We start from the raw sequence: 57,671 nt of genomic DNA on the forward strand, positions 1-57,671 counted from the left end.
GCGCCGCCGGCTCCGCCGGCATCCGCGCCCGTCCCGCCGGCGCCGGGCGCTCCCGTGGCGCCCCCTGCGCCCGCGACGGTCGTGCCCCCGACGCCGGTCGGAGCCCCTGCGGTGTCCGCCGCTCCGGCCAATCCGGTCTCGGAGCCGGCCGTGCTCGATGAGGGCAACTACGAGGCCCTGCGCACGCCGCGCTCCGAGGGCGCGCTCGCCCTGGACGGCACCTGGCATCAGATCTCGCAGCGTTACGTCACCTCGCAGATGGTGCAGAACACGCTGTTCATCGTGCTGCTCGCGGCCGCAGCGGCGGTGCTCTCGTTCGGATTCGAGCAGACCTGGGCCTGGATCCCTGCCGGCTTCCTCATCGTGATCACACTGGTGACGATGGTCATCCTGCCGCGGCAGGCGAAGGCGATCGGCTACATGCTGCGCTCCGACGACATCGTGTTCCGGCGCGGCATCCTGTGGCAGCGCATGGTCGCCGTGCCCTACGGCCGCCTGCAGCTCGTCGACATCACGCACGGCCCGCTGGACCGCGCCTTCGGCGTGGCCCAGCTGAAGATGGTGACCGCGGCGGCGACGACCGGCGTGCAGATCCCGGGGCTGAACCAGCCCGCGGCCGAAGCCTTGCGCGACACGCTCATCCAGGTCGCCGAGACCCGCCGGACCGGACTGTGAGCGCACCCGTCCCGCCGCCCGCTCAGGGTCCCGCGTCTCAGCCCGCTCCGCCCCTGCTCCCGGACGGCGGCTCCTCCACTCTCGCCGACGGCGAGTGGCACCGGATGCATCCGCTCACCCCGCTGCTCAAGGGCGGGCTGGTGCTCATCATCGCCGCCGGCCTGGTCATCTCGAACATGCGCGACCGTGTGATCGCGTGGCTGGTCGGCATCTTCGCCCCGGAGGAGGCCGTCGGCGACATGCCCGACGGCGACCCGGTCGACTGGGTGTTCGCGAACGGCCTCGCCTTCGTCGCGCTGCTGGCCGTGCTGGCCGTGCTCATCGTCGTTATCGTCGTGTTCTGGGTGATCTGGCGCTTCCACCAGTTCCGCATCACCGGATCGCACGTCGAGGTGCGCAAGGGCATCGTGTTCCGCTCCCAGCGGCGCGCGCCGCTGGACCGCGTGCAGGGCGTGAACCTCACCAGGCCGTTCATCGCGCGCCTGATCGGCCTGGCCAAGGTCGAGGTCGTCGGCGCCGGCACCGACGCGAACGTCGAGCTGGAGTACCTGGCCACGGCGAAGGCGGAGTCGGTGCGGGCGGACATCCTGCGCCTGGCATCCGGTGCACGATCGGCGCGGCTCGCCACAGTCGCGGGCGCGGCGCCCGCCGCTGCTGCGGCACCCGGAACGATGCGACAGCAGATCGCCTCGTCGGTGAACTCCGGCGTGACCGACCTGATCGCGGGCGTCGACCTCGCGGATGTCGCACCCGAGAGCGTCGTGAAGATCCCGACCGGGCGCCTGGTCGGCTCGCACGTGATCAACGGCATCGTCTGGCTGGCGTTCTTCGGCCTCATGTTCCTGGTCGCGATGGCCGCGGTCGTGATCTCGTCGGTCGCCGACGGCGAGGTGCTCCGCGGCACGGTGGTGCTCGGCATCGGTCTCGGCATCGGGATCCCGATGATCATCGCCGCGGTCGGCATCGCATGGGCGCAGATCTCGCGCTCGCTCCGCTACTCGATAGCCCCGACCGAGAACGGCATCCGCCTCACCTTCGGTCTGCTGACGACGGTGACCGAGACCCTGCCGCCCGGTCGCATCTTCGCCGTCGAGGTCGTGCAGCCGCTGCTGTGGCGGCCGTTCGGCTGGTGGTCGGTGCGCATCAACCGGATGTCGGGCAAGAGCGCCTCGGCGCAGCAGTCGAGCACCGCGCAGCAGTTCAACATCGTGCTGCCGGTCGGCAAGCGTGCCGATGTCGAGCGGGTGCTCGGGCTGGTTCTGCCGGATGCTCCGGCGTCGACCATCCCGCTGATCTGGGAGCACGGCGTGCTCGGTCCCGTCGCCGGCGACCCGTACCGCACCACGGCGCGCCGTGCCCGGTGGACGCACCCGTTCAGCTGGAAGCGTCAGGGCTACGCGGTCAGCGACTTCGCGCTGATGCTGCGTCGCGGCGTGCTGTGGCGCAAGCTCGCGGTCTTCCCGCTGGCACGGATGCAGGGGATCGCGATCAACCAGGGGCCGATCGCCCGCGCGCAGCGCGTCGGCGGCGCCCAGGTGCACTCGGTCACCGGTCCGGTCTCCGGACGCCTGTCCGGCCTCGAGCGCGACGACACCATGCGGCTCGTGGACGAGGTCGCTCGGGCGGCCGTGGCGGCGGCCTCCCGCGACACCTCGCACCGCTGGGCGGAGAGCGCGGGCTGACGGAGCGACGCCCTTCGTCACGAAGGACGCTCGCTCAACGACCCGTCGGGGTTCGCTCGCTCAGCCCAGCACCACCCGGTGGTGGTCGGTGACCCTGGGTGACTCGTCCCGGGGCTTGCGGCCGGTGCTTCCGGCGACCTGCACGTCGATCGACTGCACGACAGGGGTGTGCAGCCCCATCATCCGCACGTCGCACACCAGGACGCCGGTCCGGCACGGCACGGTCCAGCGAAGCGCGGAAGCGTCCGTCGCCGAGATCACGCGCGTCTCGAACGACGGGGCATCCGCCACAGGCTCGCCCGTCTCATCGAGCGCCGCGAGCAGCCGCCGGGTGCGCACCGCGCCGGGCACGTCGCGGAGCACGTTGCGGGCGAGCGGACCCATCTCGTCCCAGGCGTCGGTCCGCCCGGCGCGCAGCAGCTCGTCGACACGGCGGGCGGCGGCCACGGTCTGCGGCCAGGGGCGCACGACGGCGGCCGGTGCATCGATCCGTCCCAGCACGTCGTGCAGCACGGCGCCCGCGATGCCGCCGGCGCCGAACTGGTCGGAGTTGCCGAACACCACCACGCCGATCCCGGTGGCCGGGTGCCATCGCATGTGCGATGAGAACCCGGGCAGGCCGCCGGCGTGCTGCACGATGCGTCCGAAGCGGCGGTCGTGCTCGACGACGAGCCCGTAGCCGTAGCCCGCGCCGTCGAGCTCCCGATCCGTGAACTGGCTGAGGGCGGGGGCGATCAGTGTGTGCGCGGTCTGCAGCTCGCGCCGCGAGGCGGCGGAGAGCACGCCGTCACCGGCATCCGCGTCGAAGGCCGAGCCGAGGAACTCCATCCAGGCGGCGATGTCGGAGACGGTGCTGAACAGGCTGCCGATGCAGCCCAGCGCGCCGGTGCCGACGTAGGGCTCCGGTGCGAAGGACTCACCGTCGTCGAAGGTGCGGAAGCCGTGTGCGAGATCGGCTCCGGCGGGGTAGAGGCCGGCGGATGCCCGGGTGTCGGCGAGTCCGAGAGGATCCAGCATCCGCTCCCTGATCACGTCCTCGACCGGGCGTCCGGTGACCGCCTCGATCGCGCGGCCGACCAGCGACTGCCCGACGTTGGAGTACTGGTACTCGGTCGCGGGCGCGGCGGACAGCGTGAGTCCTTCGCCGACGAGCGCTCCGATGGACTCCCGCGACTCGCCGAGGTGCTCGTCGCCCCACGGATTGTCTTCCGCGAGACCCGAACGATTGCTCAGCAGCATGTCGATCGTGATGCGGGCCGATCGGCCGTCGAACCGTGCTGCGGCGGCCTCGGGAACGTAGTTTTCGATCGGCGCGTACAGGTCGAGCAGACCCTCGTCGCGCAGCGAGAGCGCAGTGGCGGCGAGGAAGCTCTTCGACATCGATGCGATCCGGAACACGGTGCCGGGGGTGGTCGGCGCGCCGTCGCGACGCGGCTCGCCGTGCGTGCGCACGGCGACCACCTCGCCGCGGCAGGTCACCGCGGCGATGGATGCCGGTGAGCGCCGCAGCGTCGCCGCATCCAGCCTCTCGGCCATGGCCTCGCACGCCTGTGCTGCGAGATGCTCGGTCGCGATGCCCGCCGACATCAAGTGCTCGCCGCCCCGCCCGCCGTGCGCGCATGGGCCGCCGCGCGCACCTCGGCCGCGAACGCCGCGGCCATCGCCCGGCTCGCGCGGGTGTTGACCTCGTCCACGGCGCGGGCCTCGGCGAGCAGCTCCGCAACCGGGCGGTCGCCCTCGGCCCGCGTGGTCGGCTCCTGCCAGCGCTCAAGGTCCTCGGCGCCCACCTCGGGGTGGAACTGCAGGCCGCGCACGTGCGCGCCCAGCCGGAAGGCCTGGTTCTCGACGGCTCCGCTCGAGGCCAGCAGCACGGCGTCGGGCGGGAGCGCGGTGATCATGTCCTGGTGGTTCTCGATCATGTGCGCGGCGTCCTCGAGCGCGGACAGCAGGGCGTCCTCCGCGCCGTGCGGCGACGGGGTGATCAGCGTGGCGCCGCGCTCCTTCGGCCCGAACGAGGCGCGCACCTCACCGCCGGCGACATGGGCGAGCAGCTGGCCGCCCAGGCAGATGCCGAGCGTCGGCAGGTCGGCTTCGATCGCCTGCCGCGCGAGCACGCGCTCCTGCGCCAGCCAGGGCGCGCGGTCGTCGTCATCCGGCATGAGCCCGCCGCCGAGCATCACCAGCCCGTCGTATCCGTCGAGGTCTGCGGGCAGGCCGTCGGAGCCGAGCACGGCGTCCACGACCACGCCTTCCTCCTCGAGCCAGCGGCCGAGACGGCGTGGTCCCGAGGGCTCGGCGTTCACCACGACCAGCGCCCGCGGTGCACGCTCCGCGGCGCGCTGCGTGAGATCGACGGCCGGCGCCACTGACAGCGGCTCGCCGGCCGTGCCGGCCAGGAACGCCGCGTGGTCGGCATCCGACGCCTCCAGCACGCGCAGCACGTTGCCGTGCGCGACAGCCTCGAGGTCCTGTGGCGACCAGCCGCGCCCACGCAGCTCCTCGAGCAGATCCTGGTAGCGGGAGACGTCCTCCAGGCCGCCGGGCATCGATCCGGTGCCGTCGTAGTCGGCGCCGAGGCCGACCGCCTGCACACCGGCCACGTCGCGGATGTGCTCGATGTGATCCGCGACATCCGCGATTCCGACGGACGGCGGCTCGCCGTGCTCGCCCGCGAGCACCCACTCGCGCCGGGCCTGCGAGACGAACGAGGGCACGAACGCGACCATCACGACACCGCCCTGCGCGCCGATCGCGGCCAGCACGTCGTCGGGCACGTTCCGGGGGTGATCGCACAGCGCCAGAGCGCAGGAGTGCGACACCACGACCGGGCGGGTGCTCACCGCGAGGGCGTCGCGCATCGTCGTCGACGCAACGTGCGACAGGTCGACCAGCATGCCGATCCGGTTCATCTCGCGCACGACGTCGCGGCCGAAGTCGGTCAGCCCGCCATGCCGTGGCTCGTCGGTCGCGGAGTCCGCCCAGTCGATCGTGCGCGACCAGGTCAGGGTCATATACCGTGCGCCGAGGCGGGCGTACTGCCGCAGCACCGCGAGCGACCCGTCGATCTGGGCGCCGCCCTCGACGCCGATCAGCGAGGCGATGCGGCCCTCGGTCATCGCCGCCCGGACGTCGGCGGCGGTCCGAGCGGCGGCGAGGCGGTCGGGGTACGCCGCGATGAAGCGCTGTACGAAGTCGATCTGCTCGAGCGTCGCCGTGACCTGCTCGGCTCCGGTCAGCTCGGGATCCACCCACACCGACCAGAACTGCCCGCCGACACCGCCCGCGGCGAGCCGGGGCAGGTCGGTGTGCAGCTCGGGCACCACGCCGTCCAGACCGGTGACCGTGTAGCCGTGGTTCTCGCGTCGTGCCCAGGCGAGGTCGTTGTGGCCGTCGATGACGGGGATCATCCGTCGCTCCTGTCCGTGTCGAAGCTGCGCGTGGTGTTCTGCAGCACCCAGTCGAGGTCGACCTCGAAGCCGATGCCGGGCGTCGTCGGAACGGGAACCCGCCCCTCGTGCGCCGAGATCGCGGGGGTGACCACGTCGCGGGCGAAGTACTTGTCCGAGCCTGACACGTCCGAGGGCAGGGTGAAGTTCGGCAGCGACGAGATCGCCACGTTGGCCGCGCGTCCCACCCCGAACTCGTGCATTCCGCCGCACCACACCGGCACGCCGGCATCCGCCGCCAGGTCGTGCGCTGCGCGCGCGACCGACAGCCCGCCCATCCGCGACACCTTGATGTTCAGGATGCGGCCGGCATCGAGCGCCAGCATCGTGCGCAGGTCGCCCAGGTCGACCACCGACTCGTCGAGGCAGATCGGCGTGCGGATGCTCTTCTGCAGCCGGGCATGGGCGACGAAGTCGCGCGGGGCGAACGGCTGCTCGATCATCGTCAGCTCCGCGTCGTCGAGCGCACGGAACACCGCCGCCGAGTCGTCGTCGTCGGGGTACGCGCCGTTCGCGTCGACGTGCAGGTCGAGCTGCGGATGCGCGGCGCGCACGGCGCGCACGGGCTCGACATCCCAGCCGGGCGCGATCTTCAGCTTGACCCGGTCGTAGCCGGCGTCGCACTGCCGTTGCACCTGGGCGAGCAGGTCGTCGATGGTCGGCTCGATGCCGAGCGACACCCCCGCGACGACCTCGGCGCGGGTGCCGCCGAGGTCCTGCGCGAGCGAGACTCTGCGGGCGCGGGCGTGCAGATCCCAGCCCGCGGCCGAGAAGCCGGCCTTCGCGAACTCGTGGCCGCGCACCCGCCGCCAGCCCGCCTCGAACTCCTCCGGGGCGTCCCACTCGGTGCCGAGGGCGGCGGGCACCAGATGGCGCAGGGCGATCGTCCACGCCGTCTCGGTGGTCTCCGAGCCGTAGAACGGATCCGCGGGGGAGGCGATCTCGCCCCAGCCGACCAGGCCCTCGGCGTCTGTGGCCTCGATCAGGATGTGGTCCAGCCCTGTCTTGCGGTGCGAGCTGGTCTGGAAGCCGTGCACGAGCGGAAGCGACACCTCGAACAGGCGCAGCCGTTCGATCCTCATCCCTGCCGCTCCGCTCCCGCGACCGGTCCGGTGAGCGGCCCGGGGTGGTACAGACTGAGATCGCTGCCGAAACGGTCGCGCACGGCCAGCCTGCGGCGCGCGCCCTTGGCGCTCGCCGTGGTGAGCGTGGACAGCAGGTGGCAGACGGCGGCGACCGACGTGGGGGAGTCGGCATAGGACGCTGAGCCGGTGTGCACACGGATGAGTGCCGAGGCGATGGATGCCAGGGGCGCGTCCGCGCTGTCGGTGATGACGAGCAGCTGGCCGCCGGCCTCGCGGAACAGCTCACCGAAGCGCACGGTGTCCTCCCGGTAGCGACGCATGGAGAACACCACGAGCACGTCGCTGGCTCGCACGTCGGTGAGCACGGTGAGCGGGGTCAGCGCCCGCCCGTCCACGAGGAACACGTTCGAGAGGGTCGCCGAGAGGTCGGCCCCGAGCAGTTCGGCGTAGGCCGCGGCCTTGCCCTGCCCGCCGATGTACCGGCGCCGGGCGCCCAGGATCAGCGTGGCTGCGCGGGGCACATCGCCGGTGCGCGAGAGCTCGTCGAAGGTCTGCGCCAGCGAGCGGGTCTCCGCCTCGATCACGCGCGCCTGCAGGGCCTCCGCCGACACGTTCGTGCGGATGCGCTCGCCGTAGCGCTCGCCGGGTGAGACGAGCGTCCGGTCGTGGGCGTCCTCGTCGTCCGTCGCCGGTGGAACGGGCATGTTCACGCTCACTCTTCCTCCTCATCGAGGCGGCGCACCGCGAGGTGCGCGGCGGTCCTGTCGTCGATTCTCGTGCACGCGACGAGCACGCGACCTTCTGTGACGATGTCGCGCAGCGCGGCGCGCACGGTGCCGCAGACGGCTCCGTTCCGGTCGGGCCGCGCGGGCACCGGCAGCCACACGGCGCCGTCGCCGGCCGATGACGGTCGTCCCCAGTCCTCCGGCCCGAACGCCGGGGGCTGCAGCGCGCGCTCGCCGGCGTAGGGGTCCGCGGTGCGGTCCAGAGCCCACTCGACCACGATCCGGTCGGTGTCCGGGCGGCCGTAGTAGTCCTCCTCGTAGCCGATGCCCTCGGCGCCGAGCGTGCTGAAGTTGAAGTGCGCGTTGCGGGCGAGCGAGGGGTCGAACGTCCAGCGCATCCGGCGCTGCCCCCAGCCCAGGGCGACGTCGCGCTGGGCGTACTTGAGCAGCCGGCCGACGCCGGCGCCCTGGTGCGCGGGATCGACCACCGCCGCCTGCGAGTAGTGGAACTCGTCGCCGGCGCGGTCGCGCCCGGCGAAACCGTAGGCGAAACCGACCAGCTCGCCGTCCTCGGTGTGCGCTCCGATCGCCGAGCCGCCGTTGCGCACCAGGGCGCTCAACAGGTTGGTGTTCAGGTGCAGATCCGGGGTGTCGTAGTCGAAGACGCGGGCGTACAGTTCGGCGGCCGCGTGCAGCTCCGCATGACTGCGCAGCGTCGCGCAGTGGTACCGTCGCTGCGTTGCGTCGTGCATGATACGTATCCTATATTCCGCTGATGCCCGTTCCGAAGGTCGAAGATATCGGAGGATCGCGGGGGAATCAATCATCCGATATGTTTCATAACAGCACGCGAAGGGGGTGCAGTCGTGAGGGAATCCGCGACGGTCGAAGCGGACCGCGTGCTGTCCAGACTGCGGCGGCTGGTCGAGATCGAGTCGCCCTCGTCCGACCGCGACGCCGCCCGGGAGATGGCCGGCGTCCTCGCCGGATGGTGGGCGGATGCCGGTGCGCGGGTGCGTCTGGTCGAGTCGGATGCCGGGCCGCATCTGGTCGCCGAGGTCGACGGGGCGGGCGACCCGCTGCTGCTGGTCGGGCACACCGACACCGTCTGGCCGCGGGGCACCCTGGACGGCACCGTGCCCTGGGCCCTGGACGGCGACGTCGTGCGCGGACCGGGGGTCTACGACATGAAGAGCGGGCTGGTCGTGATGATCGCCGCGATCGAACGCCTGCGCGACCGGCCGCACCGCGCCGTGCGCGCGGTGCTGGTCTGCGACGAGGAGATCGGCTCCCCGACGTCGCAGGGTCTGCTGCGGGAGTGCGCCGCCGGGGTCGCCGGTGCGATCGGCTTCGAGTCGCCGCATCCCGACGGGGCGATGAAGGTGGGCCGGCGCGGCAGCACCCGGCTGTGCGTGCGGGTGCGCGGGCGCGCCGCGCACGCCGCGCTCGATCCAGAGGCCGGGATCTCGGCCATCGACGAGCTCGTCGACCAGCTCGTGGCGATCCGGGGCATCGTGAATGACCCGGCCCTGGGTTCCGAGGTGCTCTGCAACGTCGGCACGATCTCGGGCGGCGGCCGGGCGAACGTCGTGCCGGCCGAGGCCGAGGCCGAGATCGGCCTGCGCTTCGTCGACGGCGCCACCGAGGACCGCGTGCTCGGCGCGCTGCACGCGCTCACGCCGGTGCGCGAGGGCGCCGTGGTCGAGACGATCGTGCGCAGCCGCCGTCCCGCCTGGAGCCGATCCGACGCCGACGAGGGGCTGCTCGCGCTGGTCGCAGCCGCGGGCGCGCGGATCGGTCAGGCCGTCGGCGGACGCCCCGCCGACGGCGCGGGCGACGCCAACCTGCTGGGCAGCCTCGGCATCCCGACGATCGACGGCTTCGGCCCGCGCGGCGGCGGTGCGCACGCCGTGACCGAGCACGCCTCGCTGTCGTCGCTGACGGAGCGCATCGACCTGCTCGAGGCCGTGCTCGCGGACCTCGGCTGACCGGTCGCGCCTACCAGGCCCCATCGCCAGGGGACTCCGGCAGTGCGTGCCCCCGAGGGACCACCAGGTAGACCGTGCGCCGGCTGCGCGACCAGGCGGTGTCGAAGGCGGCGCGGGGATAGATGCGCAGGCCCGCGGAGCCGCCGGGGCTGGCCGGGTCGGCGACCAGCACGTCGCCGTCGGGGGTGAAGCCGCGGATCACGACGAGGTGGCCGGTCGGAGCCTCGTAGTCGGCGCCCGGCAGCTCGGCGCGATCGGTGAACCGGATCGACGAGATCACCGGGATGCCGGCGTCGGTGAGAATGCGGGCGTCGCGCAGTGACGGCAGCCGGGTCACGACCGCGTCGAAGCCGAGGCTGCCGGCGAGCGCGGTGTTGAACGACCAGTTGCCGGTTCCCGTGTACACGGTGTCGTACACGGCGCGTGCGACCCAGGGCACGTGCGGGTCGGCGCCGTCCGGGGCATCCGCCGGTGACTCCGGCAGGTCGGCGCCCCAGGCGGTGAGCACCATCGTCAGCGAGGTGGGCGAGCACCACACCGGTCCGCCGCCGAGGTCGTCGCGGGCGGGATAGGCGCGCTGCGAGAGCGGCCGCAGCGCGGCCGCCGCACCCACGACGCCCGCAGGGGATCCGTCGTCGGGCAGCGGCGCGGAGTCCGCCGGGGCGGTGAAGCTGACCGCCGCGAGGTGCAGCGGCGTCGGGCCGTCGGGTCGCCCGTCGAGGGTGATGCGCAGCTGTGCGGCGTCGAACGGATGCTCCGGCGGTGCCTTCAGCACGTCGGTGTCCACGAACACGCGGCGGGATGAGGCATCCGCAGCGCCCGCCGGACTGCGGCGCTCGCCCGGCTCGCCCCACTCGGCGACGGGCAGCCACTCCGACCAGGTAGCGTCGGTACCGCGTGCACGGATCTCGACGTGCGCCGCGACCCCGGCATCCGCGTTCCACGACGCGATCGCCTGGTCCGCGGAGAAGCCGGGCTCCAGCACGCCGGAGGTCCACCTGCTCCCCTCCCAGCCGTTCGCCGGATCGGCGCGCACGAGCCGGGTGCGCCAGCGCGGCGCCGTGATCGACAGGGTGGACGAGGTCGGAGTCGGCACGGTGGCTCCCGAAATGTTAGGACCGATGATCTGTAACGGATCATCGGCCGCCCATCGGGGCGCTGTCAAGGCTGCGTCGACCGCGGAGATCGTCCGGACTCGTTTCCTCCACAGCCTGTTTCCCAGAGCAGGACCGGTGTCGTAGGCTGTAGGCGCGTCAATGCAGCCGCCGAAACCCTGTTCGCGAAAAGTCGAGGAAGACGTCGCGATCGTCCCTTCGATGGCAACGATCTGGTACGAATCTGTTGACCAGAGCGCCTGGCGTGCGGTTCTATAACTGAATCCCCAGGGGGCCGCCTCCCCACGGCTCCGCACCGAAAGAAGGACCCTGATGCGAACTCGTCACAGTAAATACCTGGTCCGCGCCTTGTGCGTGGCGGCGGCCGCCGCGCTGGTCGTCGCTCCCGCCACGGTCGCGAACGCCGCCGCCCCCACCGGCATCCATGCCGCCGACTCCTCCGCCCCGCCGTCCGGCAAGTCCGATGCGAAGACGCTGCGGGTGGCGACCTCGGGCTTCGTGGACTCGTTCAACCCGTTCACCTCGATCTACCTGCTCCCCACCAACACGCTGCGGTACACGTACGAGTTCCTCGTGCAGAACTCCCAGGAGGACGGCTCGCCCACCAAGGGCCTCGCCGACAAGTGGGACGTGACCGACGGCGGCAAGGTCTGGACCTTCACGCTGCAGGACGGCCTGAAGTGGTCCGACGGCGAGCCGATCACCTCGGCCGACGTGGCCTACACGTACCAGTCGATGATCGACGACCCCGCTCTCGGCGTGGCCAACGGCGGTCTGCTCGCCAACCTCGACTCGATCGAGACGCCGGACGACAAGACCGTCGTGCTGAACATGAAGGACCCGCAGGCACCGAACCCCGGCGTCGAGATCCCGATCGTGCCCAAGCACGTGTGGGAGAAGATCGACAACCCCGCCGAGTACGCGAACGACAAGGATGTCGTCGGCTCCGGGCCCTTCCTGCTGGAGAGCTACAAGGCGAATCAGTCGATCGTCCTGAAGGCCAACAAGGAGTTCTGGCGCGGCGCCCCGAAGATCGACAAGATCCAGTACATCTACTACACGAACAGTGACGCCCAAGTGCAGGCGCTGCGCTCCGGAGACGTCGACATGGTCACCGGTCTCACCGCGACCCAGTTCGAGGCGCTCGAGGGTGTGGAGGGCATCACCACGCACTCCGGTCAGGGACGCCGCTATTCGGCGATCGGCATCAACAGCGGCGCCAAGACCCAGGACGGCACCCCCTACGGCAACGGCAACCCGGCGCTGCAGGAGGAGGCCGTCCGCCAGGCGATCCGCCTCGGCACCGACACCAAGACGCTGCTCGACAAGGTGCTCGGCGGCTACGGCGTCGAGGCCACCAGCTTCATCCCCGCCTCGTACCCGAAGTGGACGCTGCCCGCCGACGACGAGGTGATCATGGAGTTCGATCCCGAAGCGGCGAAGCAGAAGCTCGACGAAGCCGGCTGGGTCGCAGGGGCCGACGGAATCCGTGTGAAGGACGGCAAGAAGCTCGAACTGCGTCTGTACGTCGACTCGTCCAGCACCACCGATCAGGCCTCGGCGGAGTTCTTCGTGCCGTGGATGAAGGAGATCGGCATCTCGATCAAGGTGGAGTCCACCGACACCGACACGATCTCGGCTGAGACCACCAAGGGCAACTACGACATGTACTTCACCGGGTGGAGCCAGGGCGCTGACCCCGACTACCAGCTGGGCATCAACACCTGCTCCGGACTCGCGACCGCGACCGACGGCACCGGCGGCACCTCGCAGGACGGCTGGTGCGATCCCGAGTTCGACAAGCTCTACGAGGAGCAGCACACCGAACTCGACGAGAGCAAGCGTGAGGCGATCGTGCGCGAGATGCTCCAGATGAACTACACCGCCACCCCGCAGATCGCGATCTGGTACGCCAACGGCCTGGAGGCGTACCGCTCCGACCGATTCCAGGACTTCTCGCTGATGCCGAAGAAGGACGGCATCATCGCGAACCAGTCCGGCTACTGGGGTTACCTGACGGTCGCGCCCGTCGGTGACGAGGCTGCGGCGGCGGACGGCGGTCCGAACGTCGGCCTGATCGTCACGGGTGTGGTGATCGCCGTCCTCGTGGTCGGCGGCATCATCTTCTTCGTGATGCGACGCCGCAACAGCGCCGACGTCGAATGACACCCTGACCAGGATGGCGGGGGCCTCACCGGCCCCCGCCATCTCGGCGACAGCAGAAGGAGACAGAGATGTCGAACGCGGTGCCGGCCACAGAGGCCGTCATCCTGGAGGAGCAGGGCGCGACCCCGCCTCGCGGGGTCCCCGCGCTGAAGTACGCCCTGAGCAAGATCGGCGGGGCGCTGATCAGCCTGGCGATGGTGGTCCTGCTGGGATTCTTCGCCTTCAAGATCCTCCCCGGCGATCCCGTGGCGTCCATCGCCAGGGACCGCATCATGACCCCGGAGCAGATGGCGCAGCTGCGCCACCAGATGGGGCTCGACCAGCCGCTCTGGCAGCAGTTCCTCACCTATCTCGGCAACGTGTTCACGCTGAACTTCGGCGAGAGCTACGTGTACAAGCAGTCGGTGTCCTCCCTCATCGGCGAGTACTTCTGGAACACGATCCTGCTCACCGGCACCGCCGCCATCATCGCGATCGCGCTCGGGCTGTGGCTCGGGCAGAAGGCCGGATGGCTGCACGGCTCCACCTTCGACAAGATGACCACCGGCACCTCGCTGGTGCTCTGGTCGGTGCCGACCTTCTGGCTCGGCCTGCTGCTGCTGATGGTCTTCGGCGGCATCCTGCATTGGTTCCCCACCGGCGGGATGACGTCGCCGAACCCGCCTGATGACGTTCTCGGGCAGATCCTCGACGTGATCTCGCACATGGTGCTGCCCGTGATCACCATGGTCGCGGTCGTGTACGCCCAGTACGTGCTGGTGATGCGGGCATCCGTGATGGAGGAGAAGACCGCCGACTACCTCGTCACCGCACGGGCGAAGGGCCTGCGCGACGATCTGGTGCGCAGCAGGCACGCCGTGCCGAACGCCCTGTTGCCCGCGGTGACGCTGGTGTTCATGCACCTCGGCGGACTCATCGCGGGCGCGGTGACCGTCGAGACGGTGTTCAGCTGGCCCGGTCTCGGCAAGCTCACCTTCGAGGCGATCCAGGGCCCCGACCTGCCGCTGCTGCAGGGCACCTTCGTCGTCTTCTCGGCGATCATCATCGTGATGAACCTCGCCGCCGACTTCGTCTACCGCTGGCTCGACCCGAGAGTGAGGCGCGCATGAGCGCTCAGACCGCCGCAATCGTGCGCTCGCCGCGCAGCATGGCGTGGTCGCGCCGGCGCAGGGCCTTCGCGGGCTTCTGCCGGCAGTTCGCGCGCAGCCGCACCGGAATGTTCGGGCTGATCTTCCTCGCGATCGTGATCATCGTCGCGATCCTCGCGCCGGTCATCGCGCCCGCGTGGATGCTGGACGCCACCAGGCTGATCGACGCGCCGCGTTTCGCGCCGCCGTCGTGGGAGCATCCGCTCGGCACCGACCACCTGGGCCGCGAGATCTGGGTGCGCATGGTGTGGGGCGCGCAGGTCTCGCTCGTCGTCGGCTTCGCCGCCACCGCGGTGTCGATGCTCATCGGAACGATCGTCGGGATCGCTGCCGGGCACTTCACCGGCTGGACCGGCGGGCTGCTGATGCGCATCATCGACTTCTTCCTGGTGCTCCCCTCGCTGATCCTCGCGATCGTGCTGTCGTCGGTGCTGGAGCGCGGCGTGTGGACGATCGTCATCGCGATCGGTCTCACGTCGTGGGCGGGCACTGCGCGCGTGGTGCGCTCGCAGACACTGTCGGTGGAATCGCGCGACTACATCGAGCGCTCCCGGGTGCTCGGCGCAGGCCACTGGCACATCATCGTCAAGCACCTGCTGCCCGGCGTGCTGCCGCTCGTGCTCGCCAACACCACGCTCACCGTCGGTTCGGCGATCATCGCGGAGTCGACGCTGTCGTTCCTCGGTCTCGGCGACACGACGATGCAGTCCTGGGGCTCCGTCCTGAAGAACTCGATGGAGTACTCCGCGGCGACCGCCGGCTACTGGTGGTACGTGCTCGTGCCCGGCGTCGCGATCGTGCTCGTGGTGCTGGCCTTCACCCTGGTGGGCCGTGCCGTGGAGAACATCGTCAACCCGACCCTGAGGAGCCGTTGAGAGATGCCGGATCTGACCTTCGACGACGTCTCGATCACCTATCGCACTTCGGAACGCGGGGGCCGCGGCGAGGTGCACGCCGTCAGGAACATCTCGCTGACGCTGCCCGCCGGCGGAACCCTCGGCGTGGCCGGGGAGTCCGGGTCGGGCAAGTCCACGCTCGCGATGAGCGTGCTGCGACTGCTGCCGGCCAACGCGAAGCTGACCGGCCGCGTGCTCGTCGGCGACACCGACATCACCGAACTCAGCTTCGGCGCGCTGCGCGCGCTCCGATGGGCCGACGCATCGATCATCTTCCAGGGCGCGATGCACTCGCTGAACCCGGTGCGCACCGTGGGACAGCAGATCATCGAGGCGCTCGAGCTGCACGTCACGGATTCCTGGCGCACCGAGAAGGAGCGGAAGGCACGCGTGGCAGAGCTGCTGCGCGCCGTCGATCTCGCGCCCCAGAAGATCGACGCGTACCCGCACGAGATGTCCGGCGGCCAGAAGCAGCGCGTGATGATCGCGATGGCGCTGGCCTGCGAGCCCGACATCATCATTGCGGACGAGCCGACGACGGCCCTCGACGTGATCGTGCAGAAGCAGATCCTGGAGATGATCAGCGCGCTGGTCACCGACCGCGGCATCTCGATGCTGATGATCAGCCACGACCTGTCGGTGCTCGCCACCGCCTGCGATCGGATCGCCGTCATGCGCGACGGCGAGCTCCTCGAGGTGGGCGAGTCGCTGCGGGTGTGCCTGGAGCCGGAGCATCCGTACACCCGGCAACTGGCCGACGCGTTCCCTACTATCGGCGATCCGGCGTCGCGTCTGAACCCGGTGACGCGCCGCGAGCGGCCGGCCGCCGCGGCCGAGCGCACCGTGAGCGACGAGGTGCTGCTGGAGGCGAAGGGGCTGAACGTCACCTACCACGGCCGCGGCGCGGCCCTGCGGGCCGTGAAGAACGTCGACCTCGAGGTGCGCCGCGGCGAGATCCTCGCCCTGGTGGGTCAGTCCGGTTCGGGCAAGAGCACGCTGGCGCGGACGCTCGTGGGTCTGCAGCATCCGGATGACGGGTCGACGGTGCGCTTCCGCGGGCAGGAACTGCCTCGCAAGGGGCGCGCGCTGCGCGCGTTCCGCAGCGAGGTGCAGATGGTGCTGCAGGATCCCACCGCGGCGCTGAACCCGAAGCTGAGCATCTACGAGTCCGTCGCCGAGGGGCTGCGCGTGCAGCGCTACCCGGGCGACGAGGCGGAGCGGGTCGCGCAGAGCCTGATCGACGCCGAGCTGACGCCGCCGGAGCGGTTCATGACCGCGATCCCGCAGGAGCTGTCCGGCGGGCAGCGTCAGCGGGCCGTGATCGCCGGGGCGCTCGCGCTCGGTCCGCAGATGCTCGTCGCGGACGAGCCGGTGGCCTCGCTGGACGCTTCTGTGCGCGGCGAGATCCTCGCGCTGCTGCTCTCGCTGCGCGATCGCCTCGGTCTCAGTGCCCTGGTGATCACGCACGACCTCGGGCTGGCATGGAACATCGCCGACACCGTCGCGGTGATGCTCGAGGGCGAGATCGTGGAGTACGGCACCACCGAGCAGGTGCTGCTGGACCCGCAGCACGAGTACACCCGGCGGCTGCTGGCTGCGGCGCCGACGATCGAGCGGGCCGGGGCATGAGCGGCACCGTCGTGGCCGTGGATCGTCACGCCTACCTGACCTCGGCGCCTCTGCAGCCGGGCGATCGGGTGCACTTCATCACCCCGTCCGGACTCGGCAACGCCGAGAGCCTGGAGCGGGCGGTCGGGCACTACCGCGACTGGGGCCTCGAGGTGACCGTCGGCGAGCATGTGCTGCAGCCGCATCCGCGGGCGAAGTACCTCGCGGGGCCGGATGCCGGGCGGCGCGACGATCTGGTCGACGCGTGGCGCGACCCCGACACGGCCGCCGTGGTGTGCGTGCGCGGCGGGTACGGCGCGATGCGGCTGCTGGACGGGATCGACTGGGATCTGATGCGCGGGGCGGCGCTGCGGCGTGACGGGCGGCCGAAGCTGCTCACCGGATCATCCGACATCACCGCGCTGCACGAGGCGTTCCGCGTGCAGCTCGACGTGCCGACGCTGTCTGCCCGATGCCCGGGAACGACGTGTTCCGCGACTCGGAGTCGATCCGCGACGACGTGCGCCGTTGGCTCTTCGAGCCCTGGGGCGGTCGCTCTCTGGTGGGGCCTGCCGCCGAGGTCCTCGTTCCCGGACGGGCGAACGGCCGGTTCACCGGAGGCAATCTCGCCCTGCTCGCCGGCGCGCTCGGTGCGCCCGAGGCGGCCGTGGCGCCGGACGGCATCCTGTTCCTCGAGGACATCGACGAGGACCTCTACCGGCTCGACGGGTTCCTGCTCGCTCTGCTGCGCGCGGGGCGCATCGACGCCGCATCCGGCATCGTGCTCGGGTCGTGGCACAACTGCGCCGTGCACGACGGGGTGGCCGACCTCGACGGGGTTCGAGCCCTCATGACGGAGAACCTCGCCGACCTCGGCAAGCCGGTGCTCTGGGAACAGGGGTTCGGTCACGACCCGAACGCGCTGAGCGTGCCGCTGAACGTGGACGGCGAGCTGGAGGCCGGGGATGCCGGCATCCGCCTCGTCGTCGGAGAGGGAGCCTGATGGCCATCGAACTGCCCGCGCTCGACGAGCGTGTCACCTGGTCGATCCGCGTCGTGGACGCCGCGACCGGCGCAGTGCTCGGCGAACACACGCCCGACCAGCAATGCGAGACGGCGAGCATCGGCAAGATCTTCCTGCTGATCGAGGTCGCGCGACGGCTGGCTGACGGCTCCCTGTCGGCGGAGCAGATCGTGCCGATCCCCGTGGAGCACGTCGTCGAGGACTCCGGGCTGCTGTACCGGATGCAGGATCAGACCGTGTCCGTCTACGACGCGGCGCTGCTGGTGGGGGCGTTCAGCGACAACCTCGCGACCAACGCGCTGATCGCGCTGTGCGGACTCGACGAGGTGCGGGCAGTCGCACCGGCGCTCGGCTACGCCGACACCGCGCTGCACGACTACATCCGCTCGGAACGAACGCCCGATCTGCCGTGGACGCCGTCGTACGGCACCGCCGCGGAGCTCGCCGATGTGATGCGCCGGCTCGGGGCGGGCGAGGTGATCTCGCCCGAAGTGAGTGCGCTGGTGCTGACCTGGCTCGCTGCGAACGCCGACACCTCGATGGTCGCCGACGCGCTGCTGCTCGACCCGCTCGCCCATGTGGAGGCGGAGTACCAGGACATGGTGCTGCGTCACAAGACCGGCAGCACGTCGTTCGCGCGGATCGACACGGGGCACCTTTCCGGGCCTGCGGCGACCGTCGCCTACGCCGTCGCCGCGAACTGGAAGGGGAGCGCGGACGACCTGCGCGCCCCGGTGATCGACGCGATGCGCGCGATCGGCGAGCAGTTGCGCGCGCACGTCACAGGTCGCGACCGTGCCGATGCGAAGCTCTGAGTTGTGACGCACTGGCACGCCGACGCCTGGGGCGCAGAGTTCGTCGCTTCGGCGGCGGCAGAGCGACGATTTCGCGACCAGAACGGGCAGGCGGAGCAGTGAAGCGGATCGGTAGCATCGACGGATGACGCGAAACGGACGGCTCGGAGTCGGCATCATCGGCGCGGGACGCGTCGGACCGGTGATCGGCGCCGCGCTCGCCGGAGCCGGGCACGCGATCACCGGCATCACCTCCGGGTCCGACGACGATCGGGCTGCCGCCGTGCTGCCCGGCGCTCCCGTGCTCGATGCGACCGAGATCGTGCGGCGCAGCGAGCTGGTCGTGTTGGCCGTGCCGCACGACCAGCTGCCCGGTCTTGTCGCCGGGATCGCCGAGGTCGGCGGCTGGCAGATCGGCCAGCTCGTGCTGCACACCGACCCGGCCTACGGCATCGAGGTGCTCCGCCCCGCCGCCGAGCGCGGGGCGATCCCGCTGGCCGTGCATCCCGCGATCTCGTTCACGGGGACCACAGTCGACCTGCGGCAGCTGCAGGCGGCCTTCGCCGCGGTCACCGCGCCCGCGGCGGTGCTGCCCATCGCGCAGGCACTGGCCGTCGAGCTCGGATGCGAGCCGGTCGTCGTCGCCGAGGAGGATCGCGCCGCCTATGCGGAGGCCATCGCCACGGCATCCGAGTTCTCCCGGTCGATCATCGGGCAGTCCACCGCGCTGCTGCGCGGCATCGGCGTCGAGAACCCGGGCGGCTACCTCTCCGCCCTCGTTCAGTCCACCGTCGAGCGCGCGCTGCGTGAGGCATCCGATCCGCTCTGACCCTCGACCGGCCGAGCCGCCTCCCGTTCCGGTCTCATTCGTTGCGGTTTGCGTCGGGGCGCACCCGCATCCGTTGAGACCGGAGCGGGGTTGGGGCGACTTGCGCTCCCGTTCCGGTCTCATTCGTTGCGGGTTGTGGCCGGGCGCACCCGCAACTGGTGAGACCGGAGCGGGGTGGGAGAGCCGGAGCTGAGCGGGAGTTCGCCGGAGGCGGGACCGACGGGCGCAGCGGAACGCGATGCGAGCGTAAGGAACCACCGGAGCGGCCCCCGCCGGACGCACAGGGGCGCGCCGGTAGACTGGACGGCGACTTTCGAGGAGCCCGCACATGACCGACGCGCCCGCCGCAGCGCCCACCGCCGACACCACCGAGGCGGATGACACCTTCGAGCAGCGTGAGGTGCGCCTCGCCAAGCGCGAGAAGCTGATCGCCGAGCGTGCGGATGCCGCGGGCGGGGCGTTCCCGGTGTCCGTTCCGGTGACCCACACGATCCCGCAGCTGCGCGCCGAATACGGCGACCTCGATGCGGGCGCCGAGACCGGCGTCGTCGTCGGCGTGGCCGGCCGCATCGTGTTCAGCCGCAACACCGGCAAGCTCTGCTTCGCCACGCTGCAGGCCGGCGACGGCAGCCGCATCCAGGCGATGGTCTCGCTGGCCAACGTCGGGGAGGAATCCCTCGCCGCATGGAAGGAGCTCGTCGACCTCGGCGACCACGTCTTCGTGCACGGCGAGGTGATCTCCAGCCGCCGCGGCGAGCTGTCGATCATGGCCGACGACTGGACCATCGCCTCGAAGGCGATCCTGCCGCTGCCGAACGTGTACGGCGAGCTCAGCGAGGAGGGCCGCGTCCGCAGCCGCTTCCTCGACCTGATCGTGCGCGACCAGGCTCGCACCACTGTGCGCGCCCGCGCCGCCGTGAACGCCAGCCTGCGCGCCACGTTCACCGGCCACGGCTTCCTCGAGGTGGAGACCCCGATGCTGCAGGTGCAGCACGGCGGGGCATCCGCCCGTCCGTTCATCACCCACTCGAACGCGTTCGACACCGAGCTGTACCTGCGCATCGCGCCGGAGCTCTACCTGAAGCGCGCCGTCGTCGGCGGCATCGACCGGGTGTACGAGATCAACCGCAATTTCCGCAACGAGGGGGCCGACTCCACGCACAGCCCCGAGTTCGCGATGCTCGAGGCCTACCAGGCGTACAGCGACTACAACGGCATCGCCGACCTCACCCAGGAGCTCGTGCAGAACGCGGCGATCGCCGTCTCCGGCTCCACCACGGTGACCTGGGCCGATGGCACGGAGTACGACCTGGGCGGCCAGTGGGACCGCATCTCGATGTACGGCTCGCTCTCCGAGGCGGCCGGCCGCGAGTTCACCCCTCAGGATGCGCTCGCAGACCTCGTCGCATTCGCCGAGGCGAACGGCGTCGACGTGCCGCCGCACGCCACGCACGGCAAGCTGATCGAAGAGCTCTGGGAGCACTTCGTCAAGCCGGGGCTCGAGCGGCCGACCTTCGTGATGGACTTCCCGGTGGACACCTCTCCGCTGGTGCGCGACCACCGGTCCATCGAGGGCGTCGTCGAGAAGTGGGACCTGTACGTGCGCGGCTTCGAGCTGGCCACCGGTTACTCCGAGCTGGTCGACCCCGTCATCCAGCGGGAGCGCTTCATCGAGCAGGCGAAGCTCGCCGCCGGCGGCGACCTCGAGGCGATGCGCGTGGACGAGGAGTTCCTGCGCGCGCTCGAGCACGGCATGCCGCCGACGGGCGGAATGGGGATGGGCATCGACCGTCTGCTGATGGCCGTCACCGGCCTCGGCATCCGTGAGACCATCCTCTTCCCGCTGGTCAAGTAACCCGGCGCTTCGACGGGCTCAGCGACCCACCTGAGTCGCCAGGCGCTCACCGCGTTCCATCAGCCACGTCGGCAGGAGGGCGCTCTCGAGCACCCGCAGCAGCAGGCCGGTCAGGCCGTGCTCGGGGTCGATCTGCTGGGACATCCGCAGGTACGCGTCGGCGTGCGTCGACCTGCCCAGCGCCCAGGAGAGCCAGCCGGCGGATGCCAGGACGTCGGGCCTCAGATCGCGCGGCGCGCAGGCGACAGCGTAGCGCGCGACCTCGAGTGCCCGGCGCAGCCGGGCCGGATCGGGGTCGCCGGCGCGGCCGAGGAAGATGTCCCCGACGTCGGCGGGAGTCGGATCGCCGCGACGGGCGTGCCCCAGCTGTGCGTCGAAGGCGCGCATGCCCGTCGCGTGGTCGCTCGCCCACTGCACCAGCACGGCGTCGCGCAGGGCCGGGCGGTGCAGGCACCACAGCAGCGCGGCGCAGGCGAACGGCGGCGGGTCGTCGTCGCCCTCCAACAGCATCTCGGCGAACGCCGGGATGTCGTCCAGCATGACGGCAGCGCCGATCGCCTGCGGATTCTCCTCGGAGCCGAGTTGTGCGCCCCCGCAGCGCAGGCGCTCCAGGACGGCGTCCAGATCGCGCAGCGCCATGCCGACCCGCTGCCGTGCGGCCAGGTCGGCCGGCGGCAGCTCGGTGCCGGTGCGCTGGTCGGCGGAGACATCGACGCCGGGCAGGTCCGGCACCCGCGGGATCTCGCCGAGCGGATGCAGCACGGGCTCCTGTTCGAGGTAGTCGCTCCACCCCGACGGCAGCACGCAGAGCCCCTCGATGATGTGGAAGCCCACGTCGTGAGCGCTGCCCAGCAGGTGGTCGATGAGCAGCGCGTGCGGCAGCACGAGGCCGTCGCGTGTGTGAATGGCGTCCTCATCGGAGTACACGACGACGGCGATCGCGTCGCAGCCGCGCACCTGGGCGAGCAGGTCGAGCACTTCGTCGACGTAGTCGCAGACGGCGTCATCGCCCGGCGGCAGGTCCATCCGCAGCACACCGGGCGCCCGCGTGCCGTGGAACGGCAGCAGCACTAGGCTGCGCACCGGAGTGAAGCCCGCGAGAGCGGGGACGAGGCTGAGCAGTTCTGCGGCATCCGATGCCCTGATGATCGTGTCCATCCCCCGAGCGTGCTCGCAGGCAGGCACCCCCTCTCCGCGTGAGAAGCCTGTCTGTGCAGAGTCCGGAGCGGACGCCCCGGGTGGGGAGTACCGGTGGAACCCGCGTACCATGGAGGGGTGGACAGCTATTGGAGTGCAGTGATCTGGTCGATCCTTCCGACCATCGTCGTGTGCGCCGTGTTCTACTTCATCCTGCGCGGCATCCTGCGCTTCGACCGCACCGAGCGCAAGGTGCACTCCGAGATCGAGGCGGAGGAGCGCGCCCGCCGCGGGCTTCCCCCTCGCGCATCCTGACGCACGCTCGCCTGCTGCCCGGGCGCGCGTACATCCGCGGAATGACGCGGAACGTCGCTGCCAGCCGTTACGCTGATCCGAGTGTCGTCGGCAGCTGACGGAGGCGGGGGAGTGATCAACACCAGCAACTGGCCGTGGTGGATCGTCGCCGTCATAGCCGTGATCGATCTCGGAATCCGCATCACCGCGATCATCGTGATCCCGCGCAACCGTCGCCCCACCTCGGCGATGGCCTGGCTGCTGGCGATCTTCTTCCTGCCAGAGATCGGCATCATCCTCTTCCTGCTGATCGGCAATCCGCGGCTGCCCCGAGCACGCCGCCGCAAACAGGCCCAGATCAACGCGTACATCGCCGAGACGGCGAGCAACCTGCGCTTCGGCACCCTGCGGCCGAACGCACCGGAGTGGTTCCCGCCGCTGGTCACGATGAACCAGCGCCTCGGCGCGCTGCCGCTCGCCGGCGACAACGGCGCCCACCTGATCTCCGACTATCAGGAGTCGCTCGATGCGATGGCCGATGCCATCCGTCAGGCCACCGAGTACGTGCACGTCGAGTTCTACATCCTCCAGGCGGATGCCGCCACGGACAACTTCTTCCGCGCCCTCGAAGAGGTCGCGGCCCGCGGCATCCCGGTGCGGGTGCTGCTGGACTTCTGGGCCAACCGCGGCAAGCCGAAGTACAAGCAGACCAGGAAGCGGCTCGACGCGATGGGCGCGGACTGGCACGAGATGCTGCCGGTGCAGCCGCTTCAGGGCCGCTGGCAGCGTCCCGACCTGCGCAACCACCGAAAACTGCTGGTCGTCGACGGCGAAGTCGCCTTCCTCGGATCGCAGAACATCACCGACTCCTCTTACAACCTGCGCAAGAACATCAAACGCGGCCTGCACTGGGTCGACCTGATGGTCAGGGTCGACGGCCCGATCGTCGGGAGCGTGAACGCCGTCTTCCTCAGCGACTACTACGCCGAGACCGACCGGGTGCCGGAGGGCATCGACATCACCCGCGTCGAGACCGGCAGCGGCGACCTGGACTGCCAGATCGTGCCCTCCGGGCCCGGATACGAGGCGGAGAACAATCTGCAGCTGTTCCTCGGACTGCTCTACGGCGCCAAGCGCAAGATCATGATGGTCAGCCCCTACTTCGTGCCGGACGAGGCACTGCTGCTGGCGGTGTCCACCGCCTGCGACCGCGGCGTGCAGGTCGAGCTGTTCGTCTCGGAGGAGGGCGACCAGGCGATGGTCTACCACGCCCAGCGCAGCTACTACGAGGCGCTGCTGAAGGCGGGCGTGCGCATCTGGATGTACCGCAAGCCGTTCATCCTGCACACGAAGACCCTGACGATCGACGACGACGTCGCGGTGATCGGCTCGAGCAACATGGACATGCGATCGTTCGGCCTGAACCTCGAGATCTCGATGCTCGTGCGCGGCGAGGAGTTCGTCGCCGAGGTGCGCGAGGTCGAGGACGAGTACCGCCGGTTGAGTCGCGAGCTGACCCTCGAGGAGTGGGAGCAGCAGCCGCTGCGCTCCACGGTGCTCGACAACCTCGCGCGACTCACCTCCGCGCTGCAGTAGTGACCGAATCGGTACCTGCGGATGCCGGGACGCAGGTACCGTGAAGGCATGAACCGCATGCGCATCCTCCTGTCCGCCGCCGCGCTCGCCGCAGCGACCGTACTCGCGGCCGGGCTGTCCGGGTGCGCGCAATCGCCCTCGACGCCGGCATCCGACGCCCCCGCGCCCACGAGCACCTCGGGCTCGGCGCCGGATATCGATGACGTCGAGGTCGCGTGGCTCGACGACGGACGCTCGTTCGCCGTGGTCACCTGGGGTTCGTCCAGCTGCGTGCCGCAGACCGAGTCGATCTCGGCCGCAGGTCAGGAGATCACGGTGACTCTCGTCGACCCCGATGAGGGGGTGTGCACTTCCGATCTCGCGCCGCGTGCATCCCTCGCCGTCATCCCCGAAGGGGTCGATGTCACGAAGGACATCGACGTGACGGTCGTGAACGGCGACTTCACCGGCGACACCGAGCTCGACGCGCTGCCGGCTGCGCCCGAGGGGCCGACCGACATGCAGCCCTCGGCCGGCTGGTTCGACGATGACGGCATCGTGCTCCTCACCTGGGGTTCGTCCACCTGCCCGCCGGTGGTCTCGGGTGTGGAGGAGACCGATGGCGGTGCCACGGTGACCTTCGCGGACGACGACCGGGTCTGCACGATGGACATGGGACCGCGCGTCACGGTGATCGGCGTGCAGGAGCCCGCCGATGACGACGCGCCGTTCACGCTGACACTCGAGGGCGGCGGCCTCAGCGGCACCGTCGAGGTGATGGACTGAGTCAGAACCTGCTGATGTCGTGCCCCTCCGGGAGCACGAGCAGCAGGCCGCCCTTGTCGATCCGGCACCGGATCCGCACCGCCTCGCCGAACTCGTCGCCGTCGAGCTCGATCGATGTGGGTTCGGTCATGGCCGCCTCGGCCGCCGTCCCGCGCAGGTAGCGGATCGAGGTGTCCTTGCCGCGCAGTTCGAGCACTCGGCGGCCGGCACGCGTGCGCCGCAGCACGGAGTTGTCCCACCAGATGTGCCGCCACACGCCCAGCCATCCGAACGGGCCGGTGGGCTGGATCACGGCGACGTCGAGCACGCCGTCGTCGATCGACGCATCCGGCACCAGCGCGATCCCGGCGGGCAGCGCGCCGCAGTTGGCGAACAGCACGCTCTGCACCTTGACCGAGTGCAGCCGGCGGTCATCGATCTGATAGACGGTGCGGAACGGCTTCGCCCCGGGCAGCGAGCGGGCGGCACCGTCGACGTAGGCCACCCATCCGACCTGCTTCTTGAGGTTCGAGTTCGTGTTCGCGATCATCGCGGCATCCAGGCCCATGCCGGCCAGGACGACGAACGCGTGCTCCGCGGTCGAGCCGTCTTCGCGGGTCAGATGCGCCCAGCCGATGTCGACCGGATGGGTCATGCCGGCGAAGACGGCGTCGATCATCCTCTCGGGATCCGTCAGCGGCAGGTCGAGATTGCGGGCGAACAGGTTCCCGGTGCCGCTGGGCACGATCGCGAGCGGGACGTCGGTGCCGGCGATCGCCTCGGAGACGGCGCGCACGGTGCCGTCGCCGCCGGCCACCAGCACCGCTGCCGCACCTTCATCGATCGCCGTGCGAGTGGCCTCCTGACCGGCATCCTCGACCGTCGTCTCGTAGAACTTCGGCGCGGCCCAGCCGTGCTTCTTCGAGCCGGCCTTGAGCGCGGTGCGCAGTCGCTTCTCATCGACCTTGATCGGGTTGAACACGAGCGCGGCGTGCTGCCTCTTCCGATCCTGCGTGCTCATGACGTCACTCTAATGGGTCGCCCAGGCGCCCTGATGAGCGCCGGTAGACTTGGCGGATGATCGACCTCGCTCTGCTCCGTGACGAACCGGAGACCGTCCGACGCTCTCAGATCGCGCGCGGGAACGCGCCCGAAACCGTCGACGCCGCCATCGAGGCCGACCGATCGCGCCGGGCCGCGATCACCGCGTTCGAAGAGCTGCGCGCCGAGCAGAACGCGTTCGGCAAGCAGGTGGCCAAGGCTTCCAAGGACGAGAAGGCCGCGCTGGTCGCGCAGGCCAAGGAGCTCGCCGAGCGCGTGAAGCAGGCGCAGCAGGCGGCGAACGAGGCCGCGGATGCCGCATCCGCGGCGCTCGACCGCATCGAGAACGTCATCATCGACGGCGTGCCCGCCGGCGGCGAGGAGGACTTCGTCGAACTGCGCCGGGTCGGCGACGTCCCGACCTTCGATTTCGAGCCCCGCGACCACCTCGAGATCGGCGAGCTGCTCGACGCGATCGACATGGAGCGCGGCGCGAAGGTGTCGGGAGCGCGGTTCTACTTCCTCAAGGGGGTCGGCGCTCGTCTCGAGATCGCGCTGATGAACATGGCGCTCGACAAGGCGCTGCAGAACGGCTTCACGCCGATGATCGTGCCGACCCTGGTGCGGCCCGAGATCATGCAGGGCACCGGATTCCTCGGCGAGCACGCCGACGAGGTATACCGCCTCGAGGCGCAGGACATGTACCTCGTCGGAACCAGCGAGGTGCCGCTCGCGGGCTACCACAAGGACGAGATCGTCGACCTGTCCAAGGGCGCCCTTCGCTACGCCGGCTGGTCCACCTGCTACCGCAGCGAGGCCGGGTCGTACGGCAAGGACACCCGCGGCATCATCCGCGTGCACCAGTTCAACAAGCTCGAGATGTTCGTCTACACCGACCCGGCGGACGCCGAGGCCGAGCACCTGCGCCTCGTGGCGCTGCAGGAGGAGATGCTCACGGCACTCGGCCTCTCCTACCGGGTGATCGACGTCGCCGCCGGCGACCTCGGTTCCAGCGCCGCGCGCAAGTACGACATCGAGGCCTGGGTGCCCACGCAGGGCGCCTTCCGCGAACTCACCTCGACCTCGAACTGCACCACGTACCAGGCCCGCCGGCTCGACGTGCGGCACCGTGCCGAAGACGGCGGGAAGACCCAGCCGGTCGCCACGCTCAACGGCACGCTGGCCACGACCCGCTGGATCGTCGCGCTGCTCGAGACGCACCAGCAGGCGGACGGCTCGGTGCGGGTGCCCGAGGCGCTGCGCCCCTACCTGGGCGGCCTCGAGGTGCTCGAGCCGGTGCAGGCATGACGGCTGCGTCGTTCACCGGATCCGACACCTGGCTCGTCGCGCTCGACGTCGACGGCACGATCCTGCTCGAGGACGAGACGATGAGTCCGGGCGTGCCCGCGGCCATCGGCCGGCTGCGCGACGCAGGGCACATCGTCACGCTCGCGACCGGGCGCAGCTGGGGCGGCACCCGTCCGCACCTGGAGTCGCTCGGGCTCGAGCCGGAGTACGTGGTGTGCTCGAACGGCGCCGTGACGATGCGTCGCGTCGGCGACGACTGGGAGCGCTGGCACGTCGAGACCTTCGACCCCTCGCAGGTGCTCGGGCTGCTCGGCGAGCGGCTTCCTGATGCCCGGTACATGGTCGAGACCGGAACCGGCGAGCGGCTCTTCACCGAGCACATCGAGGACTGGATGCTCGCGAACGGCCGCCAGGTCGCCTTCGGCGAGTTGTCCGCTCAACCGGTCTCGCGCGTGGTCGTGGTGGCTCCCGGTCAGGATGAGGACTACTTCCACCAGCTGGTCGCCGAGGTGGGCCTGAACGAGGTCACCTACGCGATCGGCTGGACGGCGTGGCTCGACATCGCCCCGCAGGGCGTCGACAAGGGCACGGCGCTGGCGCGCGTGCGCGAGCGGCTCGGGCACGCATCCCACCGGGTGCTGGTGGCCGGCGACGGCCGCAACGATCTGGGCATGTTTGGCTGGTCTCTCGCCGGCGGCGGCCGCGCGGTCGCCATGGGGCAGGCCCCGGATGTCGTGAAGGAGACCGCGGGCGAGGTCACGGCGACCGTCGAGGAGGGCGGGCTCGCCCTCGCCCTCGATTCGCTCCTCGTCGCCGCGCGCTGACCGTCGGCGTACGGATCGCGCGCATGGCTGTCGCCCAGTAGTTGCTCAGGAGGGCGCGGGAGAATGATCCTCGGCGCATCCGGAGATCTGCGGAAACCGGATAGACTCGACGCCTGATCGTCCGGCTCCGGCCGGGATCGGGAGGGTTGTCCGAGCGGCCGATGGAGCTGGTCTTGAAAACCAGTGAGCAGAGATGTTCCGCGGGTTCGAATCCCGCACCCTCCGCAGCAGATCCGAAAGGCACCGATTGAGCGAGTCGACCACGCCGCGGCGTCCCCTCGCCCGTCATGGCCAGCAGGCGAGCCCGACGTTCGCCGGTCAGCTGATGAAGATCGTCGGCATCTTCGCCGCCGTCGTGCTGGTCAGCGGACTGGCCGTGGTCGGGTACATCGGCATCGGGCTGACCTCCACGGTGCAGGCGAACGCCGTCGAACTCGAGGGGCAGAAGGCTGTGCCGCCGGACATCGGCGCCTACGAAGGCGGGTTCAACCTGCTGCTCGCCGGCGTCGACACCTGCGAGCCGAAGTACGCGCACCTGTTCGGCAAGCGCTGTACCGGAGGTGACAGCGAGGGCACGCTCAACGACGTGAACCTGCTCGTGCACGTCTCGGCGGAACCCCGGCGCGTCACCGCGGTCAGCTTCCCCCGCGACATGATGGTCCCGATCCCCTCCTGCGAGGACGAGAACGGGCAGGTCAGCTCGGCGATGAGCAAGCAGCCGCTGAACTCGGCCTGGGAGTACGGCGGGCTGAGCTGCGTCGCCAAGACGCTCTCCGAGCTCACCGGCGAGGACATCCAGTTCGCGGCATCCGTGACCTTCGGTGGCGTGATCGAGATCACGAACGCCATCGGCGGCGTGGACGTGTGCCTGGCGACGCCGATCAAGGACAAGTACACCGGTCTGGACATGGCGGCAGGCAACCACACCGTCGTCGGCTTGCAGGCCCTGCAGTTCCTGCGCACCCGGCACGGCGTCGGTGACGGCTCCGACCTCGGCCGCATCGGCAACCAGCAGCAGTACATGTCGAGCCTGGCGCGCAAGATGATGAGCAGCGAGACGCTGGGCAACATCCCCGTCATGCTGAAGCTCGCCGACACGGCCGTGCACAATCTCACGACCAGCACGACGCTCGCCGACCCGATGAAGCTGGTGCAGATCGGACTGGCGCTCAAGGACGTGCCGCTCAACGACATCGTGTTCGTGCAGTACCCGACCGCGGAGGACCCGGACGACGCGAACAAGGTCGTGCCGGACTACGACTCCGCCGAGCAGATGTGGGCAGCGATCTCCGCGAACAAGCAGCTCGAGATCACCCACAAGAACACCAAGAACGACGGCGTCGTCGTCGAGGACGCCCCGGAGGCGACCACCCCTCCCGCGACGACGGAGCCCGGCGCGACGCCCGCTCCCGACCAGGTCGCTCAGCTGCCGTCGACGGTCAAGGGCAACTCGGCCGCGCAGCAGACCTGCTCGAACGGCAACGTCCGGCGCTGATCCGCGGCGCTCCCGGCATCGAGCGATCGCCCGGGTAGGGTGAGGCTACCCTCCGACCCCGCGAGGGCGGCAGGGGGTGCACCTGGTGGGACTGAGGAGACGGCGACCGATCCTGCGGCACGGGCCGCAGCGCACGCCGAGGGCGTTCGGGCAGCTGATGTCGCTGCTCGGCATCGCTCTGGCCGTCGTGCTGGTGAGCACGACGGGCGTCGTCGCCTTCGTCGCCGCGCAGCTGGTGAACACCGCCGCTGAGAACACCGTGACGCTCGACGACCCCGTCGAGCTGCCTCCCGACATCGGCGCGTACGAGGGCGGCTTCAACATCCTGCTGACGGGCATCGACAAGTGCGAGAAGGACATCGCGCAGTTGTTCGGAGACCGCTGCGACGACAAGAAGCAGTCCGGGAAGCTCAACGACGTGAATCTGCTCGTGCACGTGTCGAACGACCCGCGCCGGGTGACCGTCGTCAGCTTCCCCCGCGACATGATGGTCGGCCAGCCCGAGTGCACCGACGAGAACGGCACCGTGCACGCCGAGACCAGCAGGGCGGCGATGAACGAGGCCTACGGCCGCGGCGGCCTGAACTGCGTCGCCAAGACGGTCTCCGAGCTCAGCGGACAGCAGGTCACGTTCGCGGCATCCGTGACCTTCGGCGGCGTGATCGAAGTGACCAACGCGATCGGCGGTGTCGAGGTGTGCCTCGCCAAGCCGATCGACGACCCCAAGACCGGGCTGAAGCTCACGGCAGGCACGCACTCGCTGAAGGGGCTTCCCGCGCTGAACTTCCTGCGAACCAGGCACGGCCTGGTCGGCGGCAGCGACCTCAGCCGCATCGGCAATCAGCAGCAGTACATGTCGAGTCTGGTGCGCAAGATGACCAGCGGTGAGGTACTCGGCAACGTCGGAACGGTACTGCGGCTGGCCGGCATCGGCGTGAAGCGCTCCGAGCTCAGCGACAAGCTGGATCCGATGCGGATCGCCCAGATCGGCCTCGCTCTCAAGGACGTGCCGCCTGCGGACTACGTGTTCCTGCAGTACCCGGTCTTCGACGACCCCAGCAACAAGAGCAAGGTCGTGCCCGACGAGACCTCGGCCGAGCAGATGTGGGCTGCGATCGCGGAGAACCGCCCGCTGCAGGTCACGCACGAACGCGGTTCGCAGGAGGGCGTGGTGGATGCCCCGGGGCAGACCGCCGCGCCGACCGCATCCGCATCGCCGACCCCGGGCGGTGCGCCCGTCGCGCTCCCGCCGAACGTCAGCGGGCAGAACGCGGATGCCAGGACCTGCTCGAACGGGAACGGACGCTAGACCCGGCCCAGGTAGCCCGGGATCTCCGCACGGTCGACGCCGAGCGCATCGACGGCGGCGACGTACTCGCGCGTGAGCTCCAGCATCCGCTGGTGGCGCTGCGGCGAGTCCAGTCGCGGGGCGACCACGGTGCCGCCTCGCCCCCGCGTCTCGACGAACCCCTCGGCCTCGAGCTCGCGGTAGCTGCGCGCGACCGTGTTGGCGGCGAGGCCCAGCGACGTCGCCAGGGTGCGGACCGGGGGCAGTTTCGTGCCGGGACGCAGCCCGCCGCTTGCGATCCGTTCACGCAGACCGTCGCGGAGCTGCTCGAACGGCGGAATCGCCGATCCGGGGTCGATGGCGATGTCGATTTCTGGCATGGGGGCCTCCTGCGCAGAACGTATCAGGCCGGGGACCCGCTGCCTGTCGTTCAGCGCGGTTCGTAGCGACGCGGGCTGTGCGTGCGGGAGACGAGATCTCGCAGACCCTCCAGCGTCACGGGAGCGGCGTCGGCCGCCCGCGCCTGCACGAGCACGTTGCCCAGCGCGGTCGCCTCGACCGGACCGGCGAGCACCGGAAGGCCGGAGCTGTCGGCAGTGGCCTGGCAGAGCAGCTCGTTCAGCGAGCCGCCGCCGACCAGCTGGATCGCATCCACACGGCGACCGGTGAGCTGCGCGGCCGTCGCGACGGCGTCGGCGAACGCCGCAGCGATCGACTCGACGATGGTGCGCACCAGCGCCGGCCGATCCTGCGGCACCGGGTGCCCGGACTCGTGCAGCACCGCGGCGATGCGCTCCGGCATCCCGCCCGGTGCCGCCAAGCTCGGGTCGTTCGCGTCGAACAGGGGGAGTGCGTCGTCGACGGATGCCGCCTGCGCGAGCAGGGCGGGCAGATCGATCGGCGTGCCGTCCTGCGCCTCCCAGGCCCGCACGCTCTCGCTGAGCAGCCAGAGACCGGTGACGTTGTGCAGGAAGCGGATGCGGCGGTCGACGCCGAGCTCGTTGGTGAAGTTCGCTGCGCGGGCGGCATCGGTCACGACGGGCGCGTCCAGCTCCAGCCCGACGAGTCCCCACGTGCCGCACGAGATGTACGCCGACTCCCGGGAGGGCAGAGGCGCCGCGGCGACCGCGGAGGCGGTGTCGTGCGAGCCGACCGCGACGACGGGCAGGTCCGCGCCGAGCCGCGCGGCGACCTCAGGCGTCAGACGCCCGATCACCGCTCCCGCTTCGACGAGCGGCGGCAGGATGCGTGGATCCACACCGATCTTCTCGGCGAGGTCGCGATCCCACTCCGCGGTGTGCACCGCGAGCAGTCCGGTCGTCGACGCGTTCGTGCGCTCGGCGACCCGAGCGCCCGTGAGCAGGAAGGCGAGCAGGTCCGGGATCAGCAGCGCAGTGTCGGCATCCGGCATCCGCTCATCGACGGCGAACTGGTACATCGTGTTGAACGGGAGGAACTGCAGGCCGTTGCGGGAGTACAGCTCCTCGAACGGGACGAGCGCGTGTACCTTCTCGACGCCGCGCGCCGTACGCGCGTCGCGGTAGTGGAACGGCTCGGCCAGCAGCATCCCGTCGCGTAGCAGACCGTAGTCGACCGCCCACGAGTCGATGCCGATGCTCTCGATGGCTGGCTCGCGCCGCACGGCCTCGGCGAGGCCGTCGAGGATGTGCTCGCACAGTGCACCGAAGTCCCAGTGCAGGCCGTCCTCGCGCTGCACCGGGCCGTTCGGGAATCGGGCGACCTGCTCGAGCTCGAGCAGGTCGGGGCCGACGCGGCCGATCATCACCCGGCCGCTCGTCGCGCCGAGGTCGACGGCGGCGAACGCGCGGATCATGGGTGGCGTCCTTCGTCTCGTCGCTGCGCTCCTCGCTCAGGATCCGGGTGCGTCGAGTCTCCGGGGCCTGAGCGCCCTTCGTCTCGCTTCGCTCGCTCAGGAGCCGGACGCGGGGAGGGGTGCGTCCTCCCTGCAGGAGCCGGGAAGGCGCCGCTCATCGCAGGAAGGCGGCCGCGACGCCGGAGTCGACGGGGATGTGCAGCCCGGTCGTGCGCGAGAGCTCGGGGCCGGTGAGCACGTACACCGCGTCGGCGACGTTCTCAGGCACGACCTCGCGCTTGAGGATGGTGCGGTTGGCGTAGAACTGACCGAGGTCCTCCTCGGCGACGCCGTAGGTGGCTGCGCGGTTGGCGCCCCAGCCGCTGGCGAAGATGCCGGAGCCGCGGACCACGCCGTCGGGGTTGATGCCGTTCACGCGCACGCCGTGCTCGCCGAGCTCGACCGCCAGCAGCCGCACCTGGTGTGCCTGGTCGGCCTTGGTCGCCGAGTAGGCGATGTTGTTCGGGCCGGCGAAGACGGAGTTCTTCGAGGAGATGTAGATGATGTCGCCGCCGAGCTTCTGGTCGATGAGCACCTTCGCGGCGGCTTTCGAGACGAGGAACGAGCCCTTCGCCATCACGTCGTGCTGCAGGTCCCAGTCCTTCTCGGTGGTCTCCAGCAGCGGCTTGGACAGCGAGAGACCGGCGTTGTTGACGATCAGGTCGACGCCGCCGAAGGCGAGCACGGCCTCGTCGAGGGCTGCCTGCACGGCATCCGCGTCGGCGACGTTCGCGGCGACGCCGATCGCGACATCCGCGTTCCCGAGCTCGGATGCCGCGGCCCGCGCCTTCTCGAGATCGAGATCGGCGACGACGACGCACGCGCCCTCGGCGGCGAGGCGGGCGGCGATGGCCTTGCCGATGCCGGAGGCGGCGCCGGTGACGAAGGCGACCCGACCCTGGTGCGTCTTCGGCTTCGGCATCCGCTGCAGTTTGGCCTCTTCCAGTGCCCAGTACTCGATGCGGAACTTCTCGGCGTCGGAGATCGGGGCATAGGTCGAGAGCGCTTCGGCGCCGCGCATGACGCCTATCGCGTTCACGTAGAACTCGCCGGCGACGCGTGCAGTCTGCTTGTTCGCGCCGTAGGAGAACATGCCCACGCCCGGGACGAGCACGATCAGCGGGTCGGCGCCGCGGATCGCGGGAGAGTCCGCGGTCGCGTGCGCGTCGTAATAGGCCTGGTAGTCGGCGCGGTACTCGGCGTGCAGCTCGTGCAGGCGCGCGATCTGCTCCTCGGCGGACGCCGTGGCGGGCAGATCCAGGATGAGGGGCTTCACCTTCGTGCGCAGGAAGTGGTCCGGGCAGCTCGTACCGAGAGCGGCCAGCGCCGGCGCCTTCTCGGATGCCAGGAAGTCGAGCACGACGCCTGCGTCGGTGAAATGCCCGAGCATCGGCTTGTCGGTCGAGGCGATGCCGCGGATCGTCGGAGCCAGGGCAGCCGCGCGGGCCCGGCGCTCGGCTTCGGGCAGCGCCTCGTATCCGTCGCGCACGCCGCCGAAGGGATGCGCCTTGCCGTGCGCGGCGATGTAGGCGGCGGCGGTGTCGATGATCCACAGCGAGTTCGCCTCGGCCTCGTCGCTCGTGTCGCCCCAGGCGGTGATGCCGTGACCGCCGAGGATGCAGCCGATCGCCTGCGGGTTCTTCTTCTTGATCTCCGCGATGTCGAGTCCGAGCTGGAAGCCCGGGCGGCGCCACGGCACCCACACGACCTTGTCGCCGAAGATCTGCCCGGTGAGCGCCTCGCCGTCGGCGGCGGTGGCGATCGCGATGCCGCTGTCGGGGTGCAGGTGGTCGACGTGCGCGGCATCCACCAGGCCATGCATGGCGGTGTCGATCGAGGGCGCCGCACCGCCCTTGCCATGCAGGCAGTAGTCGAACGCGGCGACCATCTCGTCCTCACGGTCCACGCCGGGGTAGACGTCGACGAGCGCACGCATGCGGTCCAGGCGCAGTACGGCCAGCCCGGCTTCCGTCAGCGTGCCCAGGTCGCTGCCGGAGCCCTTCACCCACAGCAGCTCCACCGGCTGCCCGGTGACCGGGTCGGTCTCGGTGCCCTTCGCCGACGTGTTACCGCCGGCGTAGTTCGTGTTCTTCGGGTCGGCGCCGAGGCGGTTCGAGCGCGCGATCAGGGCGGCGGCGGTGGGGTTGGTCATGACAGCTCCGTCGATCAGCGTATGAATCGTTTCAAGAATAGGTCGATCGGATGCCGGAACGCAAGGCCTTCGCTGTCGCGTCTACACGTCTCCGGGGGCCGCGGTCGATTCCCGCCACTGGATCGTGAGCAGATCGGCGGGGCGGGGCGGTGCCTCCGTGCCGCGCACGGCGGCGATCAGTCGTCGCATGGAGTAGGCGCCGAGGCGTTCGCGGTCCTGCCGCACGCTGGTGAGCGACGGTGAGAGGAAGGCGCTCTGCGGGTGGTCGTCCCACCCGGTGATGCTCATGTCGTCGGGCAGGCTCCAGCCTCGGCGGAGGGCGGCACGGATGGCCCCGGTGGCGATCACGTCGTTCGCTGCGATCACGGCAAGCGGTCGGGCGTCGTCCGGGAGCGCGGCCACGGCGGCCTCGCCGTCCTCGCCGCTCCAGTCGCCGTCGACGACGCCGAGTGAGGTCGCTCCGAGCTGTTCGACGGCGGTGAGATACGCCGCCCGCCGGGCGCGTGCGGACGGGAAGCTGTCGGGGCCGGCGAGGTGCAGGAACCGTCGGTGCCCCAGCCCGACCAGACGCTCGATCAGCTGGGCGACGGGCTGCGCGTCGGTGAATTCGCCGGCGGCGTGCATCTCCTCGTCGAACTCGCCGGCCGCGAGGACCACCGGCCCGTCGGGGGAGGGCTCTGATGACGGCAGCGGGGAGAATGCGAGCACGCCTTCGTACTGTCCCGAGTCCCGCACCTCGGCGACGCGCTCCTCGCGGGCGGCCGGATCCTGCGGGAGGCTCACGACTTCGACGACGTACCCGGCCTCCTCTGCCGCGGCCGCGGCACCCGGGATCAGGGTGAGCGGGATGACGCTGGCGATCGGGACGACGATCGCCAGTCGCCCCGTGCGGCGGGTGCGCATCGCCCGCGCGGCGAGGTTCGGGCGGTAGCCGAGCTCGGATGCCGCGCGCAGCACCTTCTCGCGCGTGGCATCCGAGATGCCGGCGCGGCCGGTGAATACGAATGAGACGGTCGACTGCGAGACGCCCGCCGCCCGGGCGACGTCATGGCTCGTGGGGCGATCGCCCATCGGCATCCTCCTCTTGACGAACTCGGAACCTGTCGGCCATGCTATCCATACGATTTAGTAATACGTAGTAGTTCACTCGGTCAATCAATGATGGATGAGGAGATCATGCTCAGGATCGGGATCATCGGCACAGGCGGGATCGCGGATGCCCACATCGGCGGGTACCTCGCGTTCGGCGAGCAGTGCCAGATCGTGGCGCTCGCCGACGTGCTGCCGGGCAGGGCCACACAGAAGGCCGAGGCCTTCGGACTCGACGCCGCCGCCTACGACGACCCGGCGGCCATGATCGCCGATGCGGACCTCGACGTGGTGAGCATCTGCACCCCGCCATCCACGCACGCGGCGCTCGCGATCGCCGCGCTGGATGCCGGCATCCATGTGCTCGTGGAGAAGCCGATGGCGCCCTCGCTGGAGGAGTGCGACGCGATGCTCGCCGCGCAGGAGCGCTCCGGGCGCCTGCTGTCGGTCGTCGCGCAGAACCGGTTCCGCGACGATCTCGCGACCCTCAAGCACGTGGTGGGCTCCGGCATCCTCGGATCGATCTCGCACGTGCGGGTGGACTCCGCGTGGTGGCGCGGACTGCCGTACTACGACCTGTGGTGGCGCGGCACGTGGGAGAAGGAGGGCGGCGGCTGCACGCTGAACCACGCCATCCACCACATCGACCTGCTGCTCTGGCTGCTGGGGCGGCCCGCCGAGGTCACCGCGATGCTCGCGAACACCCAGCACGACAACGCCGAGGTCGAGGACCTTTCGGTGGCCGTGCTGCGCTATGACACCGGCCTCGCGCAGCTGACCAGCTCGGTGGTGCACCACGGCGAGCAGCAGGAGATCGTGATCCAGGGCGCGAACGCCCGCATCTCGCAGCCGTGGTCGGTCGCAGCCGAGCGGTCCAGACCCGACGGGTTCCCCGAACCCGATGGCGATGCTCGCCTCGTCGACCGGATCGAGACGCTGGTGGCGGAGCGCGAGCCGCTCACGCACCACGGCCACGCGGGGCAGATCGGCGACCTGCTCGCCGCGATCCGCGAGGGCCGGGACCCGATCTCCACCGGCCAGGACGGCCGCAACGCGGTCGAGGTGGTCACCGCGATCTACAAGGCCGGCTTCGAGCACGAGTTCGTCGCACTGCCCCTGCCGGCATCCGACCCGTACTACCGTGCCGGTCAGCTCGTCGCGCACGCACCGCACTTCCACGAGAAGCAGCGCTCGTTGATCGAGGCCGCATCATGAGCTTCCCGGGCGGGACCTCGGTGTCGCACCTCGACGTGTACTCCGATGCGGCGGGCGATGGGATCTGCGGCGGCAGCCCGCACCTGCACCTGGTGTCGACCGAGGCGTACCTCGTCGTCTCGGGCGAGGGGGAGCTGCAGAGCATCGACGGCGAGGGATACCGCGAGACGCCACTCACAGCCGGGTCAGTGGTGTGGTTCACGCCGGGCACGATCCACCGCGCGGTGAACAACGGCGGACTGCGCGTGGTCGTGCTGATGAGCAACGCCGGGCTGCCCGAGGCGGGCGACGCCGTGATGACGTTTCCCGCGGAGGTGGTGGCGGATGCTGCGGCCTACGCCGAAGCGGCATCGCTGGGCGCCCCGCAGGAGCAGGCCGGGCGCGCCGCCCGGCGCCGCGACCTCGCGGTCGCTGGGTTCGAGGTGCTGCGGGATGCCGCGCTCGCCGGCGATCCGGCACCGCTGGCGGCCTTCCATGCTGCCGCCGGTGCGCTCGTGCGGGAGCGTGCCGCCGCCTGGCCCGGCCTGGTGGCGGCTGGACCGCTCGCCCAGGCCCAGGAGTCGCTGGCCCTGGCATCCGCCGTGGCCGCAGGCGATGTCGGGCATCTCGCGACGGCCCGCGTGCACGAGGCCGCCGCATCGACAGGCGAGCGACGCTTCGGCATGTGCGGACGGTTGCGCACCTACGACGTCACAGCTGTTCCCACTGATCAGGAGTCCTCACGATGACCTTCACCTTCGACCCCCTTCCCACTCCTGTCGTGGATCCCGGCGAGTTCGTCTTCGCCGCCGTCGGTCTCGACCATGGGCACATCTTCGGCATGGTCGAGGGGCTGATCGGGGCCGGCGGCACGCTGTCGCTCGTGCACGACTCCGATCCCGAGCGGGCGGCCGCCTTCGCTGCGCGGTACCCGGGTGCGCGGGTCGCGGCCTCTGAGCAGGAGGTGCTCGAAGATCGCGACGTCCGTCTCGTCGCGAGTGCCGCGATCGCCGGCGACCGTGCGCCGCTCGGTGTGCGGGTGCTCGATGCGGGCAAGGACTTCTTCAGCGACAAGCCCGCCATCACGAGCTCCGCGCAGCTCGCCGCCGCGCGCGCGGCCGTGGAGCGCACCGGCGGGATCTTCGCGGTCTACTACGGCGAGCGACTTCAGTCGGAGGCCGCGCTGCTGGCCGGCCAGCTCATCGACCAGGGCGCGATCGGGCGAGTGCTGCAGGTCGCCTCGTTCGGACCGCATCGGGTCGGCACCGGACGGCCGGACTGGTTCTTCGAGCCGGACCGCTACGGCGGCATCCTCTGCGACATCGGCAGCCACAACTTCGAGCAGATGCTGCAGTTCACGGGCGCGACCGGCGGTGAGATCGTCAGCGCGACCGTCGCCAACTACGCGCACCCGGAGACACCTGGACTGCAGGACTTCGGCGATGCGCACGTCGTGCTCGACAACGGAACCACGGGATACGTGCGGGTGGACTGGTTCACCCCAGACGGGCTCGGTATGTGGGGCGATGGGCGCACGCTCATCCTCGGTGCTGACGGCTACATCGAGCTGCGCAAGTACATCGACATCACCACCGATAACGGGGGCGACCAGGTGCTGCTCGTCAACCAGGACGGCCAGTACCGCTTCGATGCGGCAGGAAAGACCGGATTCCCGTACTTCGGCCGGCTGATCAGGGACTGCCTCGACCGCACCGAGACCGCGATGACGCAGGAGCACGCGTTCATGGCCGCGGAGCTGAGCATCCGGGCGCAGGAGCAGGCGCGGGTGCTGGCGGGGATGGCCACGGCCGTCGGGCCGGTTCGCTGAGCGCAGGAGCTTCGCTGAGCGCAGGAACTTCACCGAGATAGACCGGAGCGGCGCCTCCTTCTGCTCCGGTCTCAATTGTGGCGGGTGTTTCGTCGGCCGCACCCGCAACGAGTGAGACCGGAGCGGATGACGGCATCCTCGGTTCTTGCGGTGACGGGGCGGTACCGTTCACGGCCTGCAGCCGCAGCGCATCCGTCCTCGCCGTTCAGGCCACGAGGGCCGCGATGCGGGTGGCGAAGCGGTCGATCGTGCGCGCGGCGGCATCCTCTTCGGGCCGGTTCAGGTGGCCGTGCCGGGTGCCGGGCTCGGTGAACAGCTGCACGCCGCGGCCGGCGTCCTTCAGCGTCGCGGCGAACTGCTCGCCCGACGGTCGCAGCCCGTCGACCTCGCTGTTGACGATGATGGTCGGCGGGAAGTCCGCGAGCTCGGATGCCGTGGCGAGGCCGGGAACCGCCGGCAGCGGCGCGTTCTCGACGGGGCCGCCGAGGTAGTTCTCGTACATGTTGAGGATCACGTCCGGCGGGAATCCGCCGCGATCCGCGTCGGCGTCGAGCACCACGCGCGTCTCTGCGGACGGCTCGCCCTGGATCGCGTGCAGCGTCGGGTAGGCGAGCACCGCGAGCGCGACGCCGTCGTCGGTGCCGGCGAGGCGCAGTGCCGCGCCGGCAGCGAGATTCGCGCCCGCGCTCGCGCCGCCGACGGCGATCGCGTCGGAGCGGATGCCGAGATCGCCGGCGTGCGCGCGCATCCAGCGGATGGCGCTGACCATGTCGTCGGAGCCGGCCGGGTAGATGTGGCCGGGCTCTTCCTTCACGCCGGGGTGGAAGTCCTCCGGTTTCGGCGCGAGCCGGTAGTCGACAGAGACGACCGTCGTGCCCCGGGCGGCGAGCTGCTGGGCGACCCAGTCGCCTTCGGGCATGTCGATGTCACCGAACAGGAAACCTCCGCCGTGCGCCCAGACGAGTCCGGTGCCGTTCGGATCCGTGGCCGGGTACACGCGCACGAGCCCGTCGGCGGCGAGGTAGGGCGCGGTGGATTCCGCAGTCAGGTCGCTCATGCTCCCCATCCTGCCTGAACTCCGCCGACGCGGTCGGCGGCGATGCGCTGCTGGTAGCCGGATGCGGCGTACGCGGCCATCGGGTCGGAGGGCAGCCCGCGCGACTCGCGCCACGCGGCCAGGGCGGGACGGACATCGGTGTAGAACGCGTCCATGAACACGGCGTTGGCGGTGAGCACGTCGTTCGCCGTCTGCGCGGCGGCGAGCGCGTCGCGGTCGACGAGCAGGGCGCGGGCGGTCATCTCCTGCACGTTCAGCACCGAGCGGATCTGCCCGGGGATCTTGTCCTCGATGTTGTGGCACTGGTCGAGCATGAACGCCACGTCGGGGTTGTTCAGACCGCCGCCGCGCACCACCTCGAACAGGATGCGGAACAGCTGGAACGGGTCGGCCGCGCCGACGATCAGGTCGTCGTCGGCGTAGAAGCGCGAATTGAAGTCGAACGAGCCGAGCTTGCCCAGACGCAGCAGCTGCATCACGATGAACTCGATGTTGGTGCCGGGGGCGTGGTGGCCGGTGTCCAGGCACACCATCGCCTTGTCGCCGAGGGAGGCCACCTGCGCGTAGCTCGTCCCCCAGTCGGGAACGTCGGTGTGATAGAAGGCCGGCTCGAAGAACTTGTACTCCAGCACCAGGCGCTGGTCGTCGCCGAGGCGCGCGTAGATCTGCTGCAGCGAGTCCTGCAGGCGGTCCTGGCGGGCGCGCATGTCGTTCTGCCCGGGGTAGTTCGAGCCCTCGGCGAGCCAGATCTTCAGATCTCGCGAGCCGGTCGCGTGCATGACGTCGATGCACGCGAAGTGGTGGTCGATCGCCTTCTGCCGGATCGCATCGTCCTCGTGCGTCAGCGCGCCGAACTTGTAGTCCTCGTCCTGGAAGGTGTTCGAGTTGATGGTGCCCAGCGCGACGTCGTGGTCCTCGGCGTGCTTCCGCAGGTCGTCGAAGTCGCACATGTCCCAGGGGATGTGCAGGGCGACCGTCGGCGCCAAGGCGGTGTACCTGTGCACCTGGGCGGCGTCCGCGATCTTCTCGAACGGGTCGCGCGGGGTGCCCGGCGTGCCGAACACGCGGAAGCGGGTGCCGGAGTTGCCGAAGGCCCAGGAGGGCAGTTCGATCGCCTGGCGCTCCAGCTCGGCGCGGATGTCGGGGGACAGCTCTGTCATCATCGCTCGATTCATGAATCGTTTCATAAAGTCTGATTCGAGGATAGGATGCCCCTGATGATCTCGTCAAGCTCCGGGGGTGCGCAGTGGTCAGCGTGAAAGACGTCGCGGCCGCGGCGCAGGTGTCGGTGGGCACCGTGTCGAACGTGCTCAACCGGCCCGATCGGGTCGCGGCCGGCACCGTGGAGCGCGTGCGGCGAGCCATCGACGAACTCGGCTTCGTGCGCAACGACGCCGCCCGCCAGCTGCGCGCCGGCCGCAGCCGCAGCCTCGGGCTCATCGTGCACGACCTGGCCAACCCGTTCTTCGCCGCGATCGCCCGCAGTGCCGAGGCGCGCGCCGCGCAGGAGGGGCTCTCCCTGCTGGTGGCAGGCAGCGACGGCGACGCCGAGCGCGAGGCGCGGTACCTCTCGCTGTTCGCGGAGCAGCGCGCATCGGGCGTCCTGGTGGCGCCGATCGGGGGAGAGGAGGCGATCATCGAGCACCTCGAGCACAGCGGGATCCCCGCCGTGCTCGTCGATCGCGACGCCGAGACCGACACGCTCTCGTCGGTCGCCGTCGACGACATCGAGGGTGGCCGGCTCGCCGTGGCGCACCTGATCGCCCAGGGACGAGGCCGAATCGCCTTCGCCGGCGGCCCGGATGCCGTGCATCAGGTGCGCGATCGTCATCTCGGCGCGCAGGCCGCGGTCGCGGCATCCGGCGCCACGCTCGAGCGACTGCCCAGCCCGACCCTGACCGTCGAGGACGGCCGCCGCATCGGCGAGGACCTGCTCGCGCGCCCCGCCGCCCAGCGACCCGACGGCGTGTTCGCGGCGAACGACCTGGTCGCCCTCGGACTCATCCAGTCGCTGGTGATGTCGGGCAGCGTGCGGATGCCGCAGGACGTGGCGCTCGTCGGCTACGACGACATCGACTTCGCGCCGGCGGCGGTCGTGCCGCTCACCTCGGTGCGCCAGCCCGCCGCCGACATCGGCGCCAGCGCGGTGGAACTGCTGCTCGGCGGCGAGCCGCGCCACGTGCGGTTCGTGCCCGAGCTCGTGCTGCGCGCGTCGGCCTGAGGAAGCCGTTGGGTCAGTCCGCCGCGGCGCGCTGATCGGCGAGGTTGAACACCTCCGTCAGCCGCACGGCGGCCTGATCCGGGCGGCCCTCCAGGCCGACGAAGAAACGCGCCATCTCGGCCTCCCACCGCGTGGCGACTGCGGATGCCGCGAGGTACGCCTGCGCGGCCTCGTCGTCGTCGGTCTCGTAATAGCCGACCAGGCGTCCGCCGTCGGCGAGGAACAGCGAGTAGTTCCGCCGGCCGGATGCCGCGATCTCGGCGAGCATCTCCGGCCGGACCGGGGAGTGCCGCTCCAGGTACTCGTCGAGCAGTTCGGGTCGGACCTGCAGTTCGAAGCAGACGCGGGTCATGGGGTTCCTTCTTCCGGGGTGTCTCTCATCATGCATCCGGATCGCAGTTCGTCCCGCTCTCGCGACCGGAGAGCGGGACGACCTGCGACCTGAGCGGGGTCAGCGCACGGTCACCGTGATCGGCTTGGACTTCGTGGCGCCGGCGGCGTTCACCAGCTCCGCCACGTACACGTACGAACCGGGCGCGCGACCGGTGACCTGGGTCACCGCGTGCTGGGCGTTCGGCGAGGCGGCGACGAGCTGCTGCTCGTCGATCAGCTCACCGTTCTCGTACAGCCGGTACGTCTGGCCGTTCGTGCCCCACCACAGGTCGGTGGAGACCGTGTACGACCCGTCCCTGTCCTTGTTGTCGTGGCTGACCACGGGCACCGCGGGTGCGGCATCCTTCACGACCACCGTGACCGACGACGTCTGCGTGACGCCGGCGGCGTTGATCAGCTCGCCGGTGTACTCGTACGTGCCGTTGGCCAGCCCCGACACCTGCACGGTGGCGGTCTGCGCGTTCGGCGAGTCCGGGGTCAGCGGCTTCGACGAGATCAGCTCGCCGTTCTGGTACAGCCGGAACAGCGCCCCGTTCTGACCCCACCACAGGTTCATCGTGACGTCGTACACACCGTCGGCCAGGCCGTTCGCCCATCCGCTGGTCGTCGACAGCACCGCTCTGCCGGGGGCCTGCTTCGCGCCGTCGTCGACGATCACGGTCACCTCGGCACTCGCCCTCGTGACCAGCCCCGCGTGGTTGACCGCGTTGACCGTCACCGTGTGCACCCCGGCGAGTCCGTCGAGGTCGATCGCGGCATCCGGCGACACCGGGGTGCCGTCGAAGGTCACGTCGAGGTTGCGCACACCCGACTCCGGGTCGGCCGCCGTGACGCCGAGCTGCAGCGTCGCGGAGTCGGCCAGCACCGAGCCGTCCTCTGGTAGGCCGGACACGACCGGAGCGGACTCGTCCGCCGAGCCGGTGGGGGCGCCGGTGACCGCGATGTGCGGCGCGGTCGGCGTCTCCATGCCCTCGCCGAGGAAGAAGCTCGTCTGGGTCGGCTGGTTGTAGCCCGTGTTCTGCCACGCGACCGAGAGCCGGTAGACCGGGTCGTGCATCAGCGTGCGGATGCGCAGATCGGTCTCGTCGGTGGTGGAGTAGATCCGCAGTTCGGAGGAGTCCTCCGAACGCCACGCGATCTCCTCGCGCCAGTCGCCGAACAGGTCGGCCTGCAGGTTCGGGTTGCCCTTCGTGTCGTTGTTCGACAGGGCACCGTCGGCCTTCAGGATCACGTCGGACTGCTCGGTCTCCCAGTTCCACTTCGACACCGTCGGCACGCCCGTGCGGGTCGTGTCGTCGAAGTCGTGGTCGACGATCTCGCGCAGCGGATCACCGTCGAACCAGGCGAGGAAGTTCGCCGCCGGGATCTGCTCGGAGATCAGCTCGCCGGTCGACGACTTCAGCTGACCGACGGGGGAGTTCCACGCGGCGTCGCCGCCGATGGCCCACCCCTCCGCACCCTCGTGCCGCGGGTCGATGTCGGCGGATGCCGCGCGGCCGGTGTCCCTCGTCGCGGGGATCGACCACAGCACCTCACCCGTGCGGGCGTCGCGCATGGTGGCTCCGCGGTTGCCCGCGGCGTGCATCTCCTCGTGTGCGGCGAACACCTCGAGGCCGGGGCGCGACGGCACGAGATCCGACACGTGCAGTGCGTCGCCGTGGCCGAGTCCGGTCGAATACAGCAGCTCGCCGTCGTCGTCCACCGTGGCCGAGCCGTACACGATCTCGTCCTTGCCGTCGCGGTCGACGTCGGCCACAGACAGGTTGTGATTGCCCATCCCGTAGAAGCCCTCGTTCCCGGCGTCGTTCGAGTCGAGCACCCAGCGCTGCGTGAGCTGCGCACCGTCGAAGTCGTACGCGGCCATCACCGCGCGGGTGTAGTACCCGCGGCTGAAGATCGCACTGGGGTGCTCGCCGTCGAGGTAGGCTGTGGCGGCGAGGAACCGGTCGACCCGGTTGCCGTAGGTGTCGCCCCAGGCGCCGACATCGCCGCGCGCGGGCACGTAGTCGACCGTGTCGATCACCTTGCCGGTGAGCCCGTCGAACACCGAGAGGTACTCGGGGCCGGTGAGCACGTAGCCGGAGCTGTTGCGGTGGTCGGCGCTGGCGTTGCCGATCGGCTGCCCTGTGCCGTCGATGGTGCCGTCGCCGGTCTTCATCATGACCTCGGCGCGGCCGTCGCCGTCGTAGTCGAACACCTGGAACTGGGTGTAGTGCGCTCCGGCGCGGATGTTCACGCCGAGGTCGATGCGCCACAGCCGGGTGCCGTCGAGACGGTAGGCGTCGAGGTAGACGTTGCCGGTGTAGCCGGCCTGGGAGTTGTCCTTCGAGCGGGACGGATCCCACTTGACGATGAGCTCGTACTGGCCGTCTCCGTCGACGTCGCCGACGCTGGTGTCGTTGGCGCGGTAGGTGTACGGCTGGCCGTCCTTCGTGTAGGCATCGGCCGGCTTGTCCAGCGGCACGGACAGGTAGTCCCCGTCCTGAGGCGTGAACTCCTTCGTCTCGGTGGTCTCCTTGCCGTCCAGCACCTTGGTGATGAAGTACGCGGATGCCGCATCGCCGGTCCTGTCGAGATAGTTCGTCGAGTCCGTGATCGGCTTGTCGGTCAGCCGCTTGCCGTCGCGGTAGACGTGGAACGCCACCGCGTCCGGGTCGGTGCCCAGCATCCGCCACGAGATCAGGTTGCCGTCATCCGTCTTCACCGCGACGGGGGCGCGGTCGAGGTACTCGGCCTGCCGCTGCAGCACGGTCGCGGCATCCGTCTTCAGCTGCGCGGATGCCGCGCCGGCGCCGCCGGCGTTGACCGCGACGACCGTGTAGAAGTACGGGATGGTGGTCAGCACGTCGGTGTCGGTGTAGTGATTGCCGGTGGCGATGCCGACCAGGTCGCCCTGCTCGCCCTTCACCTCGGAGCGGAACACCAGGTCGTACAGCGCCGTGGACGGCTGAGCCCAGGAAATCTCGATCTCGCGCTTCTCCAGCCGCTCGACCGCCAGAGCGGCCGGAGCGGCCGGCACGGCGACATCCGGGTCGATGAACGACACCTCGACCGCCTTCGAGGGCACCGACTCCAGGCCGGTCTGGTCGACGGCCGTCACGGAGTAGGTGTAGTCGAGGCCGACGCGTGCGCCGGTGTCGGCGAACGACGCCTCGGTCGCGGTGCCGATCAGCACCGGCTTGGCGTCGAATGCGGACTGCCGGTACACGTTCCAGGTGACGCCGGACTCGGTGTCCCAGCCCAGCTGCACCTTGGGGGCGGCAGGGTTGGCGTCGATATCGGTCGCCTTCAGCCCGGTGGGTCCGAGCAGGATCGGCGTCACCTCGAGGCCGTTCAGGCGGGTGCCGGCCGCGGCGCCGTAGACGCGCACGTTCAGCTGCCCGTCGGTGACCAGCACCGGGCCGCGCACCGACTCGTTGACGGAGCCCTTGCCGGCGTTGCCGCTGCCGAAGGCGCGGCCCTCCAGGTCGAAGCTCGTCTTCGTCGAGCCGATCCAGTCGCCCGAGTAGGTCTTCACCGAGTAGGTGCCGTTCGGCACGTCGAGCAGGAACTCGCTCGAGTCGCCCGGCAGCACGAAGTCGCGCTGCAGGTCGTCCGCCGCGTCTCCGCGATCGCGCCCGGCGTTGGCCGCCAGTGCGGTGGCGAAGCCGTACCCGGCATCCTTCGTGTACCCGTCATCCGGGTTCACCTCGGTGTAGCCGGCCATCAGCGGGTTGCCGGCGAGCTGGAAGTCGAACTTCCACTTCGCCTGCTTGGTGGTGAAGGTCACGGCATCCGACGGGGCCGAGTCGCCGCGGCCGTTGGTCGCGATCACCCGGTAGCGGTAGGCGGTGCCCTCGGCCAGGCCCTGCACGATCGCGGAGTTCTGGGTGGTCGTGGTGACCAGGCTCCAGGACTGCTCCGGGTCGGCGACGGCCTGCCGCTGGATCTTGTAGATGTCGGCAGTGGTGGACGCCTGCCACTGCAGCACGGCCCCCGCGTTCGAGATCGACCCGGCGACCAGGTGCTGCGGTGCGTCCGGCACGGCGGCCGGCGGGGCGATGTCCGTCACCTTCGCGGCGAGCGGGTCGTCGAGGTGCACGACGTCCTGCGCGATCAGGCGGGCCATCTGGATGGCGCCGTACTCCTGGAAGTGCGTGTCGTCCTGGGTGCCGGAGGGACGGTTCGGGAAGATGCCCGGGTCGACCCAGAGGAACACGGCCTTGGCCGCCTCGGCCCCGATCTCGTCGATGTACGCGCGGCTGGAGGCCGAGAGGTCGACCAGCAGCACGTTCTCCTCGGCGGCGAGCTCCTTCATCTTGGCGACGTACTCGGGGAAGCTCACGTTCGCGAGTCCGGTCTCGGCGTTGAAGCTGCGCCGCGAGACCGGGGTGACCAGCACCGGGGTGGCGCCGCGCTGCCGCGCGCCGTTCACGTACGTGCGCAGATACTCCTTGTAGTCCGTCGGACTCGCGTACCTGTCGTCCACGCCCTGGGTGGCGTCGTTGTGGCCGAACTGCGTGAACAGGTAGTCGCCGGGGCGGATGCCGCGCAGGATGTCGTCGAGCCGGCCCTGCGTGATGAAGTTCTTCGACGAGCGGCCGCCGATCGCGTGGTTGCTGAAGGCGACGTCGTCAGCGAAGAACCGGTCGATCATCTGGCCCCAGCCCGCCTGCGGGGCGTAGGCGGACGCGTCGTAGGTCTGCACGGTGGAGTCGCCGGCGATGAAGACCGTCGGGATGGCGCCGGCGAGCCGCTTCGGCTGACGGATGATCGTCAGCGCGTCGAGGGCGGCGGCGGTGCCGGCGACCTGCAGCGTGAGGCGTCCGTCGACGAGGGCGATCGGGAACGCCATCTCGAGGTGCTCACCGGCGGGCTTGTCGGTGGCCTGCACCTTCGCGATGCCCTCCGCCGTGATGGCGATGTTCGTGGCGGCGGTGTCGTCGCCGGCGATCAGCTGCACGGTGTAGTCGCCGGCGCCGAGCTGCACCTCGAAGGTGCCGCCCTGTGCGGCGACGAAGTCGGACCGCAGCGGGTCGTCGCCGCCCCGGTCGATGTCGGCGGGGGATGCCGTGGGCGCGGTGCTGAAGCCGTAGCCCCAGGCGTCGTCGAACCCGGTGCTCGAGAGCACCGGGAGGGCGCCGTCGGCCACTGCGCCCGGGCCGAAGTCGAAGGTCACCGAGTCGCCGGCCGGCAGCGGCGCCGGGGCCGTGTAGACCGCGGAGGTGACGGCGTCGGAGGCCGGGGAGGTACCGGCGGCGTTGCGTGCCAGCACGCGGTACGACCACTGCTGGGACGTGTCTGCGGCATCCGTGTACGCGGGCGCGGTGGCCGTCGCGACGTCGGCGAAGGCGCCGTCGGCGCCCGCGCGCTGCACGACGTATTCGTCGGCGTTCGGCGTGAGCGACCAGGTCAGCGCGACCCCGGATTCGGTGACGCGGGCGACGGCGAGGTCGGCGGGGGCGGCGGGGATCTCGAGCTTCGGGATGACGCCGCTGAGCACCTGCTCGGCGCGCGGCGAGACGCGGTCGTAGGCGCTCACCGCCTCGACCGTGTACGCGTACGAGCCGCCCGCGGCGACGTCCTTGTCGGAGTACGTCGTGCCGTCGGTCTCGGCGATCTGCGCGAAGTCGCCGGCTGCGCCGTCGGTCACCGGCGCGCGCAGCACGCGGTAGGTCGCGGCGGCGTCGGATGCGGTCCAGCCGAGGTCGACGCTGTTCCAGGCGACGCGGGTGACGGCGAGACCGGCGGGAGCGGCCGGCGTCACCGGCGCGACCACCAGGCCGTTCACGTAGGCGCCGAGCCCGGAGCCGGTGAAGCCCACGTTCAGCTGGCCGTCGGTGACGACGACACGGAAGGTCTGCGTGGTGGTGGCCGCCTTGTCGGTGGTCATGCGGGTCTGCGCGGTGCCCTCGAGCGACATCGTCGCGTTCGTGCCCGAGGTGCCGGCGAGTGCGTCGCCGATCGACACCGTCACGTCGTACTCGCCGGGGGCGACGTCATCGATCGTGAAGGCCCAGTCGGTGCCTGCCACGAAGTCCTCGGCGACGGGGTCGGCGGGCGTGCGGTTGCCGGTGCGGTCGCGATCGAACAGTGTGACGCCTTCGGGGACGGTGATGCCCCAGCCGATCTCCGCGGTGTACAGCGAGGTGGTGAGCACCTGCTGGTAGCCCTCGGCGACGGGGCTGGTCTTCGTCCCGAAGTCGAACCGCCACTCGTCCGGCGTCGCGGCGGCGGCGGGGAAGGCCGTCAGCGCGGTGCCGATCACGGCGGCGATGGCGACGACGGCGAAGGCACGGATGCCGCTGCGCCGCCGTTCTGGTCTGGGGGTTCGGTCGGGGTGCATGGACAGGTCCACGGTTCCTCCTCGGACAGCATTGGCAAGGGAGTCGGCCCGCTCCGCATCGCTGCGGCGCGGGCTCGGAACCGGGGCGCGTACGGACTCGGCCGCGGTGTGCGCGGAGTGGAAAACGTATTCCTGTCCGCGTCGTGACCGATCCTGGCACGGCGCGGGAGCGGTGCGCAAGGAAAAGTTGTTACGTTTCAATCTCGGCGCCGTGGTGCTAGAGTCTGGATCGGTAATCGTTTACCCACGTCGGGTCGTGCGATGCCCGCAGACCCCCGCCGCCGGCACGAATACGGACCGTTCCGGCGGCGGGCCCCTGTCCTGCTGTGGGGACTGCTCGGCGCGGCCGCGATTCGCGTTCAGATCGCCGTCTCCCTTTGCTCCGGTCTCACCGCTTGCGGGTACGCGGCACAGCACACCCGCATCGGTTGAGACCGGAACTGACGAGAGTTGCGACGTGGACGGGCGGCGTGCGGTGGGTGGTCAGCGTGCGGTCGGCGGGCAGCGACCCGGAGTGGGCTCAGCCCACCGGCATCCACTCGTCCCGCGTGCGCAGGACGACGGCGTCGACCGCGCAGAGCACGCCGTCGGATGTCTTCTGCCGGCCGCGCGCGGACGGCGGCAGCCACACCGTGCTGTGCACGGACAGCGGCAGCACCTGCAGCGTCACGCGGCTGCCCGGCGCCGCGCCGACGTCGCGCAGCGACACCGACCAGCGTGTGCCGTCCCAGAAGCGATCGTCGACGGTTCTGCCGTCCACGCGCAGCTGCCCGACGTCGCCGGCCCAGTCGATGTCGAGCACGGCATCGCCAGACCATTCGCCGAGTCCGAGCTCGAAGACGCCGGCGAGGTCGTCGAAGACTTCTGGTGCCGGTGCACGATGCCGCTTGCCGCCGAAGCCGTAGTCGGCGGGAGGAGCTCCGGCATCCCGCATCCGCCGGACCTCGACGTGCCGGGGCGGGACGGATGCCGGCACCGGCAGGACCTGCCAGCCTGCATCGCGGTCGAACCGCCGTAGGCGCGATGCGTCGCGGACGCGCACGTCGCGGCCGTCCCAGGCCAGCTGCCCGTCGCAGTCCCAGAGGGTGTCGCCCAGCAGCCAGGCATCCGTCGGGTCGGCCAGCAGCACCACGGTCGCGGAGCCGAACCGGTGGATGCCGGGCTCGATCTCTCGCGGAGGCTCGCCATCGATCGCGATCTCGGCGGGGATGCTGGGGTCGGCGACCAGCACGAGGACGTCGCCCGGCAGCAGCGCGTACGCCGAGGCCGTGGCCCAGCGCAGCAGGCTCTGCCCGACCCGCAGCCCGATCGGCCAGCGGGCGAGGGTGCCCGGCAGGATGTCGACGGGCCGCGACGGCAGCACGACCGCACCGTCGTTCTCCGTTTCGATTCGCGCGATCTGCGGCATTTCGTCGGGAGAAGCCGCAGGTTGCGCGATTCGAAACCCCGGAGGGTGGGGCAGCCCCACCCGCAGCTGCACGTCGCGCACGAGTTCGACCTGCTCGTGCGGGCGGTGGTGCGAGATCACCACGAACCCGGACTCGCCGTCGGCGCGCAGCGCCCAGCGCAGCGTCTCGAGGTCGTCGGCGTCGCGCGGACGGTCATCGGGCAGCGACGACGACATGCCGCCCAGCTGCGCCCCGAACGATGCCAGGAACGCGTGCTGCGCACGCAGCTCCGCGGCGGACGGATGCAGATCGCCGGACTCTCCGATCGGGGCGTGGAAGTCGTAGCCCCACTCGGGCAGATCGTTCGGATACCCGGTGTCCTGGGTCTCCTGCATCCGCGCCACCGGGTTCCGGCCGCCGGCGAACATGTAGTAGCCCTGCCAGGCCGAGCCGTTGCCGATCTTCACGTGCGCGAGTGCGGCGACATCGCGCGCGGACAGCACCGGACGGCGGTGATAGGCCGCGGCCATGCCGGAGCCGAGTTCGCAGGTCGCGGGCGGGAAGCCGTGCAGCTCGGCGGTACCGGGGGAAGCCGCGCCGGCGGCAGCCTCACCGGAGGATGCCGCGAATCCCTGCGCCGCGCGCACGTCGGCGCCCACACCGGGGTCGTCCCACTCATGCGAGGGCAGGAAGTGCGCGCGGAACGACGGGTCCCAGCCGTCCTCCGGATCGGCCCAGAATCCGTCGGCGTAGCCGCCGAACAGCGGCACCACCTCGCCCGCCGGCAGCTGTGCGCCGCCCCAGGCGGTCGCGGTCCACAGTGGCGCCGACATCCCGGCCTCGCGCGCGAGCCTCTTGAGGGTGACGAGGTGCTCCGGCCGGTCGTAGAGCTCGTTCTCGAGCTGGATCGCCACGATCGGGCCACCGGGGCGTGCCCGTCCGTCCAGCGCCGCGGCGAGCTGCCCGAACCACTCGCGCACCAGTTCCAGGTAGGCCGGGTCGTCGCTGCGATGCTGCACGGGCAGCCGCTGCACCCAGTCGGGGAAGCCGCCGTTGCGCGACTCACCGTGCGCCCACGGGCCGATGCGCAGCACGAGCTCGAGTCCGGCATCCGCGACCTCGTCGACGAACGCGCCCACGTCGAGCGCACCGTCGAAGCGCGCCTCACCACGGGTCGCGGAGTGGTGGTTCCAGAACACGTACGTCGAGGCGAGCGTCACGCCCGCAGCGCGCAGCTGCCGCAGCCGCTCGGACCAGCGCTCGCGCGGCATCCGGCTGAAATGCAGCTCGCCCGAGACCGGGACGATCGGCACGCCGTCGCGCAGCACGGCACGGTCGGTGAGGGTCAGTCCGTGGGCGGCGTCTCCGGGTGCCGGCAGTGCGCTCGGCACGGCCGGGCCGGGGAAGGGACGATGCGTGACTGTCAGGATGCCGGTGGGGTCGCTGCTCTCGATGGTCATTCCGCCCGCTCCGTCTTCACTGCCCAGGGCTTCAAGTCGCTCTTCGACCCGTTGCCCTTCCCCACGCCGCCCTCAGGTCGCACTTCGTCCCGCTTCCCGGCGCTCGGAGCGCGCCGCGCGCGCCGCATCCGTGCGCCGAGTGAGCCGGATGCCGCCGACTGCACCGCTTGCAGACGTCGACACGCGGTGCGCTCGTCGCTTACCGGTGCACTCGGCGACCGCGCCGCTCACAGTGCAGCCACGATCGCGTTGTCGAGCTGGTCGGCGTCGACGCCGGGGCGCTGCGCCTGGGCGGTCAGCAGCACCCAGCACACGCCAGCGGTCGGATGCACCCAGAACTCCGTGCCCGACCAGCCGCCGTGCCCGTACACGTCGCGGTCGATCAGCCCCGGCGCGCGCGTGCGCAGGTTGAACGTGAAGCCCCAGTCCTGGCCGCGCTCGGCGACATATGGCTCCAGCCGCGGGATGTCACCGGTGAGCGGACGTCGCATCATCGCCAGCGTCGCCGGCGAGAGGATGCCGGGCTCGCCCCGCCCGATGCGCAGCAGGTCGCTTCCCACGGCCAGCAGGTCGGCGGCGGTGCCGGCGAGACCGGCGCCGGGCGCCCGCGTGGCGAGGAACCGCTCGAGGTCGACGCCCGCGGCCACCGCGTCCCGGATGGGCACGTACTGCTCCGGATCGAGAGTCAGCCCGCCGGCGCCGACCTCTGCCGCCCAGTCGCGCACGCCGGCATCCCAGCTCTGACCTGTGGTGTGCTCGATCAGCGCGGCGACGCCCTCGAACGCCAGGGTGGAGTAGCGCGATGCGGTGCCGGCGACGAAGTCGCGGCCACGGGTGAGCAGCTCAGTGCGCAGCGGCACGGCCGTGTCGAGGTCGGGCTCGGAGATGCCGGAGGTGTGCGAGACCAGGTGCCACAGCCGCACGACGTCGTCGCGGTTCGCGCCGAACTCGGGCAGCGCGTCGGTGAGGGGCGTGTTCGGCGTCAACAGCCCCCGTTCGATCGCCCGTGCAGCGGTGACGCCGGTGAGCACCTTCGTGATGGAGAACAGCAGGAACGAGTCATCCACGCCCACATCGCCGACCGCGTCGAGTGCGACGACGCCGTCCGCCGTGGCCACGCCCAGCACGGCGTGCGGCAGACGATCGGCGTCGACGTGCCTGCGCACCCAGTCGAACGCCGCGGAGAAGTCGTCGGACATGGTCATTCCACCTCGTGTCCGAGATCGGGGCGGGCGACAAACCGGGCGGTCGGGTCGGTCATGGTCTCCAGCTCGACGACGATCACCTCGTTCGCTCCTGCCCTGGTCGCCGGTCCCGGCACGAAAAGGGTGCGCTGCGGCCCGCGTCGCCAGTACCGGCCCAGGAAGAACCCGTTCACCCAGGCGTAGCCCTTGCCCCAGCCCGCGGTGTCGAGGAACAGGTCCGCGGGAGCATCGAGGTCGAAGGATGCCCGCAGTCCGGCGGGGCCGGCGACGCGGGCGCCGGCCGGCTCGGCCGCGGCATCCGACACCGCCTGCGCGAGCGCAGGGACGTCGAACGTGCGCACCCGCCAGGGGCCGGGCAACGGTTCGCCGTCCAGCAGCGCGGCTCCGATCAGGCCCTTCGCCTCGCCGAGCTTGGAGTCGTAGTTCACCCGGCCGGTCTCCTCGACCAGCATCCGCAGCTCGGCGCCGGCCGGGATCGCGAGCGACAGATCGCCGATCGTCCGCTGCAGGATGCCGGCGGCGCGGTCGTCGACCGCGACCCAGGCGTAGTCGCGCACTTCGGCGTCGAGTACGCCGGCGGCGCCCGGCAGTGCGGCCGAATATTCGGCGAGCACCAGGTCGGAGCCGAGCTCGTCGAACGTCGGCGGCGTGTCGAACACGCCGCGATCGGTCGCGACGGCGTCCAGCGGGTCGCCCGTCGTGAGGAGCGGAACCGTCAGCTCCGGAGCATCCGCCGGCGTCGGCAGCGGCTCGTCCGGAACCGGCGCGTGCTTCGCGATCACGTCGCGGAACGCGCGGAACTTCTCGGTCACGTCACCGGACTCGGTGATCGGGGCGTCGTAGTCGTAGCTGGTGACCATCGGCAGGTAGCGGCCGGAGTCGTTCGCTCCGTTCGTCAGACCGAAGTTCGTTCCGCCGTGCACCATGTAGATGTTCACGGATGCCCCGGCCTCCAGCAGCCGGTCGAGGTCGGCGGCGCTGTCCGCAAAGTTCGTCGTGTGGTGCTTCTCGCCCCAGTGGTCGAACCAGCCGCACCAGAACTCCATGCACATCAGAGGCCCGGTCGGCTGGTGCTCGCGCAGCGTGGCGAGGCGCTCGTCGATGCGGGAACCGAACGACCCGGTCTTGTGCAGCTCGGGATGCGCGCCGTTCTCGAGCATGTGCGGAATCGGCTGGTCGACCTGGGTCAGCGGCACGGTGATGCCGTTCTCACGCGTGACGCGGATGAGCTCGGACAGGTACTCCTTGTCGCTGCCGTAGGCGCCGTACTCGTTCTCGATCTGCACCAGGATGACGCTGCCGCCGCGGTCGATCTGCCGCGGCGCGACGATCGCGTTGACCTTCTCGAGGTACGGGATGACCTCGGCGAGATAGCGCGGATCGCTGCTGCGCAGCCGCATGGGGTCCCTGAGCGAGGAACGAGACGAAGGGCCGGCGCTGGTCAGCCAGGTCGGCAGGCCGCCGTTGTGCCACTCCGCGCAGACGTAGGGACCCGGGCGCACGATGGCGTGCATGCCCTCTTCGGCGATGAGGTCGAGGAAGCGGCCGAGGTCGACATCGCCGTCTTCGCGCCACTGTCCCTTCACCGGCTCGTGGGCGTTCCAGGCGACATACGTCTCGATCGCGTTCAGCCCCATCAGGCGGGCCTTGCGGATGCGGTCGCGCCACTGCTCGGGGTGGATGCGCGGGTAGTGCATCGCACCCGAGATGATGCGGTGCGGCTGCCCGTCGAGCAGAAAATCGGTCTCGCCGATGGCGAAGCGGGAAGTCATGGCGTCAGCCTATCGGGAAGCGTTTTCCCGTGTCGACCCTCTTGCGGGCGGCGGACCGATCTGCAGTTGGCGGCAGAATCGGCGGCGTGTCCGCCGCCATCCGTCGGATCGTCCGCCAGGTGCAAGGGGACGAGCGGGATGGGGCTCAGGGAACGATGAGCACGCCGTTGCGGCGGTGCGGCAGCCGGGCGAGCGACTCGTCGCGCAGCTCCGGCGGCAGCAGTCGCGCCGGGGCGTCCTGGAACACGACGGGCCGCAGGAACCGGCGGATGGCGGTCGCGCCCACCGAGGTGTGCAGCGAGGTGGTCGCCGGCCACGGACCGCCGTGCTGCTGCGACCAGGTGACCGTGACGCCGGTCGGCCAGCCCGAGAACAGCATGCGCCCGGCACGCGACTGCAGCAGCTCGAGCGTCTCGCCCACCTCGTCGGATGCCTCGGCGTGCAACGTCGCGGTGAGGCTGCCCGGCACCGCGCGCAGCGCTGCGTGCAGCTCGGCCTCGTCGGCATATCGCACCAGCAGCGTGGCGGGGCCGAAGACCTCCTCGAGCAGCACCTGCGGGCGGGCGGCGACAGCCGCGGCATCCGTCGACAGCACGACCGGCCGAGCGCCGTCGGCTGTCTCCGCGCCATAGCCGACGACGGCGACGGACGGGTCGGAGGTCAGCGCGCCGACCCCCGCCGGGAAGGCATCGGTGATCCGCTCGGTGAGCAGCGGGCCGCCGGAGGTATCGGCCGCGGCTGCCGCGAGGGATGCCTCGAATCCGGCATCCGCCGGCACGAAGACCACGCCGGGCTTGGTGCAGAACTGCCCGCTGCCGAGGGTGAACGAGGCGGCGAGGCCGGCCGCGAGCTCCGCGCCGCGCGCGGCGACGGCGGCCGGGGTCAGCACGACCGGGTTGATCGAGCCGAGCTCGCCGTAGAACGGGATCGGGTCGGGCCGCCCCACCGCCAGATCGAACAGCGCGCGGCCGCCGGACAGCGATCCCGTGAATCCCGCGGCCTGCACGACCGGATGCTGCACGAGCGCGTTCCCGGCATCGCGGCCCTCCACCAGAGCGAGCGATCCTGCCGGAGCGCCCGCGGCGCGCAGCGCCTCGGCGGCGATCGCGGCCGTGCGGCGGGACAGCTCCGGGTGCCCGGAGTGCGCCTTCACGATCACCGGGTTGCCCGCGGCGAGCGCCGAGGCGGTGTCGCCGCCGCACACCGAGAACGCGAACGGGAAGTTCGAGGCCGAGAACACCGCGACCGGGCCCACGCCGGTGAGCAGCCGGCGCAGCTCAGGGCGGCCTGCCGATGTATCCGCGTCGTCGACGGTCAGCTCGAGATACGAGCCCTCCTCGACGACCGTGGCGAACAGGCGGAGCTGCCCGGTGGTGCGGGCTACCTCGCCGCGCAGCCGCGTCTCTCCGAGCCGGGTCTCCCGGTCGGCGATCGGGACGAGTTCGTCGGCCGCGGCGTCGAGGCCGTCGGCGATCGCACGCAGCCAGGCCGCGCGCGTATCGGCCGCGGAGGTGAGCCAGACCGGGGCGGCGGCGGATGCTGCCGCGACGAGTGCGTCGAGCTCTGCGGGAGTCGTGGTCATGGTGAAGGCCTTTCGGAAGCGGTGGATTCGGGTCCTGAGCGAGCGGAGCGAGCGCCGTCCTGAGCGAGCGCAGCGAGCCGAAGGGACGAAGGGGACGAAGGGCGTGTGGGGGCGTCCTTTCGTCTCGTCGCTTCGCTCCTCGCTCAGGAGCCGGGATGGGTGGTCAGGAGGTGGGGTCTCGGAACCGCAACCCGAGTCCGGCGTGCGGCACCTCGGTCAGCCGCCCGTCCACGATGCGCACAGGCGAGGGGTCGTTCAGGGCGCCGAGAGTTCCGAACCCGGCATCCTCGACGTCCTCGACCAGCACCTCGGCGTCCAGCGTCATGGCGAGCTGCCCCGAGAGTTCCGGCAGCAGGTGCGGGTGCAGCGCCGCACCGTGCGCTGTGGCGAGCGACGCGATCTCGAGGAACGGGGTGATGCCGCCCACTCGCACGATGTTCGGCTGCACGATCTGCGCCGCTCCTGCGCGCAGGAAGTCGGCGAACCTGTACACCGTGTGAAGGTTCTCTCCGACGGCGATCGGCACCCCGCTGGATGCCTGGAGTCGGCGCGCGAGCTCGGTGTGCCCCGCGAGATCGTCGGCCCGCAGCGGCTCTTCGATCCAGGCGGGATCGGCGGCGGCGAGCACCTCCATCGACGCCGTCGCGCGCTCCAGCGACCAGCGCTGGTTGGCGTCGATCATCAGCTCGCGGCCCGCGCCGAGCACGGATCGCACGGCCATCAGCCGGTCGAGATCCTCGGCGACATCCGGCTTGCCGACCTTCACCTTCACGGCGTCGAAGCCGGAGTCCACCCAGCGCCGCACCTGCGCGACGAGCTCGTCCTGCGTGTAGTGCAGGTTCACGCCGCTGCCGTAGGACCGCACCGCGGTGCGCCGGGAGCCGAGCAGCCCGGACACCGCCACGCCTTCGGCGCGCGCCGCGGCGTCCCACAGCGCCAGGTCGAGGCCGGCCAGCGCGATCGTCGTGATCCCGCCGCCGCCCGCCTCATGCAGGTGCTCCCACGCGGGCTGCCACAGCCGGTCGGACGCCGCGGCCTTCCCGATCGCGAACTCCGCGATGTCGTTTCGCAGCAGGGCGATCACGGCCTCGGCGCCGATCTGCGGCGTCCAGGAGAATCCCCAGCCCTCGGCACCGTCGTCGCGCACGACGTGCGTGGCGATCACGCCGACCGAGGTCACGTCCGCGGCCCACGGCCGCGTCAGCGGCACCCGGATCAGCCGGGCCCCGAAGCGCTCGATCCGGCGACCTTCCCCCGGTTCCGGTCTCAACCGTTGCGGGTGTGCGGGGGCCTCACCCGCAACCGCCCCGACCGGAGCTGTGGGGGAAGCCCCCTCCCCGCCTCGTTCCGGTCTCGATCGTTGCGGGTG

Annotated in this window: 43 protein-coding genes, 1 tRNA gene and 2 pseudogenes; 24 read left to right on the forward strand and 22 right to left on the reverse strand. The window is 70.7% G+C overall.

What is annotated here, in order from left to right:
* The first annotated feature begins 111 nt into the window (after positions 1-111).
* Together DY023_RS03550 and DY023_RS03555 are read left to right on the forward strand one after the other, a co-directional pair.
* A complete protein-coding gene (locus DY023_RS03550) occupies positions 112-675 on the forward strand; it encodes a PH domain-containing protein (RefSeq protein ID WP_116240977.1) in 564 nt (187 codons plus the stop codon).
* Positions 672-2,357 (forward strand): PH domain-containing protein, encoded by a 1,686-nt coding sequence (locus DY023_RS03555; protein ID WP_245958573.1) that lies wholly within the window; start codon positions 672-674, stop codon positions 2,355-2,357. The genes DY023_RS03550 and DY023_RS03555 overlap by 4 nt, the downstream gene beginning before the upstream one ends.
* 60 nt (positions 2,358-2,417) lie before the next feature.
* Here DY023_RS03555 and DY023_RS03560 read toward each other — a convergent pair whose 3' ends face one another.
* Genes DY023_RS03560 through DY023_RS03580 form a run of 5 tightly spaced genes read right to left on the reverse strand, consistent with a single transcriptional unit; the run spans position 2,418 to position 8,365 of the window.
* A complete protein-coding gene (locus DY023_RS03560; protein ID WP_116240978.1) occupies positions 2,418-3,944 on the reverse strand; it encodes a serine hydrolase domain-containing protein in 1,527 nt (508 codons plus the stop codon).
* Entirely contained in the window at positions 3,944-5,764 is a 1,821-nt protein-coding gene (locus tag DY023_RS18415) for a membrane dipeptidase (RefSeq protein ID WP_116240979.1), read from the reverse strand. Before DY023_RS18415 ends, DY023_RS03560 begins: the two co-directional genes overlap by 1 nt.
* The gene (gene menC, locus DY023_RS03570; RefSeq protein WP_116240980.1) at positions 5,761-6,885 is read right to left on the reverse strand and encodes an o-succinylbenzoate synthase; all 1,125 of its coding nucleotides are present in this window, start codon (positions 6,883-6,885) and stop codon (positions 5,761-5,763) included. Before menC ends, DY023_RS18415 begins: the two co-directional genes overlap by 4 nt.
* Positions 6,882-7,604 (reverse strand): MurR/RpiR family transcriptional regulator, encoded by a 723-nt coding sequence (locus DY023_RS03575; protein WP_245958574.1) that lies wholly within the window; start codon positions 7,602-7,604, stop codon positions 6,882-6,884. The genes menC and DY023_RS03575 overlap by 4 nt, the downstream gene beginning before the upstream one ends.
* Positions 7,601-8,365: a GNAT family N-acetyltransferase gene (locus DY023_RS03580; RefSeq protein ID WP_181905708.1), complete on the reverse strand. Its 765-nt coding sequence runs from the start codon at positions 8,363-8,365 to the stop codon at positions 7,601-7,603. The genes DY023_RS03575 and DY023_RS03580 overlap by 4 nt, the downstream gene beginning before the upstream one ends.
* 114 nt (positions 8,366-8,479) lie before the next feature.
* On the opposite strand from DY023_RS03580, the gene DY023_RS03585 reads away from it, so the two are divergent.
* Entirely contained in the window at positions 8,480-9,601 is a 1,122-nt protein-coding gene (locus DY023_RS03585) for a M20/M25/M40 family metallo-hydrolase (protein WP_245958575.1), read from the forward strand.
* Positions 9,602-9,611: 10 nt separating this feature from the next.
* On the opposite strand, the gene DY023_RS03590 is transcribed toward DY023_RS03585, so the two are convergent.
* Complete coding sequence (locus DY023_RS03590; protein ID WP_116240982.1) at positions 9,612-10,697, reverse strand: C39 family peptidase; 1,086 nt, start codon at positions 10,695-10,697, stop codon at positions 9,612-9,614.
* 331 nt (positions 10,698-11,028) lie between these two features.
* On the opposite strand from DY023_RS03590, the gene DY023_RS03595 reads away from it, so the two are divergent.
* The 9 genes and pseudogenes from DY023_RS03595 (at position 11,029) to lysS (ending at position 21,036) form a co-directional block, all read left to right on the forward strand.
* A complete protein-coding gene (locus tag DY023_RS03595) occupies positions 11,029-12,882 on the forward strand; it encodes an ABC transporter substrate-binding protein (protein WP_116240983.1) in 1,854 nt (617 codons plus the stop codon).
* 68 nt (positions 12,883-12,950) lie between these two features.
* Positions 12,951-13,991: an ABC transporter permease gene (locus tag DY023_RS03600; RefSeq protein ID WP_116240984.1), complete on the forward strand. Its 1,041-nt coding sequence runs from the start codon at positions 12,951-12,953 to the stop codon at positions 13,989-13,991.
* Positions 13,988-14,905 (forward strand): ABC transporter permease, encoded by a 918-nt coding sequence (locus DY023_RS03605; protein ID WP_181905709.1) that lies wholly within the window; start codon positions 13,988-13,990, stop codon positions 14,903-14,905. The genes DY023_RS03600 and DY023_RS03605 overlap by 4 nt, the downstream gene beginning before the upstream one ends.
* Positions 14,906-14,908: 3 nt before the next feature.
* Entirely contained in the window at positions 14,909-16,555 is a 1,647-nt protein-coding gene (locus DY023_RS03610; RefSeq protein WP_116240985.1) for an ATP-binding cassette domain-containing protein, read from the forward strand.
* A pseudogene (locus tag DY023_RS18190) lies at positions 16,552-16,938 on the forward strand (LD-carboxypeptidase); the annotation flags it as partial. The gene DY023_RS03610 and the pseudogene DY023_RS18190, both read left to right, overlap by 4 nt.
* Positions 16,939-17,006: 68 nt before the next feature.
* Positions 17,007-17,537, forward strand: a complete 531-nt coding sequence (locus tag DY023_RS18195) for a hypothetical protein (RefSeq protein ID WP_245958576.1) — start codon at positions 17,007-17,009, stop codon at positions 17,535-17,537.
* Entirely contained in the window at positions 17,537-18,373 is an 837-nt protein-coding gene (locus DY023_RS03620; RefSeq protein WP_181905710.1) for a serine hydrolase, read from the forward strand. Before DY023_RS18195 ends, DY023_RS03620 begins: the two co-directional genes overlap by 1 nt.
* Positions 18,374-18,497: 124 nt before the next feature.
* On the forward strand, positions 18,498-19,181 hold the full coding sequence (locus DY023_RS03625; protein ID WP_116240986.1) for a DUF2520 domain-containing protein: 684 nt from the start codon (positions 18,498-18,500) through the stop codon (positions 19,179-19,181).
* Positions 19,182-19,509: 328 nt separating this feature from the next.
* A complete protein-coding gene (gene lysS / locus DY023_RS03630; protein ID WP_116240987.1) occupies positions 19,510-21,036 on the forward strand; it encodes a lysine--tRNA ligase in 1,527 nt (508 codons plus the stop codon).
* An 18-nt stretch (positions 21,037-21,054) separates the two neighbouring features.
* Here lysS and DY023_RS03635 read toward each other — a convergent pair whose 3' ends face one another.
* The gene (locus DY023_RS03635; protein ID WP_116240988.1) at positions 21,055-22,194 is read right to left on the reverse strand and encodes a DUF4192 family protein; all 1,140 of its coding nucleotides are present in this window, start codon (positions 22,192-22,194) and stop codon (positions 21,055-21,057) included.
* 117 nt (positions 22,195-22,311) lie between these two features.
* On the opposite strand from DY023_RS03635, the gene DY023_RS17905 reads away from it, so the two are divergent.
* The 3 genes from DY023_RS17905 (at position 22,312) to DY023_RS03645 (ending at position 24,828) form a co-directional block, all read left to right on the forward strand.
* Entirely contained in the window at positions 22,312-22,488 is a 177-nt protein-coding gene (locus DY023_RS17905) for a hypothetical protein (RefSeq protein ID WP_181905711.1), read from the forward strand.
* 114 nt (positions 22,489-22,602) lie between these two features.
* Positions 22,603-24,063: a cardiolipin synthase gene (gene cls / locus DY023_RS03640; protein ID WP_116241020.1), complete on the forward strand. Its 1,461-nt coding sequence runs from the start codon at positions 22,603-22,605 to the stop codon at positions 24,061-24,063.
* 48 nt (positions 24,064-24,111) lie between these two features.
* Positions 24,112-24,828: a hypothetical protein gene (locus tag DY023_RS03645; RefSeq protein ID WP_116240989.1), complete on the forward strand. Its 717-nt coding sequence runs from the start codon at positions 24,112-24,114 to the stop codon at positions 24,826-24,828.
* A gap of 1 nt (position 24,829) precedes the next feature.
* Here DY023_RS03645 and DY023_RS03650 read toward each other — a convergent pair whose 3' ends face one another.
* Entirely contained in the window at positions 24,830-25,828 is a 999-nt protein-coding gene (locus DY023_RS03650; protein ID WP_116240990.1) for a diacylglycerol/lipid kinase family protein, read from the reverse strand.
* A gap of 56 nt (positions 25,829-25,884) precedes the next feature.
* Here DY023_RS03650 and serS point away from each other — a divergent pair, with 56 nt between their 5' ends.
* The 5 genes from serS (at position 25,885) to DY023_RS03675 (ending at position 30,784) form a co-directional block, all read left to right on the forward strand.
* Complete coding sequence (gene serS, locus DY023_RS03655) at positions 25,885-27,156, forward strand: serine--tRNA ligase (RefSeq protein ID WP_116240991.1); 1,272 nt, start codon at positions 25,885-25,887, stop codon at positions 27,154-27,156.
* A complete protein-coding gene (locus DY023_RS03660) occupies positions 27,153-27,980 on the forward strand; it encodes an HAD family hydrolase (protein WP_116240992.1) in 828 nt (275 codons plus the stop codon). The genes serS and DY023_RS03660 overlap by 4 nt, the downstream gene beginning before the upstream one ends.
* 140 nt (positions 27,981-28,120) lie before the next feature.
* Positions 28,121-28,205: transfer RNA gene (locus tag DY023_RS03665), tRNA-Ser, on the forward strand.
* Positions 28,206-28,227: 22 nt separating this feature from the next.
* Positions 28,228-29,475, forward strand: a complete 1,248-nt coding sequence (locus DY023_RS03670) for an LCP family protein (RefSeq protein ID WP_116240993.1) — start codon at positions 28,228-28,230, stop codon at positions 29,473-29,475.
* Positions 29,476-29,560: 85 nt separating this feature from the next.
* Positions 29,561-30,784, forward strand: a complete 1,224-nt coding sequence (locus tag DY023_RS03675; protein WP_245958577.1) for an LCP family protein — start codon at positions 29,561-29,563, stop codon at positions 30,782-30,784.
* Here the strand turns inward: DY023_RS03675 and DY023_RS03680 are convergent.
* The 4 genes from DY023_RS03680 to DY023_RS03695 form a co-directional block, all read right to left on the reverse strand.
* On the reverse strand, positions 30,781-31,143 hold the full coding sequence (locus DY023_RS03680; protein ID WP_116240995.1) for a GntR family transcriptional regulator: 363 nt from the start codon (positions 31,141-31,143) through the stop codon (positions 30,781-30,783). The genes DY023_RS03675 and DY023_RS03680 overlap by 4 nt on opposite strands.
* 50 nt (positions 31,144-31,193) lie before the next feature.
* Positions 31,194-32,597 carry a rhamnulokinase gene (locus DY023_RS03685; RefSeq protein ID WP_116240996.1) on the reverse strand — a complete coding sequence of 468 codons (1,404 nt, stop codon included), beginning with the start codon at positions 32,595-32,597 and terminating at the stop codon, positions 31,194-31,196.
* Positions 32,598-32,751: 154 nt separating this feature from the next.
* Positions 32,752-34,788, reverse strand: a complete 2,037-nt coding sequence (locus DY023_RS03690; RefSeq protein ID WP_116240997.1) for a bifunctional aldolase/short-chain dehydrogenase — start codon at positions 34,786-34,788, stop codon at positions 32,752-32,754.
* An 81-nt stretch (positions 34,789-34,869) separates the two neighbouring features.
* Positions 34,870-35,859, reverse strand: coding sequence for a LacI family DNA-binding transcriptional regulator (locus DY023_RS03695; RefSeq protein WP_220347224.1), 990 nt, complete (start codon positions 35,857-35,859; stop codon positions 34,870-34,872).
* A gap of 105 nt (positions 35,860-35,964) precedes the next feature.
* Between DY023_RS03695 and DY023_RS03700 the strand changes: the two genes are divergently transcribed.
* The 3 genes from DY023_RS03700 to DY023_RS03710 are packed head-to-tail and all read left to right on the forward strand — an operon-like array spanning position 35,965 to position 38,899.
* A complete protein-coding gene (locus DY023_RS03700) occupies positions 35,965-37,092 on the forward strand; it encodes a Gfo/Idh/MocA family protein (RefSeq protein WP_116241021.1) in 1,128 nt (375 codons plus the stop codon).
* Positions 37,089-37,820, forward strand: coding sequence for a cupin domain-containing protein (locus tag DY023_RS03705; RefSeq protein WP_181905712.1), 732 nt, complete (start codon positions 37,089-37,091; stop codon positions 37,818-37,820). Before DY023_RS03700 ends, DY023_RS03705 begins: the two co-directional genes overlap by 4 nt.
* On the forward strand, positions 37,817-38,899 hold the full coding sequence (locus DY023_RS03710; RefSeq protein WP_116240999.1) for a Gfo/Idh/MocA family protein: 1,083 nt from the start codon (positions 37,817-37,819) through the stop codon (positions 38,897-38,899). The genes DY023_RS03705 and DY023_RS03710 overlap by 4 nt, the downstream gene beginning before the upstream one ends.
* A 205-nt stretch (positions 38,900-39,104) precedes the next feature.
* Here DY023_RS03710 and DY023_RS03715 read toward each other — a convergent pair whose 3' ends face one another.
* Together DY023_RS03715 and rhaI are read right to left on the reverse strand one after the other, a co-directional pair.
* Entirely contained in the window at positions 39,105-39,956 is an 852-nt protein-coding gene (locus DY023_RS03715; RefSeq protein WP_116241000.1) for an alpha/beta hydrolase, read from the reverse strand.
* Complete coding sequence (rhaI, locus tag DY023_RS03720) at positions 39,953-41,116, reverse strand: L-rhamnose isomerase (protein ID WP_116241023.1); 1,164 nt, start codon at positions 41,114-41,116, stop codon at positions 39,953-39,955. The genes DY023_RS03715 and rhaI overlap by 4 nt, the downstream gene beginning before the upstream one ends.
* Positions 41,117-41,202: 86 nt before the next feature.
* Here rhaI and DY023_RS03725 point away from each other — a divergent pair, with 86 nt between their 5' ends.
* The gene (locus DY023_RS03725; protein ID WP_220347225.1) at positions 41,203-42,177 is read left to right on the forward strand and encodes a LacI family DNA-binding transcriptional regulator; all 975 of its coding nucleotides are present in this window, start codon (positions 41,203-41,205) and stop codon (positions 42,175-42,177) included.
* A 13-nt stretch (positions 42,178-42,190) separates the two neighbouring features.
* Here the strand turns inward: DY023_RS03725 and DY023_RS03730 are convergent, their stop codons facing one another.
* From DY023_RS03730 to DY023_RS03760, 8 genes and pseudogenes are all read right to left on the reverse strand, one after another.
* Positions 42,191-42,529 carry an L-rhamnose mutarotase gene (locus DY023_RS03730; RefSeq protein WP_116241001.1) on the reverse strand — a complete coding sequence of 113 codons (339 nt, stop codon included), beginning with the start codon at positions 42,527-42,529 and terminating at the stop codon, positions 42,191-42,193.
* 99 nt (positions 42,530-42,628) lie between these two features.
* On the reverse strand, positions 42,629-48,895 hold the full coding sequence (locus DY023_RS03735; protein ID WP_116241025.1) for a rhamnogalacturonan lyase family protein: 6,267 nt from the start codon (positions 48,893-48,895) through the stop codon (positions 42,629-42,631).
* Positions 48,896-49,415: 520 nt separating this feature from the next.
* Entirely contained in the window at positions 49,416-51,743 is a 2,328-nt protein-coding gene (locus DY023_RS03740) for a beta-galactosidase (RefSeq protein ID WP_116241002.1), read from the reverse strand.
* A gap of 227 nt (positions 51,744-51,970) precedes the next feature.
* Positions 51,971-52,948: a serine hydrolase domain-containing protein gene (locus DY023_RS03745; RefSeq protein ID WP_245958578.1), complete on the reverse strand. Its 978-nt coding sequence runs from the start codon at positions 52,946-52,948 to the stop codon at positions 51,971-51,973.
* Entirely contained in the window at positions 52,945-53,607 is a 663-nt protein-coding gene (locus tag DY023_RS18445) for a hypothetical protein (protein WP_425453407.1), read from the reverse strand. The genes DY023_RS03745 and DY023_RS18445 overlap by 4 nt, the downstream gene beginning before the upstream one ends.
* A 63-nt stretch (positions 53,608-53,670) precedes the next feature.
* Positions 53,671-54,720, reverse strand: a pseudogene (locus tag DY023_RS18450) (glycoside hydrolase family 35 protein); the annotation flags it as partial.
* Positions 54,721-54,865: 145 nt separating this feature from the next.
* Positions 54,866-56,302: an aldehyde dehydrogenase (NADP(+)) gene (locus DY023_RS03755; RefSeq protein ID WP_116241004.1), complete on the reverse strand. Its 1,437-nt coding sequence runs from the start codon at positions 56,300-56,302 to the stop codon at positions 54,866-54,868.
* Between the two features lie 163 nt (positions 56,303-56,465).
* A complete protein-coding gene (locus DY023_RS03760) occupies positions 56,466-57,512 on the reverse strand; it encodes a mandelate racemase/muconate lactonizing enzyme family protein (RefSeq protein ID WP_116241005.1) in 1,047 nt (348 codons plus the stop codon).
* Positions 57,513-57,671 lie beyond the last annotated feature (159 nt).

Origin of the sequence: Microbacterium bovistercoris (assembly GCF_003387575.1) — a bacterium.
Lineage (GTDB): Bacteria > Actinomycetota > Actinomycetes > Actinomycetales > Microbacteriaceae > Microbacterium > Microbacterium bovistercoris.

Coding starts and splice junctions, on each gene's coding strand:
- DY023_RS03560 (WP_116240978.1), bottom strand. CDS start 3,944: ATGTCGGCGGGCATCGCGACCGAGCATCTCGCAGCACAGGCGTGCGAG.
- DY023_RS18415 (WP_116240979.1), bottom strand. CDS start 5,764: ATGATCCCCGTCATCGACGGCCACAACGACCTCGCCTGGGCACGACGC.
- menC (WP_116240980.1), bottom strand. CDS start 6,885: ATGAGGATCGAACGGCTGCGCCTGTTCGAGGTGTCGCTTCCGCTCGTG.
- DY023_RS03580 (WP_181905708.1), bottom strand. CDS start 8,365: ATGCACGACGCAACGCAGCGACGGTACCACTGCGCGACGCTGCGCAGT.
- DY023_RS03595 (WP_116240983.1), top strand. CDS start 11,029: ATGCGAACTCGTCACAGTAAATACCTGGTCCGCGCCTTGTGCGTGGCG.
- DY023_RS03600 (WP_116240984.1), top strand. CDS start 12,951: ATGTCGAACGCGGTGCCGGCCACAGAGGCCGTCATCCTGGAGGAGCAG.
- DY023_RS03605 (WP_181905709.1), top strand. CDS start 13,988: ATGAGCGCTCAGACCGCCGCAATCGTGCGCTCGCCGCGCAGCATGGCG.
- DY023_RS03610 (WP_116240985.1), top strand. CDS start 14,909: ATGCCGGATCTGACCTTCGACGACGTCTCGATCACCTATCGCACTTCG.
- DY023_RS18195 (WP_245958576.1), top strand. CDS start 17,007: ATGCCCGGGAACGACGTGTTCCGCGACTCGGAGTCGATCCGCGACGAC.
- DY023_RS03620 (WP_181905710.1), top strand. CDS start 17,537: ATGGCCATCGAACTGCCCGCGCTCGACGAGCGTGTCACCTGGTCGATC.
- DY023_RS03625 (WP_116240986.1), top strand. CDS start 18,498: ATGACGCGAAACGGACGGCTCGGAGTCGGCATCATCGGCGCGGGACGC.
- lysS (WP_116240987.1), top strand. CDS start 19,510: ATGACCGACGCGCCCGCCGCAGCGCCCACCGCCGACACCACCGAGGCG.
- DY023_RS03635 (WP_116240988.1), bottom strand. CDS start 22,194: ATGGACACGATCATCAGGGCATCGGATGCCGCAGAACTGCTCAGCCTC.
- DY023_RS03645 (WP_116240989.1), top strand. CDS start 24,112: ATGAACCGCATGCGCATCCTCCTGTCCGCCGCCGCGCTCGCCGCAGCG.
- DY023_RS03650 (WP_116240990.1), bottom strand. CDS start 25,828: ATGAGCACGCAGGATCGGAAGAGGCAGCACGCCGCGCTCGTGTTCAAC.
- serS (WP_116240991.1), top strand. CDS start 25,885: ATGATCGACCTCGCTCTGCTCCGTGACGAACCGGAGACCGTCCGACGC.
- DY023_RS03660 (WP_116240992.1), top strand. CDS start 27,153: ATGACGGCTGCGTCGTTCACCGGATCCGACACCTGGCTCGTCGCGCTC.
- DY023_RS03680 (WP_116240995.1), bottom strand. CDS start 31,143: ATGCCAGAAATCGACATCGCCATCGACCCCGGATCGGCGATTCCGCCG.
- DY023_RS03685 (WP_116240996.1), bottom strand. CDS start 32,597: ATGATCCGCGCGTTCGCCGCCGTCGACCTCGGCGCGACGAGCGGCCGG.
- DY023_RS03690 (WP_116240997.1), bottom strand. CDS start 34,788: ATGACCAACCCCACCGCCGCCGCCCTGATCGCGCGCTCGAACCGCCTC.
- DY023_RS03695 (WP_220347224.1), bottom strand. CDS start 35,859: ATGGGCGATCGCCCCACGAGCCATGACGTCGCCCGGGCGGCGGGCGTC.
- DY023_RS03700 (WP_116241021.1), top strand. CDS start 35,965: ATGCTCAGGATCGGGATCATCGGCACAGGCGGGATCGCGGATGCCCAC.
- DY023_RS03705 (WP_181905712.1), top strand. CDS start 37,089: ATGAGCTTCCCGGGCGGGACCTCGGTGTCGCACCTCGACGTGTACTCC.
- DY023_RS03710 (WP_116240999.1), top strand. CDS start 37,817: ATGACCTTCACCTTCGACCCCCTTCCCACTCCTGTCGTGGATCCCGGC.
- DY023_RS03715 (WP_116241000.1), bottom strand. CDS start 39,956: ATGAGCGACCTGACTGCGGAATCCACCGCGCCCTACCTCGCCGCCGAC.
- rhaI (WP_116241023.1), bottom strand. CDS start 41,116: ATGACAGAGCTGTCCCCCGACATCCGCGCCGAGCTGGAGCGCCAGGCG.
- DY023_RS03730 (WP_116241001.1), bottom strand. CDS start 42,529: ATGACCCGCGTCTGCTTCGAACTGCAGGTCCGACCCGAACTGCTCGAC.
- DY023_RS03735 (WP_116241025.1), bottom strand. CDS start 48,895: ATGCACCCCGACCGAACCCCCAGACCAGAACGGCGGCGCAGCGGCATC.
- DY023_RS03740 (WP_116241002.1), bottom strand. CDS start 51,743: ATGACCATCGAGAGCAGCGACCCCACCGGCATCCTGACAGTCACGCAT.
- DY023_RS03745 (WP_245958578.1), bottom strand. CDS start 52,948: ATGACCATGTCCGACGACTTCTCCGCGGCGTTCGACTGGGTGCGCAGG.
- DY023_RS03755 (WP_116241004.1), bottom strand. CDS start 56,302: ATGACCACGACTCCCGCAGAGCTCGACGCACTCGTCGCGGCAGCATCC.